Here is a 57,671-nt window from a genome sequence, read left to right as displayed (position 1 = left end):
ACGGGATAGCAGGGTCATCTCTCTACAGAAGATTCACCGTTCTATCCCGTCTCAAAGCATTCAATGGCGTAAGTTATATTTGAAGTGCTTACGTTATTTTACATATATATCATTCGATATGCTTTTTAATGAATGAGTCCTTCTTTTTTCAAGTAGTCTTTTGCAACTTGATATGGATCTTCATCTTTTTCTGCAACACGATAATTCATTTCTTGCATTTCTTCATCAGAAATTTTACCTTGTAGTTTGTTTAATGCTTTCTCAACATCAGGATGCTTATCAATAAACGATTTTTTAAATAATGGTGCCCCTTGATAAGGAGGGAAAGCTTTTCGATCATCTTTCAATACGACCATATCAAATTGTTTTAATTCCGCATCCGTCGAGTATGCATCAATGAGATTAATGTCACCTTTCTCGACAGCTTGATAACGTAATTTAGGCTCCATCGTTTTCACATTTTTAAAATTCAAGTGATACAATTTTTTAATAGCTGGATAACCATCTTCACGATCATTAAATTCTAAAGTAAAACCTGGTTTAATTTCACTTTGCACTTTTCGTAAATCACTGACCGTCTTAATACCGTGTTGCTCTGCAAAATCACGTTTAACCGCAAGTGCATACGTATTGTTATATTTCATCGGTTTTAATAAAGTCATATCAAACTTTTTCTCAAGACTTTGATTGGCTTGTTGATACACTTCTTTTTCATTTTTTGAGTTTGGTGTTTCTTTCGTTAACTCACCTAACACCGTACCCGTGAATTCAAGATAACCATCGATTTTATCAGATTTAAGGGCATTGAATAAAAAGCTCGTTTTACCCATACCGTCTTTAACATCGACCGTGTAATCTGTTTGATCTTCAATCAATATTTTATACATATTTGTGATAATAGAAGGTTCTGTTCCGAGTTTACCGGCGATTGTAATCTTTTCACCTTTGTGAGACAACAACGGTGCCACTGTAACAAGGAACATCGCAAGTAAAATCACACCCAATGTGATTAACATTTTACGATAAGAAATGTGGCTCAGTATTCTTAAACCGACATCAAATAAAATAGCTAAAATCGCAGCTGGTATCGCACCAATTAAAATTAAAGACGTATTGTTACGATCAATCCCTAATAAGATTAAGTCCCCAAGGCCACCAGCACCAATCAAAGCAGCAAGTGTCGCAGTACCAATAATTAATACCATTGCTGTTCGAATCCCGGCCATAATGACAGGCATCGCTAAAGGCAACTCTACTTTAGTGAGTCGTCTCATAGGCTTCATACCAATCCCTTTAGCTGCTTCAACTAATGAATCGTCAACACCTGTTATCCCCGTATATGTATTACGTAAAATAGGTAATAAGGCATACACAACTAAAGCAATGACAGCCGGCACTGTTCCAATACCAAATAATGGAATCATCAAGCCCAGTAACGCTAGCGATGGAATCGTTTGTAATACAGCAGCGATATTAATGACAATTTCTGACAGTTTCTTTGTTTTTGTCAAAAGGATTCCAAGTGGCACACCAATAAGCACTGCAATGAGTAATGCAACAAAAGACAGTTGAATATGTTCAAGTAATCGAGCTAATAATTCCCCTTTTCGATCACTTAAAGTATTGAGGATGGTATTCATACAGATTCACCTGCCTGGTTTTTTGATAAGAAACTAAAAATATCTTGTCGTGACAATAACCAAGATTGTGCATCGACCGTAACAATAACTGCATCATGTGATACGAGTTCGCGATAGACGTCGCTGACCGCTTGATTATGATCGACAACCGGATAATCTAATGTTTCGTTCGTATCAAGCTTTCTTCCTGCAAGTTCGGCTACTTTTCCAAGTGTAAAATGATTTAATACCACACCGGTCAAGTTTCCTAAAAATTGGCGTACAAAATCGTTTTTAGGCGTTTTAATAAAGTCATTAGGTGTCCCAATTTGTTCAACACGTCCATGATTCAGTAAACATATCCGATCGCCTAATTTAAAAGCTTCTTCAATATCATGCGTCACAAACACAATAGTTTTCTTGATTTTACTTTGTAAGCTTAAAAGGTCATCTTGCAATTTTTCACGTGTAATCGGGTCTAAAGCACTGAAAGGTTCATCCATTAAAATGACAGGCGGGTCTGCTGCTAGTGCACGCACGACACCGACACGTTGACGTTGACCGCCAGACAACTCGTCAGGCTTACGATTTTTAAATTGTTCAGGTTCTAAACCTACCATTGTCAATAACTCATCGACACGCGCATCAATTTTTGATTTAGACCAATCTTTCATTAAAGGCACTTGCGCAATATTGTCACGGATTGTCATATGTGGAAACAGCGCAATTTGCTGTAACACATACCCCATATCCCAGCGCATCTCATACACAGAATAGTCACTAATAGGTCTTTCTTTAAAGTAAATATAGCCGTCTGATAAGGGGATAAGACGGTTAATCATTTTCATCGTTGTCGTTTTGCCCGATCCTGATGGTCCAATTAAAACGAAAAATTCGCCTTCTTGAATCTCCATATCGACTTGATCAACAACGACTTTATCACCGTAACGTTTCGTTACATTATTAAACTTAATCATTGAATCCCTCGTTCTCTATTTTATTGATTTTCATTTATATAGCTCAATTACCCCAAACTTTGAAACTTATACTTATTAAATCATAATTCATTGAAAAAATAACTCAATTTGCCTCTAATTTTTAATCGAGCTTAATCTATAAAATAATACGTTACAAGTAGCATTCAATTTTATATAAACTGTTTCTTTTAACGCCATTATGTATATCAATAATCTAATCCATTTTATCGCAGGCGATGATCAAAATTTTTAATTGTCTTTACAAAAACATTGTCTCAAAAAAGCAATAAAAAACAACACAGACTGCATTGTCTGTGCTGCTTTATTTTCTACTGCTACAACGACCTATCCTTTAATATAGTCACTCCGACGTATTATTTATGAACTATGCATTTTATAATCTTGAATAGCTGTTAAAAATTCAGGACAGTAGTGTTTTAATTTATAACTACCTACACCTTCAATTTGAATCATATCTTGCTTTGAAAGTGGCTTTCGTTTCGCAAACGCTTCTAATGTATAATCCGTAAAAATATTCGTCGGTGGAATATTCATTTTTTCGCTCATATGTTGACGTACTTCAACTAATTTTTCAAATAAAATACGGTCAACACCTTCGACAGTATTAATATTAACAGTTTCTTTTGATTTTCGTTTGAAAGGTGTCGTATAAATTTTCGTTTCGTCATACAATAACGTCTCGACAGATTGATCACACAACAAAATTTCATCGTGTTCATTTAAAAAACCTTTAAAGCGTAACTCGTCAATTAAATGATGTAATTCACCTGTCGTATAATGTTTCATGATGCCATATGTGGAAAGTGTCTCATACGCGTGATGACGTATGTAGTCTGTCTTTTCACCACGCAATACTTGAATCACTGTTTGATAACTTTCATTTTGTCTTAAACGTGCAACACAACTGACAATCATTTTAGCTTCATTTGTCATGTCATACGTTTTATTTTTATCTACACAGTTACTACATTGTTGACATTCTTCTAATTTTTCATTGGGCTCAAAATAATGAACGAGTGTAGCTTCTAAACACTTACTTGTTTTAGTATATTGGATCATCTTCGTAAGCTTTTCACCCATGCGTTCCTTATAATCATCATCCGCTTTTGAACTACTAATAAAATACTGATGTAAACTGATATCACGATCACTATACAATAATATACAATCACTTTCTAAACCATCTCGTCCTGCACGTCCCGCTTCTTGATAATATGATTCCAAATCACCCGGCATATTGTAATGAATAACGTAACGAACGTTGGATTTATCAATCCCCATACCAAAGGCATTTGTGGCGATGACGACGCGAATACGATCGTACAAAAAATCATTTTGTGCTTCGTTTCTTTGGTTAGATGTCAGCCCTGCATGATAATAAGTTGCAGCGACACCGACATCTTCAAGTGCTTCATAAAGCGCCTCTACTTGTTTACGGGTAGAGCAATAAATAATGCCTGAAACTTTCGCATGACTTTTAACATAATCAACAATAAACTTTTGTCTTTGATAAGTCGCATTGACTTGAAATTTTAAATTACGACGTCTAATACTCGTTTTTACGACATGATTAGGGTGAATCATCAAGCGCGACATAATATCTTGTTGTACTTCCGTCGTAGCAGTCGCAGTAAGTGCTATAATCGCAAAATGTTGAGGCATAGCTAGGACCCGTTGAATGACCGCTTGATAACTTGGACGAAAATCATGGCCCCATTTCGATATACAGTGTGCTTCATCAAATGCGACAAGCGCAATATTGACACGGCGCAACAGCATTTCAAAATACGTACTCTCGAATCGCTCTGGTGCGACATACAAAAATTTTAATTCACCATCGACTAATTGTTGCTCGATTTCTTTTTGGGCTTGTGCAGTTAAACTACTATTTAAATAAGCCGCTGCAATGCCCATCGCTTTCAATTGATCGACCTGATCTTTCATTAATGAAATTAACGGGCTGATTACAATTGTTGTACCTTCTAACATCAGTCCTGGCACTTGATAACAAATTGATTTACCACCCCCAGTAGGTAAAACACCTAATGTGTGATGATGATTTAAAATCAATTCAATAATTTCTTTTTGACCAGGACGAAAACTCTGGTATCCAAAATAATGCGACAGTGTTTGCTCCATATTATCCCTCTTACTGTTCTAAAATTTCTTCTAGTTCACTCCATCTCGTGATGTCTAAATCATATTGCGTCTCAAGCGCTTCTTTTTCTTCACTCAATGCTTTGATTTTGGAATAATCTGCGTTGGCTTCAATCATCTCTTCGTCAATGGCTTTGAGACGTGTTTCTGTTTCATCAATTCTAACGATTAACATGTCGTATTCTCTTTTTTCTTTATATGATAATCCTTTTTTCTTTTTCTTCGGTTGTTCTTTTGGCGTATCTTTCGAATCTTTCACTTGTGTTGATGCTTCAACGTATTGTTTCTGATAAGCAAGATAGTCCTCAAATTGTCCTAATATCACATCAAATTGCCCGTCATGAATATACCAATAACAATCGACGACTTTATTTAAAAAGTAACGGTCATGGCTTACGGTAATGACTGTTCCACCAAAAGTTTGAATATAGTCTTCAAGGATCGTCAATGTTTCAGTATCTAAGTCATTCGTCGGTTCATCTAATAATAGAACATTCGGTTGATGAACTAACAATTTAAGTAAATATAAGCGCTTCTGTTCTCCACCAGACAGTTTATATACTTTTTTACCATGAGTCGCACTCGGAAAGAGAAAACGCTCCAACAACTGTGTAATCGAAATGGTTGTGCCATCCTTTTGACGGGCTAATTCACTCTCTTCTCGCAGAAAATCAATCATACGAATATCTCGATTTAAACGCTCATCTGTTTGTTTAAAGTAAGCAATTTTAACCGTTTGACCCACTTTAACGACACCCTCATATGCGGTGTCTTCTCCTGCTAAAATATTCAATAATGTTGTTTTACCAGCGCCATTCGGTCCAACAATACCAATTTGTGCCCCTTTTTGAATCAATGTTGTAATATTTTCAAATAACGTGCGTTGATTGATTGCTTTCGTTACATTTTCTAGTTCAAAAACTTGTTTACCTAAGCGTGAATAAGCAAGACCTAGTGATCCTTTTTCCTGTGATTTTTGCGCATTGACTTGCTTTTCTAAATCATGGAACCGATCTTGTCTCGCTTGTTGTTTCGTCGTTCTCGCCTTAACGCCCGCACGCATCCACGCAAGTTCTTGTTTGTATAGGGCACGTTGCTTGGTTTGTTGGCGTGCTTCGATTTCTTCTCGTTCTGCACGCATCGCGATATAGGCCTCATAATTACCCGGATACGTTTCTAGCTGACCATTCTTCAGTTCTACAATGCGCGTCGCCACTTCGTTTAAAAAGTAGCGGTCATGCGTCACAAAGACAACTGTTTTCGGGTAAGATTTTACAAACTGAATAAGCCAATGGATAGATTCAAAGTCTAAATGATTGGTCGGCTCATCTAAAAGCAGTAAATCTGGTTTTTCAATTAATGTACGTGCTAAAATAACGCGCTTTTGTTGGCCCCCTGACAAAGATCCGAGTTGCCGCGTTGTATCATGAATACCTAATCTAGAAAGTATCGTTTTAATTTCAGCACTGTAATCCCATGCACCTAAATTGTCCATTTCTGTTTGCGCTGCCATCATTGCATCAAAAGCTTGGTCACTTTGTACTTCAGCATAAGTTGCAGTGGCTTCTTCATAACGCTTAATAACTTGTAACTCTTTAGAGTTTGCACCATATACTGTTTCGTACACTGTCATCTCGGGATTTAAATCATGATTTTGTGCAGCATAGCGAATGCGATAATTTTTAGGATGCGACTGTTCGGCATCAAAGTCATCGTCTTTACCTGCAATCACCTTTAATAACGAACTCTTCCCTGTCCCATTAATTCCTACTAATCCAATTCGTTCTTGATGAGAAATGGATAGATGAAGGTCATCAAATATCACTTTATCCGCATACGATTTATTGAGGTGTTCAATTTTATACGCTTCCACAACACATGCACCCTTTTTCTTATAGATTTACTCGTATTTATTTGTTAACCTTAAATCAGTTCTATATATTATACACTTTTTTTGGAACAAATGATATAAAGAGAGGTGTGCTTGGTGGAATATATTTCAAATGCACCGCCCTTTCTTCAAGCACTCATTGCAGGTATCGTGACTTGGCTTTTAACTGCATTAGGGGCTGCAGTGGTATTTATTTTTAAAAAGGTCAATACACGTGTACTGAGTTCAATGCAAGGTTTCGCAGCCGGTATTATGATTGCTGCGAGTTTTTGGTCACTTTTGCAGCCTGCTATTGAAAGCAGTGCTGACAGTGCGACGCCGTGGTTACCTGCGACGATTGGCTTTCTTCTAGGGGGCGTATTTATCCGTTCTTTAGATGGGGTCATCCCGCATATCCATCGCAATGCAAAAGAAGCGTCACAAAGACAAGAGGGTGTCAAGACGCACTTAGATAAAAACACATTGCTATTACTCGCGATTACTTTGCACAACATACCAGAGGGGCTTGCGATTGGGGTTGCGTTCGGCGGTATTGCAACTGGAAATGCACATGCAACATGGCTTGGCGCTTTAGGGTTGGCAATAGGGATCGGCATACAAAATATTCCTGAGGGTGCCGCATTGTCACTTCCTATACACGCATCAGGTCAAACAAAGTGGCGCGCTTTTAATTACGGGCAAGCTTCAGCGCTCGTCGAACCGATTTTTGCAGCAATAGGTGCTGCAGCTGTTTTGGTCGTGACGCCAATATTACCATATGCATTGGCATTTGCAGCAGGCGCAATGATTTTTGTCGTTGTTGAAGAACTGATTCCAGATTCACAATCTGGGGATAATACAGACCTCGCAACTTTGAGTTTGATGCTTGGTTTTACCATAATGATGATACTCGATGTTGCATTAGGCTAATAGGAAAATCAATTATAAGAATTGCTATTAATTTGGATATTTAGCTTATTACATCTTACATTGCCTGGTTTATAGTTCAGTACTCAACGGTTCTATTTAAATGTTTCCTGAAATTTGAGATTTTTTTAAGAATATCCAGTAATAGATGAGTATGATTTGGCATTATATACCCTTCTATAATCTTTATAATTGATATTTACACATTCATTTTTTATCGCTTTATTAGACGTAACAAATCCCTGCTTTCGTTATTAATTTGGCTTGAACACCTTAATTATAACGTTAAGCAGGGCTCTTTTAGAATAACTCTGATTGACCGCTCACATAGCAAGTAGTTTATTGTTTAACACTGTTATCGTACCCAACTGACTGAAGTCATTAAAAATAATATTTCGAAGTAACTTTGGATTTATGTCAAGAATACGGACACAGAAAAAGAGAATTCTACCGCGCTTCGCTTGCTAGCCTAGCCCATCATGTACTTTTAAAAATCAAAAAGTACATTCTGAGCTAGGTTATTTTGTTGCGTATTTCTTCTCAAATGCAATGGGAGTCATATAATTCAACGTTGAATGTACGCTTTTAGAATTGTAAAAAGTAAGGATATATTCCACAATGCTAAACATCGCTTCATTCCTAGTTTTATAGTTCTGATGATGTATCAATTCCTTTTTGATGATACTATGAAAAGATTCTATACATGCGTTGTCGTAACAGTTTCCTTTACGACTCATACTGCTCTAAATCCCTTTTTCACGTAGTAAATTTTGATACTCTATTGAGGCATATTGACTTCCTTGATTTGAGTGATGGATTAGGCCTTCTCTAGGTTCTTGAATTGTATACGCTTTGTTTAAAGCTGACATCACAAATTCTTTTGTCATACGTGATGTCAGCCACCCAAACGCTGCCAGGTTGTGATACTTTAAACTGTTGGTTCAATAAATTGGGGTATACAGGAAGATGATGCTTTAAATGGGTCGTTGCCTTGTATTTCTTTTTTGTGATAGACCTTATACCGAGTTCCTTCATCATTCTACTGACAGTTCTTTGAGTTACAGTATGTCCGTGACGCCTTAGTATTTGTGTGATTTTGGGGCTTCCGTATCGTTTTTGACTTTTAATATAGATTTGATAAATATACTTCTTCAAACCTTCACGCTTCACTGTACGCGTACTTGGCTTGCGATTTTTCCAATCATAATAACCACTTCTCGAAACACCTAGTACTTGGCACATCTTTACGACACGAAATTCATGTCGGTGTTCATAGATAAACTTATATATTACTTCTGGTCTTTGGCAAAGATGTGCATAGCCTTTTTTAAGATTTTATTTTCTTCCTCTAAGTCTCTTAATCGCTTTTCTAAATCTGCTTCTACTTGTGTATTTGACGTACGTTTACCGCTACCAACAAAACCTTTTTCACCGTCTTTACGGTATATACTCAGCCATCTTGTTAAGGTTTGAATAGGAATATCTAAATCTCTCGAAACTTCTGAGGCACGTCTCCCTGATTCTACTCATTGAATTGCTTCCATTTTAAAGCTATAATCGTATTTTCTTCTCGCCATCACTGACACTCCTATAAATTGATTTTTTTTACTATACATTAAATTCCTATCAACTTACTGTGTCCGTTTCTTAGTCTCGCATCACTTCTTCTCTTGAACAATATATATAACTATCATCATTAGGACATAGTTCATAATGATTCAAAATACTACAAGGAATGCATAATTTATATTTATATTCTTCTATATCAAAAATAAACCACCTGCTTAATAATTTAATCTAGTAATTTTTTTAGCACCTACTTTTTTAGCATAATATTCTAAAAGACAAAACACTTTTTTTTCTATTTTTCTATTTCTATATGCTTGTAGGATATTTAATGATAAAACTATTAATTCATTCTCCTCTCTATTGTAATTTAAATCTATAGTGCCTATTAAATTATTTTCTATTAAAATTGGCAAAGCATAATAGCCATTTTTCCTCTTTTTTTTAGGAATATAAGACTCTAATCTATATTCAAAAGAAAAAAGTTTTTTTAATCGTGTTCTATTATAAATTAAATTATCAAAAGGAGATAAAAACACATTTTTAGATACTATTTCACTACTTTGATTATTAAAACACTCAATATCTTTGTTAAGTATATAATGCTTTTCAGCTTCATTAAACAAAGCATTCACTTCATTTAACTTCTCTAATTCACTTAAAACCTCTTGAACGTCGTTAATTTTCACTTTCCATTCAAATGCTATTTCCTTAGCTGTTAATACACCTAATCCTTCAAGAGAACACAACACATAATATTTTAAAGATTCCTTATAGCTATACGAATTATCTATAGTTTCTTTTTTATATAGATACCTTTGAAAATTCTTATCTCTTAAAACTCCTATCTGTCCCGTTCTAAATAAAAAATCTGTTAAATCTTGTATTTTGCCTTTTTTCCACCCTTTAGACTTATTATACTTATAGATGTTAGTTAATTCTTTAAACGATAATAGCGTATTTTCTGAAATAGACTCTAATATCTTTTCCATTAAATCAAAATCGTCTGTGTTATAAGACCTTTTATATTTTTCATAGAAGCTAGCCTGCCTCCAAAAATGTTTATTATCATCTTGCATATTATTTATAGTTAGCGCTCTACTATAATTTTCACTTATTTTAAATTTTTCATAACATTTTAATAAATCTTCTTGCTCATAACTTTTAATTCTATTTACAAAATACAAATCTTGGGTCTTAAGAAAAACGTTAATACTATCTAACTGAACTATACCTATATTATCAAGAGCATCATATATATCAGTAAAATAATTACCTTTATTTAACTTCTGTTTGAATATACTAAAATTTTTAATTTGTTTGTTTGATATTTGCATAAACACCTCTGATTATAATCGAAAAAGCAACAATTGTTATTAAAATTGTTGATAAAATAACAATAGTATACTTAACACCTAGTACATTAACTATAAAACCTGATAAAGCCAATCCCAAAGGATAGCCTGCTGTACTAAAAGAATAAAATAAAGAAAATATTTCCCCTTGATTTTGCTCAGGTATATTTTCTTGTATATAAGTCTTAGAAAATATCATTGCTGGAACAGAAATAATGCCAAATAATAATGCTAGCAAAAGAAAGAAAAATTCATTATTAGATATACCTATAGCAAAAAATATTACTCCATGCGCTATGATAGAAAAATCAATGATCTTTCTATTACTTCTAACTTTTAACTTAGAAATAATAACACTTCCTACAACTATGCCTAAAGACAAAAGAGATGAAAATAAAGAAAATATTATTGGACTATCACCAATTTCACTCTTAATAAATATAGGTATCACAACCGGATATACCCCCCATATAAATAGATTCCAAAATGAGTTATTTATTAACAATGATAAAACACTAGTTTCTTTTAAAATTTTTTTCAAAGAATAATTTTTTGAAATATCTTTTTGAGCTATGTCACTAAGTTTTTTATTATCCAATTTATTTATAAGTTTTAAAAATAGAAATAATGAAATTAAAAATGTAATTGCATTCACTATAAAACCAATACTATTATAATGAAAATTCAAGAAAATCCCTGAAATAATCGGCCCTAGAATAAGCGCTATATCAAATTGGATATAATGAATACTATTAGCGGATATTAACTCATTTTTATTAACAACTTTAGGTATTAAAATATTTGATAATATATCATTAGCTGATGAAAACGTACCCGAAATAAAGAGTAAAATGAATACTATATATACATTATTATCGTATAATAATATTGGTATTATAAAAAACACTATAGCTCTTGATAAAAACGATATATATGTAATTATTTTTATATTTTTATCAATTAGTCTCCCAATTAATGGAGAAAATAGAATTGCAGGTACTTCTAAACAAAGTAATGCGATGGCAATATAAATAGGTTGATTAGTTATAGAATATATCAACCAAACTAAAAATAAATTAGCCATGGCATCTCCTAGATTTGAAATAAAACTACCACTAATTAAACTCAAAAAATTCTTTTGTTTTAAAATTGAAATCATTATACTAACCTCGCAGGTATTCTACATTTAACTTATAATCCAATTTAACGACATATATTCGACACAATAAATCGCCTTTATTTATTTTATGTTCAACTATAGGTTCTATTGCTATAGATAATCCCAAACCAGTGTCATTCATCTCTTTTAATTTTTTTTCATTTAAAATACCAGGATGAATTCTAAATCTTGATTCTCCTTCAATTGGTTGTATTAATATTGAATAGCCTTCTGGGATCTCTATTCCCCATCCTAACCTCCATTCTAAACTACCTTGCCCATTAGGTATAAACACAGGATGCCAACTTCCATTGCTGAAATATTGATATAACCTAAACCAATTTGAATTTCGAATACCGATATATATTTTTTCTCTTTTTATCCAAAAAGTAGTTTCAGTAAACTCTGATAGTTTGTTTAATTCCATCTCATCATTTACGCTAACTTGAGTTTCTACCAATGGTTCACACGTAATATCAAATGGTGCCAAGACTTCTAAAGATGTCTCTATAGCTAACTTATACGGCCAACACTTTCCTTTAACTCTTTCTTGAGAAAGCCATCTTAATCCTTCGTATTGATTTGAAAGATTTCCAGTAGCTCCTTTTTTTGGTAATTCAGTCCATTTAAAAAGTTCTAGTATATTTATATTCATACTATTAATCTCCTCAAAACTATAAAAAAGGGAGTATCCCCCTTTTTTATACCGTTGTACTATTGTTAGTTTCATAAGTATTAATAAGTGTTTCTGAACTTGGTTCATATATAGATACACTACAAGGTCCTAATCCTGTTTTAACATATCCCTTTCTTTCTAACGTTTTCAGGTCTACTACAGATAAACCGTCGCCATCTTGATTATATTTACTAATCATAGTTCGTTTAAAAGCTGAAACATATAGAGTTTCGCTTTCCTCATCAATTTTTAATCCTCTAGGTGTAGGACCAACATCAATATGTTTTATTTCTTCATTTTTATTTATATCAATTGCACTTACTGAATTCGAAGCTTCACAACTTACATATACAAGGTTTTTATAAGGATCAGCTATAACAGCTCTTGGTCCATAGCCTACGGGTATTTCAGTAATCAATGTCTTTTTATGCAAATCAATAACACTTACAGAATGCCTATGAGTATTTGCTGTATAGACATTATAGTTTTTGTGTGTAAATGCGTGATATGGTTTAGCATTTTCGCCTAATTCAACTATTGAACTAATTTTTGAATCTAAAATATTCTCACCTAATTCAATAATATAAATACTATCTGAACCAGAGCAAGGTACACTTAAATATTTCCCATCTGAAGATACAGATAAAAATCTAGGGTTCTCGCCAACCTTAATACGTGAAATTTCCTGATCATTTTCAGTTGAAACAATAGAAACATCGCTTGATCCCGAATTAGAAACATATATAATTTCTTTGTTAGGATCGACACATACCCCCCTAGGAGCCAGTCCTACTTTGATTTTGCTATCTTCTTTGTTATTTGTAAGGTCTATTTTTGAAATTGTATCACCTGCGCAATTACAAACGTAACCATAAGGCAAGCTTTTGTGTAAAGCCATACTACCTCTAGGACTCCCTCCTACAGGAATCCTAGTTAATTCGCTCTCCTGCTTACTACTAATTACAGAAATGTCATTTGAATCAGTATTAGTTACATAAATAAACTTTTCTTTCATGAAAACACCTCCATTTTTATACTTTAATTAATATACTAAAAATTCTGAAAAGTCAACTAAATATACAAAAATAGTAATTATTCATATAAAATGTCCTTATTCGAATTTTTTATTAATATACGTATCTGTCATTGCTATGGGTTGTCTTGCAAAATTAAATTCATAATATAATTTGTTCATATCCTTGATATAGTAGCTACCAGCAACGGAAAAACTATTCTAACAACTCATTAAATACAATAATTCGTTATCGCTAACCTTCTTTAACGCTACATCTTTAGAATTTTTATCTATACTCAATAACACGTCAAACCTCCTATTCATTGATTAAAAAATACGATTAAATAAACTTGAAATGAAATCTATGATAGTCTGAATAATTTGTAAAATGCTATCCCAAATTTTTTGTAAAAAGTTTCTATTTTCTTCTGTGTTTAAATCTTTAGCTTTTTCCTTAGCTTTATCTAATAAATCGCCTGAATTTTTTCTATACTTTTCAAAGCGACTTTTGCATTTTTAGCAAATGCTTTAGGATCTGAAGTTAAAGCGTTAGAATTTGCAACATTAGCCCTATTTTCAGTTATCATTTGTTTTTGATTATCTGTTAAAGTTCCAGACAATCCTCTTTCATCAAGCACTTTATTAACTATGTCTTCAACTTGTTTTGGCGTAATCTGTTCATCTTGTTTTTTCTTTATATCTGCTAACTGTTGTTTAATATCTGCTATAGACGCGTTTAAAGCTTCGTCTGAATACCCATATTTATTTTGATTTTCTTCAGATATTGAAGTTAAATCTTGCATTTCTTTATTTGAGTTTTGGATATCTTCAGAATTTAATTTGTTACCTTTTTCTTCATAAGCTTTATAAATACCTGCTAACGCACCTTCTCCAGTAACTTTTTCAACTGAAGCTATATGAATTTCAGCGTCTTTAATACCTGCTGTGATTGACGCGTTTTGATATTGTTCACTTGTAACCTTTGTAATGTTATCAGGTGTGTCTATTTCCACATCTACACCATTACCCCATTTTTTATGCTTAATAGTTGTACTTGAATATATATAACTTAAATTACCACTATTAGGAATATATTTACTAACGTCATCTGTTGTTACGCTGTATGTTTCATAGTCATCTTTCACGCCTAAATCATCTTCAGTCTGTTGTAAACCTTGACCTTCAAGATCAGCGCCCTTTATAAAAAACAGGCTTATCCCAATCTTACTTTTTTTCTGCTTTGGCCATACCTGGAACAGTTAATAATAATGTTACTACTGCTGTACTAACCATTAATTTTTTCATTTTTATTTAACCCTTTTTAATAGTTATAACTACCGTCCTTATAATTAATCTGAACGCCTTCTTGTTTATTCGCAATCCAAACATTGATATTTATTGTTTGGCCGTCATCATTAATTGAGTAGGCTCTAACGTGTGAACCTCTTGGCACAAGTTCATCATCTTTATAAACGGGCGTAACTTCATAAAACACTTTTGTTTCAGGATTATCATACATTGCATTTCTTATTTGCGTTTCAGGATAACCCATGCCCCCACCTTCAGGGTCTTTATTAGATCCAACATTTTGCGCCCTAGTACCTAATGTTAAATTATGTGTTTCCATATCTCCGCCCAATGACCAGGCAAGCGAATGAGATTTATTATATATATAACCCCTATACCCATCTAATTGTAATATTTGGTTGTTTGAGTTCTCGCCTTCCCATGCCTGCTTTTCAGGGTTATATGTTCCATCTTTATACTCCCCAGCTACATGAACACCGTAATCAAATGATGGTCTTTTTTGTGCTTTTAAAGAATGACTTTGAACAGCTTCATTTGTAATCAACGCTTTAACTTTGCCTGCTCTACCGTATTTATCCAAATCAGGATAATCGGCCCAAAAACGGTCATTACCTTTTTTATTTAATAAATTTTGATCTTCCTGACTTAATTCTGTCTTGTTGTCGTTTATAAAAGCATAGTTTTCACTATTAGTTTCAGCACCAATAAGTTTTATATCTTCTTTACTGTTTTTTATTTCAGGTGTATCTGATTTACTGAAATCACTAATAGTTGTTATTAAATTATCAACTTCATTTATTGCCTTTTCTGTATCACAACCACTTAATACAATAAGTGATAATAATAAGGCTATCAGTGGTTTAAATATCTTCATTGCATTACTCCTTTACTCAAATTGTTCAGCAATCCAAAAATATTTAGTGTAACTTTTATTCTCATAATAAAATAAAGGCTTAGGCACAACTTTAAAATTTTTATTTTTGACGTGCATAGTAACATTTTGTCTTGTTACACCTAATCTTTCAGCTACTTCATTAACATCTATGAGTTGCTGTGGTTCAGAACTTTCACGAATTAAATCATCTAAATTATTACTTTGAAGCTTACCAGTATAAATAGTGTTGTTTTTCTCCATAATATACACACCTTCATTCACTGCTATTTCATGCTGTAAATGGCGGTTATAAAATGTAGGAAAATGGCGGAATGAAAATGCTGTTTTTCCTACATTTTTTATTTTCTAAAATATATAATCATGTCTTAACTCAATCTTTGAATGGAGGTTGTTTGATTGAGACATGATATATACGAAGGAGTGTTATTTTACATTATGAAAGGCATAAAACCAAATTACGCTGAGCTGGCTAGACAATATCATTGCGATCCAAGGACAGTTAAAAAATATTATGAAGCTGGGAAAGGCAATGAGTTGAAAAAATTAAAAACAAAGAAAACGGCAAAGAGAGTATCAAAATTAGAACCCTATAAAACGCTCATAGACGAAAAATTAGAGTTAGGTTGTACGGCTATGGCGATTTATAAATATATTTCTGAAAAAGGATATGAAGGCAAGTATACGATTCTAAGAGAATATTGTAAGTAAAAGAAAGAAAAGGAAATTAAAAAAGCAACTATACGGGTAGAAAAACGCCCTGGTATAGCTGCTGAAGTAGACTGGAAAGAAGATATGGTCATGCATGATAAATTTGGCAAACGTTATCAATTCAATATCTTTCTTTACGTTCTACACTATTCAAAAATGAAGTATATCACATTAACTTGGGATAGAAAACAAGATACATTATTTCAATGTTTAAAAGAATCTTTTGAGCACACTGGAGGCGTTCCTAGGTTGTATATTTTTAACGGTTGGCGAAATATTCACTGACCGTTATTTTAATTTTTGATATTAAAAAAGCACAAATATCTCTATAATTGTAAGTGCCTAAACCAACGATTAAGGAGATATTGTGCCTACCTGTAATGATATATCAGAAATGCTTGAAATTAATATCAAAAATTTAAAAATCACTCAAAATCTAGGATTACATGTTCATAAAAACGTAAAGGCATTATTATACGAAGGCCAATTGACATATCATCCCAGTGCTTGTGCGTGTTGTGGAATTAAAAATGATGCCCATTTAATTATTAAACATGGCTTTCGTAAAACGAAAGTTTATATGGGATTAATTTTTGAAAGACCTGCCTATTTAAAATTGAAGAAACAGCGCTTTTACTGTAAAGCTTGTCAACAAACCTTTACAGCTCAAACACCTTATATTCAACCCCGATGTACCATCTCAAATGAGGTCAAATGCATGATGATCCGGAAACTATCTAAAGTCATCTCTGAAAAGGATGTCGCTGAAAGTCTATGTGTATCACCTTCAACTGTCCATCGCCATTTAAAAGAGGTAAGTGATTCGGTGAAGACGCAGGCACATCATGTTTTACCGGAGCACTTAGCTTTTGACGAATTCAAATCAACGAAAGGTGTCGAAGGTGCGATGAGCTTTATTTACTGTGATAGTGTAACCCATGATATCATCGATATTTTACCTGATCGTCGCAAACATAAATGAGAAGCCTATTTTTTAAAGTTCTCTAGAAAGCAACGTGAAAGAGTGAAAACCATCTCTATAGATATGTTTCCGCCTTATATCGCACTCATTCAAGACTTATTTCCTCATGCGGAGATGATTATTGATCGCTTTCATATCGTGCAGGCTATCAATCGTGAAATCAATCGATGCCGAGTTCAAGTTATGAATGGTTTTAGGACAAAAGACAGACCTCAATATAATAAATTAAAGCGTTATTGGAAGTTACTATTAAAAGCGCCCTTAGATTTGGATCGAATGATATATCAGTCATACAGACTTTTTAAGTCTTGGCAGAGTCAATACAGTTTAGTTCAGTATTTATTGGGCCTTGATGAGAGACTCAAAGAGACATATGAAACAGGGCATCGTCTTTTAAGTGCTCTGAAATCAAACGATATCCAGCAATTACAGTTCATCTTACAGTATTCAAAGACAAAAGATATTTCACAAGGCCTCAAGCGCGTCATTCAAACATTCATCAAATACTTGCCCTATATCTCAAATACGATGCGTTACCCACATTTAACGAATGGGCCAATTGAGGGCATTAATAATAAAATAAAACTGATTAAACGGGTTTCTTATGGTTATAGAAATTTCTGGAATTTTAGGAATCGAATCTTAATCATTTCCAAGGTATTTGTAAGTGAATATAAAAAACGCATTAAACAACAAAATAACGTTGCTTAATGCGTTATCGTCTCGCCAACCGACGTTGACAAAGAACCCTATAAATAAAGGGGTCAAGACATTTATATGTCTCAACCCCTAACCATTTCAAATGGGAAAGTTATATTCCACAATGTCACTATTTGATATCAATAGCCTTATACAAACCGAAATTATTGCTTAATGTCTGCTTTTGGACCTTGTGGATATTTATATTTAGATGGATTCACTTTGTTGAAGTCTGGGTTTTTGTAGAAACGGAATAAATCGCCGTTTAAAATTTTATCGCTGACTTCTAAGTCATTTTCAACTTGCTTTTTATTTTTCTCTAAATCAGCAGGTTGTTTTTCTACTGGATGATTGTCTTTATTGCTGTATACCTTGCCATTTACATACTTGTAGTCTTTTGTTACAAAGTCACCGTTACGGAATGGCACCACTTGTTTGTGATCTTTAGACAGCATATCCGTACCAAGCATCAAATAGTTTTTCGTATCAATGCCCATTAAGTGAAGTAATGTAGGCATCACGTCGATTTGACCTGCATATGTTTCATCCACTTTTGGTTCAACACCAGGTGCTTTCAACCAAAAACCAGTCGCATTTAAGTCATTAAACTTCGCTGGCGTAATCGGTTCACCTAACAATTGAGACATTGCTTTATTATGATTTTCAGAAATACCATAGTGGTCACCATAAATCATGATTACAGAGTTGTCGTATAAACCACGTTTTTTCAAATCGTTAATAAATGCTTCTAAAGATTCATCGAGGTAACGTGCAGTTTGAATATAACCGTCGACTGTTGGGTTACCTGTATCCCCTTTCGGAATCGATGCATCTTTATCGCTTAACGTAAATGGATAATGGTTCGTTAACGTAATTAAATGAGAATAGAAAGGTTGTTTTTCTTTATCTAAGTATGATGCTGCCTCTTTGAAGAAGACTTTATCTTTTAAACCTAAGTTTTCAAGATTTTCTGGTGACATATCAAAATATGTCGCATCATAAAACTTATCAATACCGAAATGACGATATACTTGATCTCTATTCCAAAACGTTTTGTAGTCACCATGCATAACATTCGTCGTATAGCCCTCTTTTTGATGTAAGATAGCTGGTAATGATTGGTATGTGTTATCTCCTTTTAAAGAGAAAGCTGAACCTTGTGGTAAACCATAAAGACTGTTATCCATAGTAAACTCAGCGTCCGATGTTTTACCTTGACCTGTTTGGTGATAAAAATGCGGATAGTATCTAAAGTCATTATTACCAGATGAAAGTTTGTTCAAAAATGGTGTAACTTCTTGTCCATGAATCTTTTTATTAATTAAAAAGGTTTGGAAACTTTCTAAGTGGATTTTAATGACGTTTTTACCTTTAGCTTTACCGTAATACTGCATGTTCGGTTCAACATTTTTTTGCTTAGAGTAATTTAACACTTTTGTTAAATCATCTTCAGAAGCTAGTGCTTTTTGTTGATTGTTTTGAACTGTTTTCACGCCATCATAAACTGTGAAGTTATAAGGTCCTAAATATTTGACTAAATATTTATGGTCAAATGTACGTGTTAATAACTCTGGTCGATCTGTTTCTGCAAATGCTAAATTCAAGAAGAATAAAGCAATCGCTGTTGCCATCACAACTGGCACGAATTTTTTATGGAACACATTTTTACTTAACCATTTTTGTTTAAAAACAAGAATGAATAAGTACACTAATGTATCAATAAAATAAACAAAGTCATACCATTGGAATGATGCCCCAACAGCACCGCCCATTGAGTCCACATTGCTTACTTGGTTTAATGTACTAAAAGTAATGAAGTCTGAGAAAAATCGGAAATAGACGACATTGGCATAAAGTAAGAAAGTTAATAAGAAACCTCCTGTAAATATAAACCAATAGGCTTTTCTACCTTTAAAAAATAAAAACACACTTAATAGCAATGCAACTAAGCTATATGGGTTCATGAGTAAAATTAAGTTTTGTGTTAATCCTTTAACACCAAGTGACAAGTCAACATAATAAGCAAAATACGTTTTTAATGCGATGGTTAAAACCGTCAGTAGGAAAAACGCAAATATACCTATTCTTTTTTTTCCTTTTTCCATATTTGTTCCCCCGTCGTTTTATCTGTTGATTAAAATTCAATCGTTTAATAATTTCTCTAAATTTGTAAAATTCTCCACTAAAAGCTTTATTAATATGTAATATTCTTGTAATATACATGATTAAGTTCAATATAACAATATATACCCATTAAGACAAAAATTCAAGCGAAAGCCGTTCGTTTGATTGAGATTAAAATGGCTTTCAATCTGGGTTTATATTGACTTTATATTGGCTTAATATTTTAAAAAACACTGCTTTAAATTGATGTAAGGATATGCAATATAAAATTGTAATATACTCGCCTCTCAATCAGAACGTATATGATTATACATAAATCACGCTTTAAATGACTCGGCCCATAGTTGTATTTCTACATCTTGTAGATTTAACTCGTTTAAACGCTTATTTTAACAACTCGCTTTGCATTCTAAACTCTATTCCTTGGAATAATTGCTTCCGCCACTGATGATACTTCACTAAATTTTGTTCAGCTTGTAACACATCAATAAACTGAAATTTAATTTTTGAACCTTGACTTTTTTGTGCAATTTTAGATAGATGATAAGAAGCGATTGTCCCAATTTGTGGGTAACTACCTAACGTATAATGATCATTAAGCAATACTATCGGTGCGCCTTCTTTCTTAACTTGAATAGTACCTCGTTTGACTGACCGATGTGGGGGCATATCTTTGTAAAAGGCTTTAATGGATGGGCCTTCTAATATCATTCCCATACGATTGGCCTTGCTCGAAATTTGGTATTCACTTTGAGTAAAACGTTTGAGAATAGCTTCTTCAAAGTCTTCTGTACCTTTATTCGGGATGACATGCACAACATCAGATAAATAGTTAAAAGAGAGTGCATAACCATCAACACCCCATGACACAGTCTTTCGCTCTTCCAATTTTTTAAACAATTGATGATGCCTTTCGTTATAATCCCGCTTCATATTGACGGTGTCGCCATCTCTTAAACGACGACCTTGAAATCCACCTATTCCTGAAATCATGTCAGTTGAAGTCGAATTCAGCCATTCATCCAATTCAAAGCCACCTGCAATCGCAAGATATACTCGTGCACCACGATATAAATGATCAAAAGAAAGCACATCGCCTTTGTTCATTAAATACAGTTTATTAACTTGAACTTGCATTTCGTCTGTATGTGCTAAAACTTGTGCACCTGAGAATGCAATTAATGTCGGCTCCGTGAACCGAATTTTAGCCATTTTATGTGTCATTTCTAACGTCGATTCATTCCGATCATTACCAACGAGTCGATTCGCAATTTCGTGAGCGAGCACATCGAGCGCCCCACTTCGAATAACACCCATATGTTCATAGCCCTGTCTTCCAAAATCTTGAAAACTCGAAAACAATCCACTATCTTCTATGATGATGGCCATTATGCATCCCCTCCTTGTGCTACAACTGTAAACTTCACTTGGTCTCCTAACGAAATTCTTGCAAAATCTTTTTTATTCGGTTGAAATAATTGTAATGGTGTACGCCCAATCACTAACCAATCGCCGTACGTTTCAGTCGTTGTAATACCACATTTATTATTTTCCATAATAATAGAACCCGCAGGAATCACACGTGGCTCATTCGCCATATGATTGACTATAATGCGAGGATCAACGCCCGTTAAATAAGGGAAAGCTGGCGAATAACCCATCATCGATACGAAATAGTCTGATTCCGTGTGGAGTTGAATAAAAGTTTGCGCATCCATATTCAACTCCGCTAAGATTTTCTCAAAATGCAAACCGTGTATGCCCCCATATTCCACTGGCACTTTAATACAGCGCTGTTGTTTTTCAAAAACAGCATCACTGATATCAATATGTTCAATAAGCGATTTCATATGTAAAAAGGAGACGCTATTTTTAAATGTCTCATCATCATATATGCATCATAAGAAATGAGCATATCTGTTTCCGTTGGGACAATCTCAGTAATATATGGGTAATTTTGAGCGACTAAATAATTACGAATCATCAGTAACCTTTGTGTCGCTGTTGGCGTGACAGCCCCTTTTAAAGAGACCACTATCGCTTGATCCCCTTGACTATATACTTTCATTTTTCCACCTCTATTAATTATCATAAAATAAGCTTAAAACCTCAATGACACGGGGTGCCAATTCACTTATCAACCCGTATATGATTCCCCCTTGAATAATGAGCACACATAGCATCCATACATAGGCCCAAAAACGCTTTTGATGAAAAATAAGTTGATTACCTATCCATTGGCCAAGCCAGAGTACGATCATAAATCCTAATAAATATACCACTATCATAAAATCACCTAATTCTTTAGTTCAAGTGAAATAGGGACCCATTCACGCAAACTATTAATCATCCACAACTGACCACCTTGTTGTAACATTTCTAACAAGTCGCCCACTGTAAAATACTGCTCAGTAATTTTATGTTGCTCCAGTAGCATTTGGCGCATGCACCCTTGCAAAAAATCGTGTGCGTAATTGGGCGTGATAGATTGGCCGTTAAGCACGACAACAACATTCCCTATATCGAATTCTAAAATTTTTCCATCCGCATCATAAAAAAGTGCTAACTGTGTCGTATGATCATGTGTTAAATAATCGCGTTCAGATGTTTTGTAGATTCGTTGCCACGTAGGTACTTGATTTTTTGATGGTATCAACTGTGCAGTCATCTTTTTGGTTTCACCAAGCGCACCAACTTCAACTTGCATCTCCCCAGATTGATGCACAATCAGCTTGACCCGATACAGTCCACTAGGATATTGTGTTTGAACATGCTTCAAATTGTGTTGCCATCGTTCAGAGTCAAAGGGGATGTTTAATGACTGGCTCGCACTTCTTATTCTTTTATAATGATATTGAAGGCGAGCAATCTGGCCCGCTTCAAGCCGCATCGTTTCAAATAATTTCATAACTATACCTCTAATATTTTAGTTTTCGCACAAAATTCTTCATATTCTTTGTCGGGATCAGAATCAATCGTAATGCCTGCACCTACACCGTAATAAAAAACTTCATTGATCCGTTCAATCGTCCGAATCGGTACGTTGAAAATCGCACGGCCATTCGGATGAAGTAAGCCTACCGAACCACAATAAATATGACGGGGTGTCGCTTCAAGTTCATGAATGATACGCATCGTATTGATTTTAGGCGCCCCGGTAATCGAACCACAAGGAAATAGCGCACGCAGTAAATCTTGATAAGTTGTATCATCTGAAATTTCCCCTGTGACCATCGTTGTCATTTGAAAAACAGTCTGATAACGTTCGATCGCAAATGGATGTTTCACTTGAACGGTCCCTTTTTTCGCTACACGTGCAATATCGTTTCTTAATAAATCAACAATCATTACATTTTCGGCTCTGTCTTTTTGAGAAGTTCTTAACGTTTGTTCATTAGCTTGATCATCTTTCACCGTAATCCCTCGAGGCATCGTCCCTTTCATCGGTTTACTTACCAATGTACGAGGATTTGTTTCGAAATCGCCTAATTGAAAAAATAATTCTGGCGAAATAGATGCTACTTTAATTTCTTTAGTGTCTATTAATACCGTATAGTCCCCATTCGCGGTCTGAGTAAAGCGTTGGTACAAAGCTGAAATCGACATCGCATCAAAGCTTTTAAGACGCGTCGTATAGTTGACTTGGTATGTCCACCCAGCAGTGATTTCATCTTGAATTTTGCGAATGTGTTGCTTAATGGTTTCCGGCGGTGTCACGAAATGAAAACGTCCGACTGCCTTCTCTGTTCTTTCTTCCTCTTCAACAGCGTTCACTGGTGCATCAAACACATAATAGGCTGCATAAATATGATGCTTTGGTGTATGCGTAATGAAGTCGCGTTGGAAATAAGGCGCTGCCTCATAAGGCAAATAAAGCGCGACATAATAGCCTTGTCGTTGGTAGGCTTCTGCTTCATCAATTAAAGGTCCAACTTCTTCAATTTCATAAGCAATCCTTTGCTCAACGGGATGCTCAAAATGATATCGATAAGATGTCGTTGTATTTGCATCGCTATAATATTTATAATTAAACTTCACAATCATCGATAATCCCTGCTTTTCTTAAAAAATTTCTCATTTGTTCATGTCCGTACTCTGACAAAATGGACTCCGGATGATACTGTAAACCGTAAATTGGCCACTGCATATGGCGCACTGCCATCACAATGTCATCTTCATTCAACGCTGAAACGACTAAAGGCGTGTGTATTGTGGTAGGGTTAGCCATTAATGAATGGTAACGCATCACGTTAAAAGATTTAGGCAACGCATGAAATAACGTTGACCCATCATGACGCAAACGTGTCGTATGACCGTGAACCGGACGCGGGGCATGAATAATTTTTCCGCCATAATACGTCACAATAAGTTGAAATCCTAAACAGATACCTAAAATTGGGACTTCTTTCTCAAATGTGCGCATTACGTCAAACAATATTGGATAATCTTCGGGTGCACCAGGTCCCGGAGAAATCACAATAGCACTCGGTTTCAACTGCTCCAGCATAGGAAGAGATACCTCATCGACATCAATGACTTTTACTGTTTGCTGACTCTCTACCTCTAAATAATCAACAATATTATACGTAAATGAATCTTTATTATCTATCATGACTATCATTTTTTTGCCTCATTTTTATTTAATAATTCTATTATCACAAATGTGCGCATAATTGACAAAGTTCTAGCCAATTTCATTTTAAAATATAAGGATGACTTGATTTCTGCGCCTAAATGTATTACAGTATGGAACGTAATTGAATTAAAGAGGTTCCTAGCTTCCAACCCTCTATAAAAAACTAGACACCTTCCGTCTATCTTTTTATAGAGACGGCTTTTTTTATGTCTTATTTTAGGATCTCTACATAAAATAAGGAGCGAAACAATTATGTCTAAGGTGCTCAATGATGAAAAAGCAGTCGTTGTATTTAGTGGTGGCCAAGATAGTACAACCTGTCTCTTTTATGCGAAAAAACATTTCAAAGAGGTGGAGTTGGTTACTTTTGAATACGGTCAACGTCATGCGAAAGAAATAGAAGTTGCGAAAGAAATCGCAGAGGATCAAGGGCTTAAACATCATATTCTTGATATGAGTTTATTATCTCAACTAACACCAAACGCGCTGACATCGCACGACATGCAAATAAAGACGGATGAACAAATACCTAACACCTTTGTTCCTGCGCGAAACTTACTTTTCCTCTCTTTTGCCGGTGCACTCGCCTATCAAATTGGTGCGAAACATATTATTACAGGTGTTTGTGAAACAGATTTCTCGGGTTACCCAGATTGCCGTGATGTCTTTATTAAATCAATGAATGTCACGCTCAACTTATCGATGGAACGCGATTTTGTTATTCATACACCATTAATGTGGTTAGATAAAAAAGAAACATGGGCATTGAGTGATGAATTAGGCGTACTTGATTATGTGCGTCATCGTACACTTACTTGCTACAACGGCATCATCGCAGAAGGTTGTGGCGAATGCCCAGCTTGTCGCTTACGTCAACGCGGTTTAGAACAATATCTTGCTGAGAAAGGAAGTGAAAAATCATGATGCAACAAATTTATCCATCTGTAAATCATGATTATACGTACGAACTCAATAAAGACTTTAACTTTTCAGCTGCACATTTTATCCCTGATGAACGTGCGGGTAAATGCATGCGCGTTCATGGGCACACGTATTTTGTAAATATTACGATAGCAGGCGATGCCTTAGATGAACTTGGTTTCCTCATTAATTTTAGTGAACTTAAAAGTCTCATCCATGACAAATTTGATCATTATTTATTGAATGATTTAACACATTTTCAAGGCAAAAGCCCCTCTACTGAAATCGTAGCGCAAACAATTTACGAAATTGTCGCTGAACATTTAAAAGATTTACCACATGCGCCAAAATGTCTTCAGATCTTTTTACGCGAAACACCTACAAGCTATGTCGTCTATCGACCGAAAAAACAGGAGCCAAAGCATGGCTAAAATACCTGTACTCGAAATTTTTGGTCCTACAATCCAAGGTGAAGGTCGTGTTATCGGTAGAAAGACAATGTTTGTGCGCACAGCTGGATGTGATTTTCGTTGTAGTTGGTGTGATTCTAAATTCACTTGGGATGGCAGCATGAAAGATGAAATCCGAATGATGTCCGCTGAAGCCATTTTCGACCAACTTAAAGCGATTGGTGGTGATTGCTTTAATCATGTCACGATTTCGGGTGGAAATCCTGCACTCATTAAAGGGATACAAGCATTAATCGATGTTTGTCAATCCCACGGCGTCCATACCGCTCTTGAAACACAAGGAAGCCATTTCCAACCTTGGATGCGTCAAATTGATGATTTAACGATTTCACCGAAACCACCAAGTTCTGGTATGAAACAAGATTTGGAGCGATTAAATCATGTGATCGCGCAATGTGACGTGTCCCAGATTAATTTAAAGGTTGTTGTATTTGATGATGCGGATTATGAATTCGCTAAAATGATTCATCATCGCTATCCTCACCTTCCATTTTATTTACAAGTTGGAAATCCTTATCTTGAAGATCATGTCGAACACCATACTCAAAAATTACTTGAACATTATGAACAACTGATTGATCGTGTCACTGAAGATGCAGAAATGAATGAAGTATACGTGTTGCCACAATTGCACACATTAGTTTGGAGTAATAAGAAAGGCGTTTAACTCACTCAGCCTTTCATCCATATAGTATATCCTCTCTTGAGGATGGAGATTAATAGATGAAGGAAACCTGTCTGTATGACGATTTTCCTTCATCTATTAAATTTTATAAAGATTTAAAGTGTTATTAAATGCTAATAAGAGATGAGATTGATATAATGGAAAAATGAATTGCGAATAGTTAGGAGAACATAATGGCCTTATTTGTCATCTTAAACATTATTATCGTGATTGGGACATTATTAGTTGATTTACATCGACATCACTATCAATATATTCGACTCAGTTCGGTGATACTATCACTCACGTTGAGTAGTTTTGTGAACCCAATCTTATTGAATAAGCTTAATTTTATTACACTCGCCACGATGTTAATGTATTTAACATGGTTGATCTTACAATATCATTTAGATTACACGCATCATGCATTTAAAATTCGACACCAAAAATTCTTTATTGGTATTTTGACCATTATGGTTAGTATTTTATTTGTCATTTTGGCACGGACATCTGAAGCATCGATTTATATGTCTGTACCGTATTTAGCCCCTGCCATTTTTCTATTTGGTGGGATATTACAATTTTCAACTACGTTAAACTCACCGCGTTTTTCAAAATTTTATCAAGTTTTGAAAATAAAGCATCCCATTTGGATGGGTGGCACTTTGATTCTCTTATCAATGATTACAATGGTTAGCCTCACGCCTTTTTGGTACCTTTTTGTGATAGTTTACATCGGCTTTTGGGCAACGTTAACGATTGAAAAAATATTTATCTTACCAAAAAATGATTAAACTATCCATAAATGTGGTATTTACTTGTAGAACCTTATGGTATAGAAAAAAAAGGAGGCATACACTATGGGTTTTATAATTATGTTAATCGTCGGTGGTCTTATCGGTTGGGCTGCTGGAGCAATTTTAGGTAAAGATATCCCAGGTGGTATTATTGGTAACATTATCGCTGGTTTAGTCGGTTCTGCAATTGGTAGCTGGCTATTCGGTCATTGGGGCCCATCATTAGGCGGCGTTTATATTTTACCAGCATTAATTGGTGCAATTCTTGTTATCGCAATTGTGTCATTAGTATTAGGTAAAATGCGTGGTAAAAAATAAATTTGAATATTAAAATACATGGGCCTTGGCTCATGTATTTTTTTATGTATAAAAAAAGGTATTAAAGTATCGTGTTTGTATAACACTGTCATCCTTAATGCGCCTTGATAAACGCTACATAACTACCATTCATCAATCCGCGACTTTATCCTCAGAAAGCTTCTTTTTGCATTGTATAAAATTTAAATTTTAAATATAAAACGAATGTATTTTACTCACTAATATTTATTTATCTATAATATTGCTTTTTAAAATTAGTTTACATATAATACTTTTAAAGGCATACCTCTCTTCATAGTGAGGTCTTGGCCTTTTTATAACTATGATTTTGAATCTTTGAACGCAACCAATACAATCTAAATTTTACATTTTATACAGTGTTTGATGATTTATCTCTATCCACTAGATATTGATAATATGGGAGATGATTAATGAAAATGAATTATAAAGCTGCACTATTTGCACTCTTTTTAAATATATTATTTTCAATTCTAATGTTCATATTAAAGTTTAATATCGGTTTAATGATTATGGCATTTACGATTATTTTAGTTCCTGTTTTGATTAATATCCTCTCTTTATTTATGAGTAAAGAATCTTATAATATATTGACATTATTAACAATGAGTGTTTTCAATATTGCATATTATGTTATTTCTGCAAATACCATATTAAATAACTCTCATTTTCAAATCTTTGCTTGTCATTATTCCTATGAGACAAATGGCTCTATTATGAATTTAAAAGAACATTCACTTTCCATACCTCACTTGATTGTTTTCTTCTTACTTTATTTTGTGTTGAGTTTATTGTGCGCTAAAATTTATTCAAAAAGCTTAAAATTGAAATGATGCGTTTGAAAAATACAATGGTCGTACAACAAAAATGGTCATTTTCAACATCATTTGCGCGCATTTTCGTATTAGTTGTGCACTACGTGGCCTATGCATCGTTTTAAATCTATTCTAAGTTTTACAACATACACTTTGCCCTTCTTTAAAGCAAGTTCACCATTGTTTTGAAATAAAAAAAGCGTAGGAGAGAAATCGTTTTGATTTCGTCATCCTACGCTCCACAAAAAACAGTCGCCCCTATGAAGATTAAAAATAAAATTGATACTTGTTACTTTTTATCAAACTTTGGTGTTTCTACATTAGAGGCTTGCACAATGTATTGCGGTCGTCGCTTTACCTCATAATATATCCGCCCGATATACTCACCCATCACTCCAATAGAGACGAGTTGAATACCACCAATAAATAATATCGCCGCAATTAACGTAAAATAGCCGGGAACATCAACACCATGGATAAGTGTATCAACAAATAAGTAAATAATATAAACCATACTCATTAAAAAAATGAACAATCCCAAGTAAATCATTGTACGTAGTGGCTTATAATTAAATGAAATCAATCCATCTATAGCATAATTGAATAAACTTTTTATTGACCATTTTGATTGTCCTGCTTCCCGCTCAACATTTTCATATTGAATCACTTTACTACGGTAACCAATCCATGAAAATAAGCCTTTAGAAAAACGATTATACTCTTCTAAACTTACTAACGAACGCACCGCGCGTTGACTTAAAAGTCTAAAGTCACCAATGCCATCCTCTAATTCAATATCTTCAATGAAATAGTTGATCATTTTGTAGTAACAGCGCGTCATCCATTTCCGAGAAGCGTGTTCACCTTCGCGATTACGCTTTGCGATAATTTGGTCATAGCCTTCCCGGTATGCTTTTACCATATCAGGTATAAGTTCTGGAGGATGTTGTAAGTCTGCATCAATCATCACAACCGCATCACAATCTACACTATGTTCAAATCCTGCAAACATTGCTGCTTCTTTACCAAAATTTCGACTAAATGAGATATATTTAAGATGTTGCGTTTCATTGGCTGCCTCTTGAAGTATTGTAATCGTATTATCGTGACTCCCGTCATCAATAAACAACAAATCATACTCATACACTTGTGCAACACTGTCTTTTTCTAATATTCCTATCAATTGTTGTATGGTTTGATGTAGTACGTCTTTCTCGTTATAACATGGGACAATCACACGTAATTTCATTATTTGTGCACCTACTCTATCTACTTTTTCTATGTCTCATCCTTTTGTTTCTACCCATTTCCTACATAAAAGTAACGTTCATTAGAAAAGCGCGCGCTCACGCAAGGCGCTATCCCTACCTCTAAAGGATAGCATATGATCATTCGGTTTTAATCTCAAAGCCCTTTCCAGTCTATGATAGCGTCGAATATAAAATCTAAAAAAAGAGAGGAGTTGTCCACTTTATGTCATGGACACTCCTCATTAAAATCATTCACTTTTCAGTATGATGATACTTATCTTCAAGATTCTTCTTGAAGTTCATAATCATCTTCATCACGTTGTCGAGGACGTTCTAAGTTGTATTCATAACGCAACAATACATGAATTATCTGATGATTTTCGATTTCTGATATCACCCAACGATCATAAGTTGTATCGACGTAATCATCTTGTTCTAAGTCTGTATTTTGAGCTTGAAGCCAGCCCCCGATTGTATCAATATCTTCTGAGTCTTCAAAGTAAATACCAAACTTTTCTTCTAAATCGCTTAGTAGTACACGACCGTTGATTTGATATGTTTGTTCATCGAGCTCGACAATATCATTGATTTCATCATCATCAAATTCATCACGAATTTCACCAACGATCTCTTCAAGAATATCTTCCATCGTCAATATCCCAGCTGTACCGCCATATTCATCAATAATTAAGCTGATATGCACATGCTCACGTTGCATTCGAACAAGCGCATCGCTAATCCGTGTTGATTCTGAAATCATTGGTAATTCATGAATATAGTTGGCAATTTTAATTGGCACACCCGATGCATATTCTGTCAGAAATTCTTTTACGTTGATAAATCCTTTAATATGGTCTTTGTCACCATCTTCAGTAATCGGATAACGTGTGAACTGATGCTCTTTAATTGTTTCTAATAACTCATCTACATTGAAAGGTTCGTTCAATGTGATCATTTGCGTACGTGGCACCATAATATCTTTGGCATGACGCTCATCGAATGAAAAAATATTTTGCATATACGCAAGTTCAGTTTGGTTGATTTCACCACCATGATAACTGTTGTTCATAATGATTTTCAATTCTTCTTCAGACATCGCCTCATTACCAGCATTTGGATCAGCGCCAAACATTCTAATAATTAAACGCGCAGAACCATTCATTAACCAAATTAACGGTTTCATCACAAAACCGAAGTAATATAAAGGTCTCGCATATAATAATGCGATGCGGTCTGTATGTTGGATTGCTAAACTTTTAGGTGCAAGCTCACCGATAACAACGTGAATGTATGTCACGATAATAAATGCAGTCACAATTGATACGGTTGTCACAATCGCATCAGGAATATGAATGAGTCCAATCAGTGGCTCTAATAAGTGCTTAAATAAAGGTTCACCTAACCACCCTAAGCCTAGAGATGTCACTGTAATCCCTAGCTGACAGGCTGATAAATAATAATCAAGATTTGAAATCATTTTTTTTACAACACGCGCATTGCCATTCCCTTCAGCAATTAGCTGTTCAATGCGTGATGCTCTTACTTTAACTAATGCAAATTCTGAACCGACAAATACAGTAGTTAAGGCAATTAATGCAAAAAATATAAATAAATATAATATGGTCGTACTATCCAATTAGTTCCCTAATAGATAGGGATTCACCTCCGTTAATTGCATCGCTCAATAGAAAGCGATGATGATAAGTGTATATGACCTAAGTGACACAACAGCGTGTTCATGCCTAAATCCTTCCCATTGAGCTACCTCCAGACATAAAAATATTAATTTTATCATACCATAACTTTTAGTGAAATAATACTATGAAACTATCGTACTTTAGTAGGATTTCCAATATAACACGCACATCTTTTTCACTCAGCCATTCTTAGTTCATCACATTATTTAAAAGCAATCTGTTTCTGTATAAAACAGAGCGTTCGGGACATAAAATATTGGATTAATTTGTCTTCATGAACTCGCTTGCTTAGGGGCTGAAGTCACATGTGCAACAAAGATTTCGTTGTATTGCCTATGCAAAGCTGACTAGACTAAGCAAAAGCGACTTGTTCTTAACTATAATAGTGAATAATTATATGCATAAACGAAGTATGGATGACGAGACTCCTGAGGGAACAGGACGGGCCGAAGACTACAGGCTGAGGCTGTCCCCTCGGAAAGCGAAGTCATACAATACGAAGTTTTTATCATAAAAAGAAGCGTTAAGACGATTTTCTATTAAAACCATCTTAACGCTATTTAATTTAGTATTGATGACCGAAACGCTTTAAATCTATCACTTTACTTTCCATTCTTATCGGCTTTTGTAAATGATCTCATCACCTTACTATTAATAATCATCTTATTTTTTAAATAGTAGGTTTTGTTGGAGCCTTTTTCAACAATCCATAAATGACCGCACTTACAATAGCACCAATCAAAATGGCAACAATTGTTAAAAATGCATGACTTGGATCAGTCTCGATAATAACGACCAATCCACCATGTGGCGCGTTAATAGATGCACCAAACAATAGGGCAAGTCCACCCGCTACGCCTGAACCAATCATCATGGAAGGAATGACACGCAATGGGTCAGCTGCAGCAAACGGAATTGCACCTTCAGTGATAAAGCTTGCACTCATTACAAAATTCGGGATAATAGAACCACGTTGCTCTTTTGTAAATTTTGAGCGGAAAATTAACATTGCAAGCGCGATTGCGATAGGTGGCACCATACCGCCGATCATTGCTGCAGAAATTGGTGCTGTATTACCCGCTGTTAATGCAGCAGTACTAAATACATATGCGGCTTTATTGAAAGGTCCGCCCATATCGATGGCCATCATCGCACCGATAACAACACCAAGCAATACGATATTACTGCCTGATAAATGATCTAATCCATTGACTAAGCCGTTATTTAACCATGCGGCCGGCGTATTGAAAACATAAATCATCAATATCCCTGTCAAGAATACAGAAAATATTGGATAAATCAATGTTGGTTTTAAACCTTCTAACATTTGAGGTAAGTTTCTTGTTAATTTTTTAATCCCTTCAGTGATGTAACCAGCTAAGAAACCAGCTATAATACCACCTAAAAATCCTGAACCACCTGAAATAGCGAGCATCCCACCAACAAGACCTGCGGCAAAACCAGGTTTATCAGCAATGCTTCGTGCAATATAACCTGCTAAAATAGGAATAATTAATGCAAATGCACTTTTGTTCCCAATCTGCCATAACGTTGCTGCAAAAGCGTTGTAATGACTACTATTCGGGTCAAATGCATCTGGATGAATCATAAACACAATCGCCATTAAAATACCACCTGCTATAACGAGTGGTAACATGTTAGAAACACCGTTCATCAAGTGTTTGTAGATTGTTTTACCGACACCTAATTTTTCATTACTTTCTTCAGTTTGCTGTCCAGAGGCAGCTACAAAAGGTTTTCTTGATGTATCTAAAGCACTGTTGATTAAAGCTTCTGGGCGCTTGATACCATCAGCAACAGGTACTTGAACAACATTTTTTCCATCAAAACGGTTTGTTTCAACATGCACATCCGCTGCCACAATAATCCCGTTAGCGCGTTCAATATCCTCTGAAGTCAATTTGTTTTTGATTCCACCTGCACCATTTGTTTCTACTTTAATATTAACGCCCATTTCTTCAGCTTGTTTTTTCAATGCATCCCTTGCCATAAAAGTGTGCGCAATACCTGTTGGGCAAGCAGTAACCGCCAATACATAAGGTTGATCTTGATCGACAATAGGTTGTGCGTCTTCAGCACTGTCTTCATCTGTTGCTTCATCATCTGCACGATTAATAATTGCTAATACATCTTCCTGCGTCTCTGCATTTAAAAGTGCTTCTCTCACTTTTTCGTCCATCAAAATACCTGAGAGTTTCGCTAATGCATCTAAGTGTGTTTGTGCCCCTGAAGCAGGTGCCGCAATCATAAAGAAGAGATGTGCGGGTTGCATATCTAAACTGTCATAGTCAATCCCTGCTTTTGACTTACCAAATGCAATCGCAGGTTGTTTTACAGCTGCTACTTTTGCATGTGGAATTGCAATCCCTTCACCAATTCCTGTTGAACTTTGTTGTTCCCGTGCGTGGATGGCTTTTTTGAAATCTTCTAGATGGCTTAATTTTCCTGCTTGATTTAATTGCTGTGCAAGTTCATCGATTGCTGTATCTTTTGTTGTCGCAGAAAGATCCATAGCAATCGTTTCTTTAGTGAGTAACTCTGTAATTCTCATGTTACCCCTCCTCGTATAATGGTTGGATTGTCACTCGTGCTCTCAGTTCTTGGATTTTGTCATATTCTGCTAGATCATGATTAAACGCCGTTGCAGAGCCCGAAGCAATCGCGAGTTTCAATGCTTCTGGAACTGTTAATTTTTGAGTTAATCCTGCAACCATGCCTGCCACTGTACTATCACCTGAACCGACTGTATTAATCACTTGACCTTGTGGTGCTTGAATCCGATAGGCTTCCTTCTCATCAACATAAATCGCGCCTGCACCACCTAGAGACACGATAACGGCCTGTGCACCTTTTGTAACTAATTGACGTGCATACTTAAGTACTTCTTGATCAGTCTTAATTGCGACATTAAACATCTGCTCTAGTTCATGTTGATTCGGCTTAATAAAGCGTGGGCGATAAGGTAATATCCCTTCAATTAATGATTTTTCAGCATCTACAACCAATTGTGCTCCTGTTTGTTGCGTGATTTTTGCAATGTCGGAATAAATACTTCCAGTCAAACAGTTCGGTACACTTCCGGCAACAATAATTACATCGTCTGCAGTTGTTTTACGAAGTTGTTCAAATAACGCTTCGACTTGTGCATCAGTAATATGCGGACCGGCAGCATTAATTTCCGTCTCGTCACCACTTTTTAACTTAATGTTAATACGTGTATCTTCATTGACGTGGGTAAATGCAGTTTGAATACCCGCTGTTTTTAATGTGTCTTCGATAAATTGCCCAGGAAATCCACCTACAAAACCGAGAGCCGTGGATGGCGTATCTAATGTTTGTAAGACACGGGAAACGTTAATCCCTTTACCTCCTGCAAATTTAGCAGTGTCTGTCGTACGGTTCAGTCCGCCCGTTTCAAAATTATCTACAAACATGACATAATCGATGGATGGATTAAACGTCACTGTGTAAATCATAATTGCCCTCCTAAAATTTCAAAATGTGAATCATATTGTGCATAACCATTGATACTTTTCACTTTTTCTGAAGTGATGATAATGGGTCGCTCTTGTGTATGAATCGTCGCTAAAAATTGTTCATTGAATTTGGAAGTATCTGCGAGTACATAAGCTTGTTGCGCCTGTGACACGGCCGTTTCTTTAACAATCGCTTCTCGTTCATCAGGTGTTGTAAAGCCTGCCTCAATATCAATCCCGTTCACACCAAGAAACACCTTGTTAAAGCGATAATGCTTTAGAAAATCAACAGCTCGACCGCCTACAACAGCCAACGTATTTCCTTTCACATCTCCGCCAATCAATTTAGTTGGGATACCTTGTTTGAGTAGGCCTTCAACATGAGATAAACCATTTGTCACAACGGTAATCTCTTTCGCACTCAGATAAGGAATCATCTCTAACGTCGTCGAGCCAGCGTCGAGATATATGCAATCTCCCTCATTAACGAGTTGGGCCGCCTTTTTAGCAATGGCCACTTTTTCTTCAATATGCTGTGTTCTTTTTTCGTAAAGTTCTGGCTCTTTAGGATTATTAATTAATTTTGCGCCACCATGCACACGTGTTAACTTGCCCTCTTCTTGTAGCCGAGATAAATCCCTTCGAATCGTCGAGGCACTTGACTCTGTATATTCGACGAGATGTTGTAATGACAAAAAGTTATGTTGTGCTAATGCGTCGAGTATCATTTCATGTCTTTTCTCAGTTAACATCTTCCCACCTCAATTCGCCTTCATTATAGTGTATCCGTTTTCAAAAATCAATCGTTTTCAATCAAAACTAACCAATAACAACCATATAATAAATAAAAAAGACACATTTTAGTCATTTTTCAATCAAAAACAACCAAAATGTGTCATTTCACTTACTGGATTACATCAACTGTCTGTGCTTGACTCATTCGAATTAAGTCTTCTGGTGCAATTCCCATTTGTACACCTCTTTGACCTGCACTCACAAATACAGTTTCACAAGCTAAAACTGCCGTATGAATCGTCGTTGGAAAATGTGTCTTCATCCCTATAGGTGAACATCCACCGCGGATATAACCTGTTACTTTCTTCAAATCATCTAAAGGCATAAGATGCAACTTTTTCTCATTGACGGCAGCCGCTGCTGCTTTCATATCTAAGTGTGCATTAACTGGAATAACGAACACAAAATGGGCATGGTCATCATTTTCAAGTACGAGTATTTTATATACCGTATCTGTCTCTGCTTGAATTAAAGCAGCAACTTCATGCCCTTCAATATGTGCATCACTCACAGGAAAAGTACGTATCTCATATTCTACTTTCGCTTGATCTAACATGCGCATCGCATTTGTTTTCTTTTGCTTTGCCATGATATCCCTTCTTTCAAGTCTTACTATTGTTCTAAGATAAACTGTGCCACTTTATTATCGCTCTCGATTTGATCATAGGTCATAAGTTCGTTTGTCATTTTTTGATGATCGACATGTTTATTTTGTAAAATCATGTGCTGAATTTGTTCGATGTTTTGACCTACTTTTTGAATGTTTGTAAATTGCTCAATATCAAAGTAAAAACCGATATCTTGTTGATAACGCGTCGTATCTTCCTCAAGGATAAGTATAGGTCGATCTAAGTGTGCATAATCAAAAATTGCTGACGAATAATCTGTTATTAAGACATCTGAAATTAAATACAACTCTTGAATATCAACCAATTCATTGAAGAAACAATGAATTCTTGGATGTAATCGATCATACACTTCACGTAAATGCCCCTCGTTCGGATGCAGTTTAACAATCATTTCATACTGATCAGGCAGCCCTTCTATCAATGACACAATATCAAGTGTCGAGACGGATTGACGTGTATCTTTTCGCCATGTAGGACAAAATAAAATATATCGCTTCTCTTCATTCTTAGTAAACATATACTTTTCTTGGATTGTTGATCTTCTCTCCACATCGTCTTGATAGCGCATCAAATCACTATTTCTCGGTGCGCCTTCACGCAATATTTTTAAATTTGGATGCGTCTTTAATTGGAAGGCAGATTGAATGTATTGTTCATAACGTGGTGAAGATGAAAGCAAAACATCCCATTTTTTCATACGCGGGGCAAATTGCAGCGCTTGCTTTTGACGTTCTTGCTCATCCATTAAGTCATTCACCATCCGTTTTAACGGAAAACCATGCCATGTTTGAACAACACATTGCTGTGGATGTTTCACTAATCGATCCCATAAATTCCCATTAATTATAACGTAGGCACTTTTCTCAAAAGCACGCATATATGAACGTGTACCAAATCGTATCGGTGTCATGCCGAAAGCTCTAATCTCCAATTCAACTAACGGATCTGCAGCACTTACGTAAATTTCTAATTCTGGATCTAATCTTTTAAGTGCACAGGCAATGTATTTAGGATCCCCTGAAAAGTTTTTGCCATGAAAAGATTCAACAAAGACGTGTTTTTTAGAGACTTGACGTTGATGAATTTGGCGTTGTTTCACACGTCCTTCGACTTTAAAAATAGCTTGGCGAACTTTATTATAAACGCGAGAACCTTTACGTAGCGGTCCTTTAGATGAGGACTCTAAATTTTGTTTTGTCTGGATTGCAAATCTTTTCGCCATTTCCTGAGCAAATTGATATCTCGCTTTTATTTTTGGGGGCTGAATCTCAGCTTGGTTCACTTGATGCTGTTGTGCGATTTCCATCGTTTTAGCAATGAGCGCATTTGTATCATTAATACGGATAAATTGTTGTTTTAAAACCTCAATATCTTCTTGTCTCTCTTCATCCGTGTACTGCGCACTATAAGCTTGCATCAACGTATCGGCGTCTGATTTTAAATCTTTTTGAAGCCAGTGCACAGCATGAAAAGGTGTGTAAATAGCTCTCAACACCTGATTATCTCCAGGATAAAGGCATACACGATGCCCTTGTGCGATGGCTTCTAGTATAGAATAGCCCAATGTTTCATAGGGCGAAGATGAAAAATAAATATAAGATTCTGGTTCTGCTTCATTGATATGAACATTGCTTTCTAAACGATAATAGCGTACTAAATTCTCATAAAGTTCAAGTGAAGGCCCATAGCCTTGAAGATACAAATGAATCTGTGATTGGTGACGTTCGTGTATGAAATAACGCATCATTTTTAATGCATAAGAAATATCTTTAATTTCGTCTTCAAAACGTGCTTTAATTAATAAATTATAAGTCGTAGCTGTAGGGGCTTTCGCTATTTTTAGATGACTTGTATTGACATACATCGGAAACACGTACGGATAATCATAGCGTTGTTCGAATGCTCGTGCAATGGCTTCTGTACTTACACGTACTGCATCGACCGCTTCTAACGCCAAGTCCATATGCGGTGAAATATAAGCTAACGGACTGTGAATTTCACCGAGTATCACTGTTTCAGGTGAAAGCTGCTTCACTTCGCGTGCAAATTTAAAAAAGTCTTCTCGTGTGATGATCAATAAATCTGCGTGCGCAATAGAATTTGCACCAAGAAACGATTGGAATTTCACATTTTTTAGTTGCCCACCTTCTTCTGCTATCAGTGACTTTAATCGTTGTTTTCTCACACCCATATAGTTGACGTAAGTCACTTGATGACCTGCTTGGCACAACGACTGAATCAAATTTAAATTACTTCTTGTTGTGCCTCCTTTTTGAAAAATATGATAACCCAATATTTTAATATGCATATCGAATTCGCTCCTAATTTTACTTTTCAATTTCTCCTATTATATCACGAATGCTTTGCCTTTTCGGCTGAAAACATTAGCCTGCACTTTCTCACTTTCCACTATCATTTTATGTATTCAAGAATAAAACCTCGCTCATAGAATTAAGATGGGTGGCTTATTTTACAGCCATTCAACCCATATTTCTATCAACGAGGTGTCATTTCATCATTCACCCACATGGGCGCATGTTTTGATTTTAAGCAAAGCAATCATTACTTGCTTTTTTGATATTTCGCTCTAAACTGGTTTTCAATGACAATGACGACGCAACCTAATATCATAAAAGCGATGGACATTAATAACGGATATTCAATATCGATATCGTAAAGCGTTCCTGCAATTAATGGTCCAATAAAGTTCCCCATACTTGTAAATGTCGAATTCAGTCCTCCTGCAAATCCTTGACGATGTCCTGCTATATTTGAAAAATAATTGGTAAGGGCTGGGCGAATTAAATCAAAGCCAATAAAGACAACAAAACATAATAACATGACATGCCAATACGTATGTGCATAAATCATTAATACTAAAATAATCATTGAATAGATCAAAGCATAAGCAATAAATTTCAATTCACTAAAATAACGCATCATTTTATCAAACAAGAACACTTGGAAGATGGCTCCCAAGATGCCCCCACCTGTAATGGCAATTGAAATATCTACCGGTTTGAAATTAATTTTATCTGCTGTATATAGCGGGAATAACGTTTCAAATGCAGATAAACCAAATGCAAGGATTAACGTCAGTATGGCGGGCGTAATAAATACTTTATAATTAATTTTTCCTAGTTCGGCGTTATCAAACTGATGAAAACCTTGTGTCGTTTGTTTTTTTGGAGAGTGGACGTAGATGACCGTTCCGACAAAAGCTAATGCACCAAGTGCCCCGGCCACAACAAACGGCATACGATGTGAGATTTCGGCAAAGAAACCGCCGGCGCCGGGACCGAGAATGTAGCCTGCTGATATAATCGCTGACATATATCCAAAGTTACGCGCTTTATCTTTTGAGGGTGATAAATCTGCAATCAAACCGGTCACACCTGGCATAACCATTCCTGCACTCAAACCACCTAATACGCGAGAAAGGATTAAATATGAAAATGTATGGCTCGCTGCAAATAAAAATTCAGAAACACTAAACAGCACAAGCCCAATACAAATAATTAATTTTTTACCTAAACGGTCAGCTAATGCACCTCCGAAAGGTGAAATAATCATTTGTGCAAGCGCAAAAACAGCAACAAGTATTCCGAGATCAGAACCAGTTAACCCTAAATCCTTTAAATAGATAGGAAGTACTGGAATTACGAGACCAATTCCTAGAAATACTAGAAAAATATTTAAGTATAAAATAATAAACTGTTTATTCATACACTTCCCTCCCTCAATGCATTCAAAATATTAAAACATTATATAACAACGACTTAACAAAATAAAGAACAAAAACTCAAATCAAACCATTTAAAATATCTATTTAAAATAAAATTTGAGCGTTTATTTTTGTCTTTACAAAATAGATAGTCCACTTTACAAAACTTCTCATCTCATCGGCTTATAATTGAAGGCGCTCTATTTAATCACGATACACAATATGCCCTTATAACATCAGGCTTTAGGCTACTCCTAATTTCTTCCATACCCTTCATTTACCCTATTTCAATGAGTAACAAATTTAATTATATGTATATTTTTTTGTTCTGATCTTATAAAATATTTGAATCCTTTTTCATAACAAGTTATCCTTATTTGCGCATCACATAGAAGGAGGCTTGATAATGAAAGCACGTTATATTACACGTTTATTTTATATTGTCTTATTCATCATCTCACTTTTTTCACCTACACAATATAAATTTATAGCACTGAATATTACACTTGCCTACATTCCTTTAGAGCTTGTATTTTTGCTTAAACTCTTTCTTCCAAAACGCTGGTTTGAATGGCCATTATTTTTAGTGTTTTTAACAGTGTTTATTTTAATGTTACCTAATACCTTTTATATGGTGACAGATTTGATACATCTTAATCATTTTGGCTTTGATTTTCTATCAGGTCTTAATCTCATAGAGTGGACCAATTTTGCTTTATTGACAGCTTCCGTCATGTTTGCGGCATACTGTTATGTATTAATCGCATTAGAACTTTATCATATGATAACATCGAAGTGGTTTAGGGTTTTAGTCCTGCTTGGCATGATGATTTTAAATGGCGTCGGTATTTATGTAGGTCGTTTTTTACGCTTCCATAGTGTACACGTCATTAACCATCCATTTTCTGTCATATGGTCAACGTTAAAAGCCATTGATACCCCTGCCATGATTTTCATTTCGTTAATCGTTGGCTTACAAGCACTCTTATTAATATTTGTGAAAGGGGTGCGTAGTCAATCATGAATATGCTCTTTATTTTTGTCATTGCCATCGTATTGATACAAGCAATCATTGCTATACTCTATTCTCAAATGAATTGGCCATGGTATGTATGTCTTATTGTCTTTTCATTTCCGTTCGGTATCGCGTTGTTTTTAATACAGTTATTCTATTACGAACGTTTTCATAAAGATTGGGATGTCGCATTTAAAACAAAATTATTACTAAAGTATAGTTATATTTTGACGTTTTTAGAGTTTGTTGCATTGTATTTAATCATTTTTGTGGTTTAATAGTATCATCATAGTTCATATATGGAGGTCATCTTATGCGCGCATCTTCAAATCATCCTGTTGCCTGGCGAGACCTATGGGCATTTGTGATTTATATTTTAGTTCAAGTCATCTTAGCAAATTTGTTTCACTTATTGTTAGTTCCATTGCATATTTTCCCAGTAGGTTTATTATTTATCTTTATCGGGGTTATCACTGCATTAACGGTGATTGGATATTTAATTTGGTCCCATCGACATCATTGGAAAGAAAAAATAATCCATGCTTTTAAAGCGTCTCGAAAGTATGTTGGTACAATGATTGGTGCTTATTTCCTTTATATTTTTGCCAATGGGCTCATAACGTACCTTTTTAAATTTTTACCAGAACAATGGAAATTTAAGGAAACAGGTAATCAAGAGAGCTTGATGATTTTTTTCAATGACCCTAAATGGTTACCGCTTGCGTTTTTAAGCATTGTTATTTTATCTCCTATTACGGAAGAGTTACTATTTCGACATGTGTTAATTGGGGAACTCGGAAAAAAATTTGGATATGTAATAATGGGAATCATTTCCGCTGTCGTTTTTGCACTTTTACATATGCAAGCGGCACAATCTCCATTTGAAATTTTCCCATATCTATTATTAGGAATTTTATTTGTCTATACTTACATCAAAAGTGGATGCAATATTGCAGTTTCAATTATGATGCACATGTTTAACAACTTTATGGCGTTTATCATTATGGTGATTCAGCTTCACGCATAGTGTAATCGATACGAGCCTGAGACAAAATTGTCTCAATAATCGATGAAATCCGAGGTTTTCGTAAAAAACGAAAAATCTCGTATGTTTTCCTTTTATCATCAGTTTAGCCGCACTAGATGCGACTAATTTCCTTAGGCACCTCATTAATTTAGTTTTTGTTGTGATGAATTAAATTATACGAAAGTGCCTTATTTTTTTTAAGTATAATGGTGAATGATTACATATATAAGCGAAGTATTTATAGCGAGACTCCTGAGGGAACAGGACGAGCCGAAGACTACAGGCTGAGGCTGTCCCCTCGGAAAGCGATCCTATATAATACGAAGCATGATAATAAAAAGGAAGCTCGAAGACGATTTTTATCAAAATCATCTTCGAGCTATTTATTTTGGTATTTATGTCCCAGGCTCCTTTGTTATAAAATCACAGTGTCATTCAATATTTTGTTTTTCACATAAAAGATGACTCAATTTTTAAAAATGTCTATACAAATTTAAAAATCGAGTCATCTTCTAAAATGGCACTAGCCCAAACTTAATCTATTTTTTATACGTCGATTTAATGTGATTGTGATGACGTTGTTTTTAATGAGGCTTTAACGGATTCAACCGCTTCAACCGAATGTGCTAATTGTTGCTGTTCGTCTTCATTCAGTTCTAATTCGATAATGCGTTCTACACCATTCGCACCTAAGATGGCAGGTACACCAATATAAATATCATTTAATTGATATTCCCCTTGGCAGTATGCAATTGTTGGAAGTACCCGCTTCTGATCTTCTAAAATAGCAAGAACCATTTCATATACTGCTGCAGCAGGTGCATAATATGCAGAGCCGTTGCCTAATAGTTTTACAATTTCTGCGCCACCTTTTCTTGTTCTTTCAACAATAGCGTCTATTTGTTCTTGTGGCATAAGTTCAGTTAATAACACGCCGTTCACTTGGCTGTGACGAATTAAAGGGACCATAGTATCTCCATGTCCACCTAAAACAAGCCCTGTCACATCTTTCACTGCGACGTTGAGCGCTTCAGCTACAAAAGTATTAAATCTCGCTGTATCTAAAACGCCTGATTGACCCATCACTCTTTCACTAGGAAAGCCGGACGTGCGATAAACGGTGTAAGTCATCGCATCAACAGGATTAGTTAATACGATAATTGTACAGTTTGGCGAATATTTAACTACTTTTTGAGTGACCTCGACCATAATTTCTTCATTCGTTTGAACTAAATCGTCTCGACTCATCCCCGGTTGTCTTGGCAAGCCAGCTGTAATTACAACAACATCAGAATCTTTAGTTTCTGCATAGTCCACAGTTGCATGCACATGTACATTAAACCCTAAAATTGCACCGCTTTGTTGCATATCTAAGGCTTTCCCTTTCATCACCGATTCATTTTTTTCTCGGTCTACAAGTAAGACATCTGCATGACCATGCATCGCAATAATAAATGCTAATGTTGCCCCTGTATGACCTGATCCAATGATAGAAACTTTTTTACGTTTCATGTTCACTACCCCCTTGTATATCATCGTCTTTATTATAACACCCTCGAGTTGCTTTTTTTCATTTTTAGAGTAAAATCATTTGCATCTTTTTTTATCTTCCATTCACAAATCGATAGACACAAAAAACGCCTCCCTATCATAAAGTCCAAATGCGATACTTCGTTTGACGCAAAAGCGATTCGATACTTATCAAATTCTCGTTACTTTAGGTCATAAACATTGCGTCCTTATCAAAAAAACAGCACTTTTACATCAGTCTTTTTCAATAAGCTGATGATAAAAGTGCCATTCTTTACATTAGTGATATTTGAAAAACATATATAAGTATAACGAAAATGCGCCAATCATTAACACGGTCATCATTAATAAATACAATGCTGTACGACCGTATTTAAATAAGAATGCGATGAACATCGCGATGACGTTATAAACCATAAAAATACCAAAAACTGTCACTAACCAAACCGTATCAGGTGAAAAGATAAATAAAAATGCAACGATGAGTGCAAAAATAATATAAGGTATAGCGATGACGTTGCGTTTAAAACGACTACGTTTAATTTTTTCTTCTTCTGTCATAAGACTGCCCCTAACTTCAATTCATAATAATCCGATTTTACAATGTTTTTAAATATGATGCACCGACAAGTTGTGACAAATTATGGAATATCATAACCTTGTGCCGCAGTAAATATATCAAACCATTCTTGGTCATATAATTCAATATCAAGCCCTTGGATTACACGATCAAGTCGCTCTAACTGTTGCGTCCCTATAATCGGCATAATCTGAGCAGGATGCTTTTTAAACCAAGCCGAAACAACGGCTTCAACAGTTGTGTGATGTGCTTGTGCAATCCGTTTAAGTTCCTTCATAACACGTTGTCCTTTTTGATCGTCATTTTGAAATAGTGCACCACCAGCAAAAGGGCTCCAAGCCATTAATTTGACGTTTTCGCGTTGCATATCATCAATCGTGCCATCTTGAAAAGCGATCAATTGATGTGGAGAAATTTCAATTTGATTCACTGCAATATGAAATTTATCGTCTTTCAAACATCGATTAAGCAATTCATATTGTGCGCGTTTAAAATTAGATACACCAAACGAACGAATTTTACCTTCATCGACCAAATCTTTCACAGCATCTGTAATTTCACAAGGCTGCATCAGTGGTGAAGGTCGGTGAATGAGTAAACTATCTAAGTAATCAACTTGAAGTTCTTTTAAAGACCGCTCTACTGCACGCTTAATATGTATTTTACTAAGATCATATCGATGTGCGGTTTGATGAGGGTGAATCGTGTTTGGCTGGACAATCCCACACTTTGTCACAATCTGCAGTTGATCTCTAAGCGCAGGAGATAACGCAAGCGCCTTGCCGAACATCCCTTCTACAGTATAATGGCCATAAATATCTGCATGGTCCATGGTTGTGACACCTCGCTCAACCAATTCATGAATAAAGCGATTCATTTCTTGTGGTGTCATTCCCCACTGATCTGCACGATAAAATCCTTGAATAATTCTTGAATAGTGTACATGTTGATTAATTGCAATCTTCTCCATAAATAACACCTCTTGATTGATCCATATTAGCTAAATTGTAGCACATCCAAATTATTTCTGAGTCTGGCTTCATCTAATTGCTCCCCAATCAAAACGACTGATGATGGAAAATCTACATCTCCAACACTTTCAATCGTAGGCAAACCTTGAGCATATTGAATTAAATACATTTCATTCGGACTTTCTCGAAGTCTAACGTAACCTTTTAAGCGTAACACATTTTCAGGTAATTTTAGGATAAACTGCACCAACTGCGCTTGTGAAATTGCTGAACTAAAAGTATATTTTAGACTTGTATAATGCGCATGATGATGGTCGTGATGATGATTACCATCATGGTGATGTTCATGATTATGGTGCGCATGATGTCCGTGACGATGTGCATGCTCAGGTAACGTATACTCAGCGCCTGTGTTTTCAATGACAGTTTGTTGCACTTGTCCATGGTCTGAAATTAACACACGACTTTTGGGAGCAATGGTTTCAATCGCTTCTACAATTTCCTTTAAGTCGCTGTCATTTGTTAATAAATCAACCTTATTAATAACAATCGTTTGACTCGCCCGAACTTGGTCTTCTAATAAATCAAGCGTTTGTTTCGAATAGTTTTGTCGAGATAAAAATCTTGAACTATCTACAATACAAATCGCTTCTGGATTTTCGAAGGCTTGCGCAATAAGTGGGTCTTGGCAAGCTATCAAAACATCAATCGGATTTGCAATCCCTGTCGCTTCAATAATAATATGATCAACATTGTTTTCTTGTTGACTCAGTTGATATAAAACTGCAATTAAATCATGTTGTAAATCACAGCAAATGCAGCCTTGCAATATGGATTGTTTGACGTTGTAATCCTTTAAAATTCGACTATCCACATCAAAATCTCCAAATTCATTTACAATGAGTGCGACTTTCTCATCTTTTTTTAATATTTGCGTCATATAATGATTTAAGAATGTGGTTTTGCCACTTCCTAAAAACCCATTAACGATTGTAAGACGCGTTTTATTTTTAAGCATAAATTTAATCCTTTCTCTTAATAAATCTACAAATCTGTTATAATATATGTGTATGTCTGACTTTTAACTTGATAAAGTACGCTTTATCTTCTAAAATTACCGCATGCTATATTTTAAGGATAGCATAGATTTAAGTGAGAACGGCTTAAATCCACTCGATTATGGACGGGTTCCCATTCGTGATAGAGAGAGAAAACGAATAGAATGTCTGGAGGAGAACTAATTATGTCTGACCATTTAAACTTGAAAGAGCAAGTATGTTTTAGTTTGTATAACGCACAAAGACAAGTTAATCGTTATTATTCAAACAAAATTTTCAAAAAATACAATCTCACGTATCCACAATTTTTAGTATTAGAAATTTTATGGGACCATTCTCCTGTTAATGTAAAGAAAGTTGTAACAGACTTAGCGCTTGATACGGGTACAGTATCACCATTATTAAAGCGTATGGAACAAATTAATCTCATTAAAAGAGAACGTTCTGAAATTGACCAACGTGAAGTGTTTGTACATTTAACTGAAAAAAGCAAAGATATGCAACCAGAGCTCGCAAATGCATCACAACTTGTTACTGAAGCTTCATCATTAACAACTGATGAGGTTAAGGAGCTCAATCGATTACTTGAAAAAGTAATTACTGCATTTGAAGAAAAGAAATAATAATTAACAGTTCTTGAAGTGTGTTCTATTTAATGGGTGATAAAATCAGTTATTCTAAGTTTCAAATATGACAGTGTATTGCTATAGATAGACTTTGATTTTTGGGGACCGAATCAATATTTACGAAATCATATCAAAAAAATGAGGTATTTGATATTGACCACCTTGGTTTATCTATACATACTTTATCAACGACTGAAAGCGCGTTGAATGCATAAACGACTTTGCATTCACGCACTTTTTTTATTTTGCCTTTTTCTACTCTACATTGCACATCTCATCTATCATTAGGCTATCGCTTCAACACATATGGTTTATAGTTCAATGGGGTGATGAACATATTGCGTCAAAAATGATTCTGGGGACATATCTCCTACCACTTTTCCTTCTTGCATAACAATCACACGATCAAAACCTTTTAAATATTCCATATCATGTGTCGCGACAATCAACGTTTGCGCTTGTTGATGAAGCTGTTGCATGACCAATTTTGAATTTTCGATATCTAACGCAGTGGTTGGCTCATCAACGATCCAAACTGGTTGTCGACGAAGCAGCATACGTGCAATAGCTAATCGTTGAAATTCTCCACCAGAAAGCGCCGTTTTCGTCATCGTAATCGGTCGTTCTAATGGAATATGCGCTAACTGCAATTGATCTAACACTTTACGACATTCTGTCTCTGACGCTTGGGTCAATAAATTATCATACACTGTACCATCGAAAAAGTGCGGTTGTTGTAACAAGGTATTGATTTGCGCATGAAAATGCGACGTATCGAGTTGGCCTATAGGCATCTGATTGATCGTTATTTGACCTTCTGTTGTCTCGTACAAGCCCATCAAAAGATATAATAGCGTTGATTTTCCTGCACCTGATTCTCCAACAATCGCCACATACTCACCTTGATGAATCGTTAAGTTCAAATGAGATAAAATGGGTCTTTGTTGATGTTCATAACGTAGTGACACATCTGTCAAATTGAACATTGGTTCGCCGTTCTCAATGTCTGCAATATTTAAATTTTGGTGCCCCTTTTCACTACCTTGTTCGCGCATCACTTCTGATAAACTTTGTTGCGCAAGTTCTGTCTCACTCTTATAATAAGCCACTTGACTCATTGGCACTGCTTGTTCAAGTAATGTCAGAATCATTAAAATAATACTTGTCGCATAAACAACGTCCACATATTGCTTTTCGACCATCACAATAATTAGGATGATACTGACCAAGAGTGCAACCATACTTATAATATTTCTCACATACGCATACTTTAAATGTCCGAGTTGTGAATGATGTTCTGCTGAATTAAAGTGGGTTTCGCTTTTGGAAAGCTTAGTCTCATATTTTTCAGAACTATTGAAGCGTCGCAGTTCATTATGTCCTAAAATTCTGTCATGATACTCATGCATAAATTGTTGTTGAGATTGATTAACAGTCGTCTGAACTTGCTTAGCTTGTTGTGCTTGCAGCCAAGGCAAAACCAACAGCGTTAACACCATCGTGAATAGGATTAATACCGCATGTGTCCATGAAAAATAAAATAGGACCCCCGCTGTTAATAAAGTCGTTATTCCTATCACAATAGGCGGATAATAGACACGTAAATACACATTTTGCAAAGATTCCACTTGTGTCACCATACGACCTAATAAGTCACTTGAACGAAATTTACGAAATACATCCGGTACGATTGGAATTAAAGCGCGGTAGAGTTGTACACGTACATCTCGCAACATCGTAAATGTGGCCCGATGAGAACGTAGTCTCTCATAATAACGTGTAATTGCACGAGTAAAACCGAATAATTTCACTGTAACAATGAGTCCCATTAATGCAAAGAGAGGCGCACCTAGCGCACTTTGTGTAATCATATAGCCACTTAAGAAAAACATGCCTAAAGCAACCGCACTCCCTACAACACCTATAAAGATGGCCATTAATATATCTTTGTTCCATTTAATATTAATGGTTCGGTTTAATTTTTGATTGTATTGATTCATTTAAACATCACCATCCTGTTGATCCGCTTTGAAATCAATTTGAATTTGGGTATCATCAGAGCGTACCTTTCCGTCTTGTAAATAAATTCGACGGTTCGCATGTGCTATCGTTTGTTGTCTGTGTGCAATCGTCAAACGCGTCGTCTCATTAAAATAGGCATCCAACGTTTGTTGAATCAACTGTTCAGTTGCGCGGTCTAATCCAGCAACAGGCTCATCTAAAACAACAAAGTCTGGCTGCATTAACAAAAGACGTGCCAATTCTATTCGACGCATTTCTCCTCCTGACATCATCTCACCACCCTCTCCAATCAGGGTATCAATGCCGTCATGTAAAGCATTGATTTTATCCCACAAGTTGACCGCTTGCAGAATAGTCATTATTTTTTCACGCGGAACTGTGTTAAATACACTTACGTTTTCAGCAATCGTTGCATTAAAAATATATGGATTTTGCGATAAATAACCGATCTTAAGGTGGGCGTTTTGATAGGAAACATATCCTTTTTGTGGCGCCAATTCTCCAAGTAAGATTTGAATCAATGTTGATTTTCCAGCACCACTAGGGCCTACAAGCGCAATTTTGTCCCCTTTATTAATATCAAATTGAATATCACTCAGAACCTCATTCGCCATACCTTCATAACGAAATGACAGCTCTCGAACTTGGATGAGAGAGGTCTGTGTGGTATCTATCACAGGTAACTTTTGTCTCGGCAATTTATTATCGAGCGCCTCATGAATAATATCACTTGCGCCTTCACTCTCTTTTCCGGTATGAAATGCTTGTCCCAAATCTTTAATCGCATTATAAAATTCAGGTGCCATAATTAACGCAATAGCTGCTGTGTAGAAATGAATAGATTTAAAGACAATCAAACTTAACCCTACTTCTAAAGCGACCAGTCCAATGCCTAGCATACTGATAAATTCAAGCATCAATCCTGAAAGAAAAGCACTTCTTAAAATGACCATCGTCTTGTCACGGAATTGTGTACTCTCTTGTGAAACAGTCTCCACCGCTTGTTCTGAACGATTAAATAATTTTAAAGTGACTAATCCTTTAGTCAAGTTGAGAAAACGTTGACTGAAATGGTTTAAAAAAGTCATTTGGTCTTTGGCGTCATCTCGTGTTTTCAATCCAAACACAATGTAAAAGACTGGAATAAAAGGTGCAGTCACTAACATAATCAGTGCTGCAGGAATATGGATTTTAAACATGACAACAATAATGACAAATGGAATAAACGTAGATTTAAAAACTTGAGGTAGATAATTTCGATAGAACGGTAGCATATCGGATAGTGTCTCAGTAGCCATTGTTAATCTTTCACCAACGGCTTGTTGATTCACTTGTTTCAATAAACGGTGTCGAATCGTCGCCCGAACACGATGCGCAAGTTTTTCACCTAACCACGAATTCAAATAATCTAAGCTTGCTCTCATTAAAAGTGCCACTGCTAAAAGTGTCACTATCGGTAACCAGTGGGTGGATTTATTTGTAAGTAGACGGTCTAATATCACACCAATCGTAATATTTTGTGTCACGACTGTGATTGCTAAAGCTAAGCAGACAACCGCCATTAATAATGGATATAAGTAAAATTTCTTTGCCCATGAATGCAATTGTTTCATTTTTCGTGCCTCCATTTTGGATGCGTTATTTTTTCTATTTTACATTGTTTATAAGGCAGAAAGCTAAAAATTAAATTGGTATTTTCAATCGATTTTCATGATGTTCGTACGCTGAATCAATGCGCCTGAACTCGTTTCGAAGATGTGACAGATTTTCGAATATCATCAACCTTTTGATATCAAGACTTAATTATTTTTACTAAGATAGGATAACGTCCTCTTTTAGATATCTCTTCATGTTATCTAAGTTTGATTTCATACTTTGGTCCTAGAATATAGGTTAACTAAAGACATGTGAGGGGTTCTTGTGCTATCATATGCTATATTATATTAACAAATAAACAAAAATGAATAGAGGGTACTTGTATGTTATTTTTTGAATTGATCAAAGCAATCATTCTCGGTATTGTGGAAGGTCTCACAGAGTTTGCACCTGTTTCTTCCACTGGGCATATGATTCTCGTCGATGATATGTGGCTCAAGTCGACTGAATTTTTAGGCTCACAATCTGCTTTTACATTTAAGGTTGTCATACAGCTAGGTTCCATTTTTGCTGCAGCATGGGTATTCCGACATAAATATTTCGAAATGTTACATATTGGTAAGTATGCACCTGAACGTCAAGAAGGTCGACGTTCTAAGCCACGACGTTTGAAATTATCACATATTATTGTCGGTATGATTCCTGCTGGTATACTAGGATTTTTATTTGATGATTTAATTGAAAAGTATTTATTCAGTGTACCAACTGTTCTCATTGGCCTTTTCCTTGGCGCAATTTATATGATTTTAGCTGATAAGTATAGTCGCAACGTTCGAAATCCAAAAACTGTTGATGAGATTAACTATTTCCAAGCTTTTGTTATCGGACTTTCTCAAGCTATTGCGATGTGGCCGGGTTTCTCTCGTTCAGGATCAACAATTTCTACAGGGGTCTTGATGAAGTTAGACCACAAATCAGCCTCAGATTTCACTTTTATGATGGCTGTGCCTATTATGCTTGCGGCAAGTGGTTTATCCATCGTAAAGCATTATAATTATATTCAATTTGCGCATATCCCGTTTTACATTTTAGGCTTTTTAGCTGCATTTATCTTTGGTTTTATTTCAATTAAACTTTTCTTAAAATTGATTCAAAACGTGAAGTTACTACCTTTCGCTATTTATCGAATTGTGCTCGTCGTCGTTATCGCAGTCGTTTACTACGGTATCTTATAAAAAGGGGCACGCACAATCATCATCTCAGTGATGGGTCAAATTGAGGGCGTACTTTAATCTCTAGCAGTTGACTTAAAGATTAAAGGCGCCCTCTTTTACATACGCTTTTTCACCTCGACCTTTAAGCGTTTATTTCCAAGCGCGAAAGGGTAATAACACATAAGTATACTCACAAATGGAGGCAACGTTCATGAACAAAACGATCAAAACAATTATAAACATCTTACCTGTCTTTCTCGTCCCACTCATTGTTGAACGTAAAAAGTTCAAGTCTCATCCAGATGTACAAAAAGTGACGCAAACGACCGTGCATACCTCTCAAAAAGTAGCACATAAAGCAGGACATGCTGCTGGGTATGTTAAAGACTCTGTCGTCTCTGGTTCTAGCCATTTAAAAAATCGTGTTCAAACTAAAAAACAACGTCATGATTATAATAAAGCGATGAAAAAAGAAGCGGAAAAACAACGCTATATGCGCCCTGAAAATGTACGCGCGCGTGGTGAAGCGCTAGCGAAAGAAAATCGCAAAGAAATCGATAAACTTTCAAAGAAATTAGACAAACAAATTTCAAAACGCCATAAAGAAGAAGATAAAGCGTTAGCGCAACGTCAAAAAAACTTAGTTAAAAATATGGAAAAAATGCAAAAGTATGAAGAAAAAGTCGGTCATACACCTGGAAGCATAGATTTGAAAACAAAGCAGCGTGGCGATAAAATCGAGCAACAAAATAAAAAAGAAATCGAAAAAATGAATAAAAAATTAAAAAAACATCAAGAAGCACTGCGTAAAGAAGAAGAAAAGAATATAAAAGCACGTGAAAAAGCATTGAAAGCAAATATGAAATCCTTCCAAAAAGATGAACAGTTAAATGACACATCTCAAAATGCACGTAACAAGCAGGATTAATCAATGCGTATATTGATAGATGGTGATGCTTGTCCAGTCGTAGATTCGATTATTCGTTTGACGTCTGAGACAGGCATCTTTGTATATCTCTTTCGCACATACGACCATTTTTCTGTTCAATCATTTCCCGAACACGTTGAAGTGAAATATGTCGATGGAGGTCGAGATGCCGTTGACTTTATGATTCTTCAATATGCTCAACCCGGCGATATTGTTGTCACACAAGACTATGGTTTAGCGAGCTTACTTTTAAATAAAGTCAAATATGTTTTGCATCATACAGGACATTTATATACGGCTCAAAATATAGAACGTTTGCTCACACAACGTTATTATCATCAACAAGAACGTCGAAAATCAAAACGTTATCCCAAAGGGCCAAAAGCTTTTAATCAAGATCAACGTTTATCTTTTGAATCACAATTGTTAAAATTAATTGAGACACAACAGTAACAGATGACCTGATTTCATAATTTTTTATTTAAAATCAGTGATTAAAAAAGGTGACGCGATTGCGTAGACGCCTTTAATTCAAGTTTTACGTATTATGTGTCACCTAAACCGGGTCATTGGAAGATGATACTCAAATAGATTCATCAATATTAAGGAGGAGGCAATATGATTAAAAGAATTGCTGTTTTTTGTGGTGCAAGCAAAGGTCACGATGATACATATGTGAAAGAAGCATACGCTCTAGGAAAGTACCTCGCAGAACATCAAATTGAGTTAGTTTTTGGGGCAGGTTCTGTTGGTATCATGGGCGCCATACAAGAAGGTGTCTTAGATTATGGCGGACGCGTGATAGGTGTTATGCCTAAGTTTCTAGATGAACGAGAAATCACAAGCCAAAAAGTATCAGAATTAATCTTAGTAGATTCGATGCATGAGCGAAAACAAAAAATGTCTGATTTAGCTGATGCTTTTGTGATGGCTCCTGGCGGTGCAGGTTCTTTAGAAGAATTCTTTGAAATTTATAGTTGGGCACAAATTGGGTTACATCAAAAACCAATTGGTATTTATAATACGAAACAATTTTTTAATCCGCTTCAAAATTTAATTGAACATATGATTAAAGAAGGATTTATTGATGAAAAATATACGCATCTCGCACGCCTTTATGAAACGCCTGAAAGTTTATTAGAAGGCCTTAAAAATGCAAAACCTATCTCAACACGGACATATGATTAATCCCAATCATTCGAGATAGCGTGTTACGCCATATAAGGGAGTTGGTATAATAAAACCCTTGTTAGGGATTGATGCCACTCCCTTTTTTCATTTCACCATTTTTGGACATTTCTTCTATTTAATTACGACGACTTTTTATGCGCCTCTGCCACGTCATCATAAAGCGGTTTGTGGTATCTAACTTGTTGTTTTAAGACATGATGCGGGCTTAGCTCTCTTTTTTCAAATTCATCATAAAAAGACATTCCGATTTTCTCCATTACACGAATAGAAGGACGATTAATGCGTGCAGCGATGGCATATACCTCGGATACTCCTCGCTGTTTAATATAATTTAAAACCGCTTCCGCCCCTTCAGTGGCAATTCCGTTGTCCCACACTTCTGGTGATAAACGCCAACCAATTTCATAAAAAGGTAAATTATCAAATGGATAGTCGCTCGTTTTAGGTATGTAATTCACACCAATAAAACCAATCCACTCTTTTGTCGCTTTCAATTCAACCGCAAATAAACCGACTTCATTTTTAGAAAGATAAGTTTTCATCGCTTCAAAATCAAGTCTTGATTTTTCATAGCTTAACAGGCTCGGAAAATATTGTCTGACTTGGCGATTTGCATTTAATTGTTGCAAAGGTAGTAAATCTTCCTCTTGCCAATCTCTTAGCTTTAGTCGTGCTGTCTCTATATATACTGTCATTGATGATCCCCCCATTGTAACAGCTCATAAAAAATAGACTCTATAGCTACAATAGCCATAGAGCTGCAAAAGTGATGCCATATCCATTATGCCTTTGAAATGTAGCTAATCAGTTGGATTTTAACGGGTACTTCTTTTATGCGATTTGGATTTTGACCTTTACTTGTTGTAAATGTCGCATCAACAAAATCATTTTTATGGTTCAAACGATATGTTGCGACATACGTTTCCCAATCATGATCAAAATTTGGTTTTAATGCAATTACACGTTTCAACTCACCTGTTGCATCTATAATTGAATAACCTGTAATATTTTCAAGCTCACGTCCGAGTTCAATTAAAGACATGTCGCGACCTTCTAATAACTCAAATTCCTTTTCATACATGTGCAATCCCTCTTTTCTGTACGTTCATATATGTGTTTTTAATACCCTCTCCATTTTAACATCAAACGCTTGAGATGTAGTCAATGAGTGAAGGCTTTCCATTACGCGCCTTTATAATTTGCGTGTGGTTAATGTTGCTTGTCGTTTGAATCTGAAGTTGCTTGTTCTTTATGCACTTCATTCGTCTTTTTATGTGTAGACGCCTTTTCATTAGCGCTTGTTGGTTCTTTTGTATGATTGGCTTTTTGATGGTTTTTTTCTTTTTCTTGCGGTTTATCTTTTTTCTTTTCTGTATCCGTTGATTTACCTTCATCAATAGATTTTTCTACATTTTTAATTTGATGATCTAAATCATCACCTTGCTTTTTTAACTTCTCATTTTCTTGTTGGAGTGTTTTTTGCTCTTTTTCTAGCGATTGAATTTCATTTTGCAGTTTATCCTTTTCACTCTTCCCACAACCAGACAAAACAAATGTGAGTGTCACAAGTATAATTAGCCATTTTTTCATTTTCTTTCTCCCATATCAAAAAATACTTCTCTTTTATTCTATCATGGTTTTACACTTCTAGCATAACGAGGCTATGCGCATCGTGATAAAAAATCTGAATTCACTCTTAACTTCTTTAGCCTTTCCTTATTACAAAAATAGAGACTATCTTCGAAAACAGCTCGATTCGCACTTCCCTAACGTCTTAATGCTCAAGATTTTTAACCATCGTATACTTTTCGACTTGATAACCTAACTTTTGGTTCAATGCTATCATAGCTTCATTATTCTTATCCACTTTGCCAATCAACTGATGTGCCCCTCGTTTGATTGCCCACTGCTCAATTTCTTGTTTGAATTGCTCTGCATAGCCTTGTTTACGATAAGCAGGTGTTACATAAAGAGATTCAATCGTCACTGTTTGAGAAGTACCATCAAAATGCGCCCATCCATACGCTTGAACTCTATCGTCGTCTTCCCTCATCACACCTAGCCAGTCTTGTGTATAGCGCAACCGACGTTCAATCATTTCTTCGTATAATGCAATTTCCATCTGACTCACAGTCTTTTTATTGCTATGACGCTGTTCATACAACATTTGTACATGTATTGATGCCACTTGATGTATATAATGGTGATTTTCTGGTTTCAGTAAAAACATAAGGGATTCCTCTCTCTTAAGTATTGATTTATTTCTATAAAATCGTCATAATAGTGACAGTTTAATGTTGAACCGAATAAAGGGAGGTGCATGACCAATGAAGACAACTAACGAACTCATGAAAGAAAATAATGTTAAGTCATTGCGCTTAAATAATACAGACCGTCAAATATTTGAAAGCTATATGACATATGTACGCGCAGATATGCGGGTCAATGCACATGACTCAGAAATTGTTCTACAACGTATTTTGACGCATTTGCTTAATGCTGAAAATAAAGGGATGCATGCGATGTATTTTTTTAATCATGATCCCAAAAAACATGCAATCCAAACGATTAAAGAGTTACCCAACCATACATTTATCAATATATTTCGTTATATTTTCCAACATATTATTTTTTTATTAGGCCTCTTTTGCTTTTTAAAAGGTTTTTTAGGCTTCTTTATCAATGATACCCGAATTTATCTTTATACTTTCCCGTTCACTTTTATTTTAGGTATTTTTATTACATTTTTGTTTGTTTGGGCTTGCTTTAAAATGGTACAGCTGCAAGCTTTTAGCTATTCCCGAATTGCCTGGCTTTTAGGTTACATAGTTTTAATCGCTTTAGTGGTGATTATTTTTATTGTTTTCTTCTTCCCACAAAACTTTTTACAGTTTGGTCCTTATATTCATATCAGCAATTGGGCTTTTATTGTGGCATCACTCATTATTGTGCCTGTAGGTGCTTATTTACAGAATCACAAACAGAAACAGACCGGACCTTCATGGCGCTAAAGTTAAGCACGGCCACCGTCCAAAGTAAAGCGACGACGCTTTCTTATATTACATATGAATCTTCAAAAGTACTAAGGTGCTTGAAGGCAGGCGAAAAAAATAAAACTTCTTCGCACCCTTAATTTGTGCTTAAATGATTAAAAAAGGGGCTAGGAGCATATCCTAGCCTCGTTTTTTAGTTACTATTTAAATCACTTCGCAAATGAAGCCCTATTTATCTCCTCAGTTGTCCAGCCTCTTTTCTGTATCGAATTTAGCTCGCTTCAACTGTCTTTGGGCTTTTTTTAGTAAATAAAATCAATACAAAACCTAATGCTAATGATAATGCAGAGACATAGAAGACATTGCCTAAACCAATCCAATCACTCATGGCACCGCCTAGCAGGTTTCCTAACAACTGGCCGACAACCATTGCATTTGCAAATAATGTTGAAGCATAACCTGGAAATTGTGGCAAAATATCTTGAAAGTAGCTAATCCCTATACCTAATAAAACAGCTAAAAATGCTGCAAGTAAGACTTGACCGATTAACATCATTCTCACACTTTCAAACACGCCGATACTTCCAAAAAAGAGACTGCCACAAACAGCCGCAATAGCTAGCAGCGTTCG

51 protein-coding genes and 4 pseudogenes (1 of these 55 cut by a window edge) are annotated in these 57,671 nt (G+C 35.5%); 18 read left to right on the top strand and 37 right to left on the bottom strand.

Translation table 11 applies throughout. The annotated features are described in order from the left end of the window. Positions 1-125: 125 nt before the first annotated feature. The 4 genes from HMPREF1208_RS01095 to HMPREF1208_RS01080 form a co-directional block, all read right to left on the bottom strand. A complete protein-coding gene (locus tag HMPREF1208_RS01095) occupies positions 126-1,640 on the bottom strand; it encodes an ABC transporter permease/substrate-binding protein (RefSeq protein WP_016424490.1) in 1,515 nt (504 codons plus the stop codon). Further along, positions 1,637-2,596 (bottom strand): ABC transporter ATP-binding protein, encoded by a 960-nt coding sequence (locus HMPREF1208_RS01090; protein WP_016424489.1) that lies wholly within the window; start codon positions 2,594-2,596, stop codon positions 1,637-1,639. Before HMPREF1208_RS01090 ends, HMPREF1208_RS01095 begins: the two co-directional genes overlap by 4 nt. Positions 2,597-2,974: 378 nt before the next feature. Beyond that, positions 2,975-4,756, bottom strand: a complete 1,782-nt coding sequence (gene recQ, locus HMPREF1208_RS01085; RefSeq protein ID WP_016424488.1) for a DNA helicase RecQ — start codon at positions 4,754-4,756, stop codon at positions 2,975-2,977. Positions 4,757-4,766: 10 nt separating this feature from the next. Beyond that, the gene (locus HMPREF1208_RS01080; RefSeq protein WP_016424487.1) at positions 4,767-6,647 is read right to left on the bottom strand and encodes an ABC-F family ATP-binding cassette domain-containing protein; all 1,881 of its coding nucleotides are present in this window, start codon (positions 6,645-6,647) and stop codon (positions 4,767-4,769) included. A 111-nt stretch (positions 6,648-6,758) separates the two neighbouring features. Between HMPREF1208_RS01080 and HMPREF1208_RS01075 the strand changes: the two genes are divergently transcribed. Continuing rightward, complete coding sequence (locus HMPREF1208_RS01075; RefSeq protein WP_037559058.1) at positions 6,759-7,574, top strand: ZIP family metal transporter; 816 nt, start codon at positions 6,759-6,761, stop codon at positions 7,572-7,574. 515 nt (positions 7,575-8,089) lie between these two features. Here the strand turns inward: HMPREF1208_RS01075 and HMPREF1208_RS12615 are convergent. From HMPREF1208_RS12615 to HMPREF1208_RS01035, 8 genes and pseudogenes are all read right to left on the bottom strand, one after another. Further along, positions 8,090-9,148 (bottom strand): annotated as a pseudogene (locus tag HMPREF1208_RS12615) (IS3 family transposase). Positions 9,149-9,355: 207 nt separating this feature from the next. Next, positions 9,356-10,474 carry a DNA glycosylase AlkZ-like family protein gene (locus HMPREF1208_RS01065; protein ID WP_016424484.1) on the bottom strand — a complete coding sequence of 373 codons (1,119 nt, stop codon included), beginning with the start codon at positions 10,472-10,474 and terminating at the stop codon, positions 9,356-9,358. Further along, entirely contained in the window at positions 10,449-11,651 is a 1,203-nt protein-coding gene (locus tag HMPREF1208_RS01060) for an MFS transporter (RefSeq protein WP_016424483.1), read from the bottom strand. Before HMPREF1208_RS01060 ends, HMPREF1208_RS01065 begins: the two co-directional genes overlap by 26 nt. A gap of 4 nt (positions 11,652-11,655) precedes the next feature. After that, entirely contained in the window at positions 11,656-12,306 is a 651-nt protein-coding gene (locus HMPREF1208_RS01055) for a hypothetical protein (RefSeq protein WP_016424482.1), read from the bottom strand. Positions 12,307-12,352: 46 nt separating this feature from the next. Beyond that, positions 12,353-13,342, bottom strand: coding sequence for a YncE family protein (locus tag HMPREF1208_RS01050; protein WP_016424481.1), 990 nt, complete (start codon positions 13,340-13,342; stop codon positions 12,353-12,355). 327 nt (positions 13,343-13,669) lie between these two features. Next, positions 13,670-14,647: pseudogene (locus tag HMPREF1208_RS01045) on the bottom strand (DUF1002 domain-containing protein). A 16-nt stretch (positions 14,648-14,663) separates the two neighbouring features. After that, a complete protein-coding gene (locus HMPREF1208_RS01040; protein WP_016424479.1) occupies positions 14,664-15,524 on the bottom strand; it encodes a DNA/RNA non-specific endonuclease in 861 nt (286 codons plus the stop codon). Between the two features lie 12 nt (positions 15,525-15,536). Next, positions 15,537-15,785: a hypothetical protein gene (locus HMPREF1208_RS01035; protein ID WP_016424478.1), complete on the bottom strand. Its 249-nt coding sequence runs from the start codon at positions 15,783-15,785 to the stop codon at positions 15,537-15,539. Between the two features lie 195 nt (positions 15,786-15,980). Here HMPREF1208_RS01035 and HMPREF1208_RS12295 point away from each other — a divergent pair, with 195 nt between their 5' ends. Both HMPREF1208_RS12295 and HMPREF1208_RS12610 read left to right on the top strand, forming a co-directional pair. Beyond that, positions 15,981-16,253: a hypothetical protein gene (locus HMPREF1208_RS12295; RefSeq protein ID WP_228446255.1), complete on the top strand. Its 273-nt coding sequence runs from the start codon at positions 15,981-15,983 to the stop codon at positions 16,251-16,253. A gap of 394 nt (positions 16,254-16,647) precedes the next feature. Next, a pseudogene (locus HMPREF1208_RS12610) lies at positions 16,648-17,946 on the top strand (ISL3 family transposase). Between the two features lie 152 nt (positions 17,947-18,098). Here HMPREF1208_RS12610 and ltaS read toward each other — a convergent pair. The 6 genes and pseudogenes from ltaS to HMPREF1208_RS00990 form a co-directional block, all read right to left on the bottom strand. Next, positions 18,099-20,039, bottom strand: a complete 1,941-nt coding sequence (gene ltaS / locus HMPREF1208_RS01020) for a polyglycerol-phosphate lipoteichoic acid synthase LtaS (RefSeq protein WP_016424473.1) — start codon at positions 20,037-20,039, stop codon at positions 18,099-18,101. A gap of 403 nt (positions 20,040-20,442) precedes the next feature. Further along, entirely contained in the window at positions 20,443-21,447 is a 1,005-nt protein-coding gene (locus HMPREF1208_RS01015) for a biotin-dependent carboxyltransferase family protein (RefSeq protein ID WP_016424472.1), read from the bottom strand. Beyond that, positions 21,447-22,126, bottom strand: a pseudogene (locus HMPREF1208_RS01010) (allophanate hydrolase subunit 1). The gene HMPREF1208_RS01015 and the pseudogene HMPREF1208_RS01010 overlap by 1 nt, the downstream one beginning before the upstream one ends. A 228-nt stretch (positions 22,127-22,354) precedes the next feature. Beyond that, positions 22,355-22,966: an aminotransferase class IV gene (locus HMPREF1208_RS01000; protein WP_016424468.1), complete on the bottom strand. Its 612-nt coding sequence runs from the start codon at positions 22,964-22,966 to the stop codon at positions 22,355-22,357. Positions 22,967-22,968: 2 nt separating this feature from the next. After that, positions 22,969-24,102: a chorismate-binding protein gene (locus HMPREF1208_RS00995; RefSeq protein ID WP_016424467.1), complete on the bottom strand. Its 1,134-nt coding sequence runs from the start codon at positions 24,100-24,102 to the stop codon at positions 22,969-22,971. After that, entirely contained in the window at positions 24,086-24,679 is a 594-nt protein-coding gene (locus HMPREF1208_RS00990) for an anthranilate synthase component II (protein WP_016424466.1), read from the bottom strand. Before HMPREF1208_RS00990 ends, HMPREF1208_RS00995 begins: the two co-directional genes overlap by 17 nt. Before the next feature lie 267 nt (positions 24,680-24,946). Here HMPREF1208_RS00990 and queC point away from each other — a divergent pair, with 267 nt between their 5' ends. The 6 genes from queC to HMPREF1208_RS00960 all read left to right on the top strand — a co-directional run bounded on the left by queC (position 24,947) and on the right by HMPREF1208_RS00960 (position 28,715). Beyond that, positions 24,947-25,618 (top strand): 7-cyano-7-deazaguanine synthase QueC, encoded by a 672-nt coding sequence (gene queC, locus HMPREF1208_RS00985; RefSeq protein WP_016424465.1) that lies wholly within the window; start codon positions 24,947-24,949, stop codon positions 25,616-25,618. After that, the gene (queD, locus tag HMPREF1208_RS00980; RefSeq protein ID WP_016424464.1) at positions 25,615-26,046 is read left to right on the top strand and encodes a 6-carboxytetrahydropterin synthase QueD; all 432 of its coding nucleotides are present in this window, start codon (positions 25,615-25,617) and stop codon (positions 26,044-26,046) included. Before queC ends, queD begins: the two co-directional genes overlap by 4 nt. Continuing rightward, positions 26,039-26,752: a 7-carboxy-7-deazaguanine synthase QueE gene (gene queE / locus HMPREF1208_RS00975; RefSeq protein WP_016424463.1), complete on the top strand. Its 714-nt coding sequence runs from the start codon at positions 26,039-26,041 to the stop codon at positions 26,750-26,752. The genes queD and queE overlap by 8 nt, the downstream gene beginning before the upstream one ends. 191 nt (positions 26,753-26,943) lie before the next feature. Then, entirely contained in the window at positions 26,944-27,543 is a 600-nt protein-coding gene (locus HMPREF1208_RS00970) for a hypothetical protein (RefSeq protein WP_016424462.1), read from the top strand. Positions 27,544-27,609: 66 nt separating this feature from the next. After that, entirely contained in the window at positions 27,610-27,864 is a 255-nt protein-coding gene (locus HMPREF1208_RS00965) for a GlsB/YeaQ/YmgE family stress response membrane protein (RefSeq protein ID WP_016424461.1), read from the top strand. A 431-nt stretch (positions 27,865-28,295) separates the two neighbouring features. Further along, entirely contained in the window at positions 28,296-28,715 is a 420-nt protein-coding gene (locus HMPREF1208_RS00960; RefSeq protein ID WP_016424460.1) for an Msa family membrane protein, read from the top strand. Positions 28,716-28,986: 271 nt separating this feature from the next. Here the strand turns inward: HMPREF1208_RS00960 and HMPREF1208_RS00955 are convergent, their stop codons facing one another. The 8 genes from HMPREF1208_RS00955 to norA form a co-directional block, all read right to left on the bottom strand. Then, the gene (locus tag HMPREF1208_RS00955; RefSeq protein ID WP_016424459.1) at positions 28,987-29,946 is read right to left on the bottom strand and encodes a glycosyltransferase family 2 protein; all 960 of its coding nucleotides are present in this window, start codon (positions 29,944-29,946) and stop codon (positions 28,987-28,989) included. Between the two features lie 281 nt (positions 29,947-30,227). Continuing rightward, a complete protein-coding gene (locus HMPREF1208_RS00950; protein WP_016424458.1) occupies positions 30,228-31,583 on the bottom strand; it encodes a hemolysin family protein in 1,356 nt (451 codons plus the stop codon). 731 nt (positions 31,584-32,314) lie between these two features. Continuing rightward, positions 32,315-34,216, bottom strand: coding sequence for a PTS fructose transporter subunit IIABC (locus HMPREF1208_RS00945; protein ID WP_016424457.1), 1,902 nt, complete (start codon positions 34,214-34,216; stop codon positions 32,315-32,317). Between the two features lies 1 nt (position 34,217). Beyond that, positions 34,218-35,141 (bottom strand): 1-phosphofructokinase, encoded by a 924-nt coding sequence (gene pfkB / locus HMPREF1208_RS00940; protein ID WP_016424456.1) that lies wholly within the window; start codon positions 35,139-35,141, stop codon positions 34,218-34,220. Further along, entirely contained in the window at positions 35,138-35,893 is a 756-nt protein-coding gene (locus HMPREF1208_RS00935) for a DeoR/GlpR family DNA-binding transcription regulator (RefSeq protein WP_016424455.1), read from the bottom strand. The genes pfkB and HMPREF1208_RS00935 overlap by 4 nt, the downstream gene beginning before the upstream one ends. Positions 35,894-36,045: 152 nt before the next feature. Continuing rightward, the gene (ybaK, locus tag HMPREF1208_RS00930; protein ID WP_016424454.1) at positions 36,046-36,525 is read right to left on the bottom strand and encodes a Cys-tRNA(Pro) deacylase; all 480 of its coding nucleotides are present in this window, start codon (positions 36,523-36,525) and stop codon (positions 36,046-36,048) included. Positions 36,526-36,548: 23 nt separating this feature from the next. Beyond that, a complete protein-coding gene (locus HMPREF1208_RS00925; protein ID WP_016424453.1) occupies positions 36,549-38,873 on the bottom strand; it encodes a CDP-glycerol glycerophosphotransferase family protein in 2,325 nt (774 codons plus the stop codon). A 254-nt stretch (positions 38,874-39,127) separates the two neighbouring features. Continuing rightward, positions 39,128-40,291, bottom strand: a complete 1,164-nt coding sequence (gene norA / locus HMPREF1208_RS00920) for a multidrug efflux MFS transporter NorA (RefSeq protein ID WP_016424452.1) — start codon at positions 40,289-40,291, stop codon at positions 39,128-39,130. A 404-nt stretch (positions 40,292-40,695) separates the two neighbouring features. Here norA and HMPREF1208_RS00915 point away from each other — a divergent pair, with 404 nt between their 5' ends. From HMPREF1208_RS00915 to HMPREF1208_RS00905, 3 genes are read left to right on the top strand one after another with little or no spacing between them, the layout of a single operon-like run. After that, positions 40,696-41,313, top strand: coding sequence for a DUF1361 domain-containing protein (locus tag HMPREF1208_RS00915; RefSeq protein WP_016424451.1), 618 nt, complete (start codon positions 40,696-40,698; stop codon positions 41,311-41,313). Then, positions 41,310-41,582 carry a hypothetical protein gene (locus tag HMPREF1208_RS00910; RefSeq protein WP_016424450.1) on the top strand — a complete coding sequence of 91 codons (273 nt, stop codon included), beginning with the start codon at positions 41,310-41,312 and terminating at the stop codon, positions 41,580-41,582. The genes HMPREF1208_RS00915 and HMPREF1208_RS00910 overlap by 4 nt, the downstream gene beginning before the upstream one ends. Before the next feature lie 35 nt (positions 41,583-41,617). Beyond that, the gene (locus HMPREF1208_RS00905) at positions 41,618-42,331 is read left to right on the top strand and encodes a CPBP family intramembrane glutamic endopeptidase (protein ID WP_016424449.1); all 714 of its coding nucleotides are present in this window, start codon (positions 41,618-41,620) and stop codon (positions 42,329-42,331) included. A gap of 558 nt (positions 42,332-42,889) precedes the next feature. On the opposite strand, the gene mdh is transcribed toward HMPREF1208_RS00905, so the two are convergent. From mdh to HMPREF1208_RS00885, 4 genes are all read right to left on the bottom strand, one after another. Then, positions 42,890-43,849, bottom strand: coding sequence for a malate dehydrogenase (mdh, locus tag HMPREF1208_RS00900; RefSeq protein WP_187364092.1), 960 nt, complete (start codon positions 43,847-43,849; stop codon positions 42,890-42,892). A 291-nt stretch (positions 43,850-44,140) separates the two neighbouring features. Continuing rightward, complete coding sequence (locus HMPREF1208_RS00895) at positions 44,141-44,422, bottom strand: hypothetical protein (protein ID WP_016424447.1); 282 nt, start codon at positions 44,420-44,422, stop codon at positions 44,141-44,143. A gap of 80 nt (positions 44,423-44,502) precedes the next feature. Then, positions 44,503-45,411 (bottom strand): aldo/keto reductase, encoded by a 909-nt coding sequence (locus tag HMPREF1208_RS00890; protein WP_016424446.1) that lies wholly within the window; start codon positions 45,409-45,411, stop codon positions 44,503-44,505. Positions 45,412-45,437: 26 nt separating this feature from the next. Then, the gene (locus HMPREF1208_RS00885) at positions 45,438-46,430 is read right to left on the bottom strand and encodes a CobW family GTP-binding protein (protein ID WP_016424445.1); all 993 of its coding nucleotides are present in this window, start codon (positions 46,428-46,430) and stop codon (positions 45,438-45,440) included. Between the two features lie 225 nt (positions 46,431-46,655). On the opposite strand from HMPREF1208_RS00885, the gene HMPREF1208_RS00880 reads away from it, so the two are divergent. Continuing rightward, positions 46,656-47,093, top strand: a complete 438-nt coding sequence (locus HMPREF1208_RS00880) for a MarR family winged helix-turn-helix transcriptional regulator (protein ID WP_016424444.1) — start codon at positions 46,656-46,658, stop codon at positions 47,091-47,093. A 314-nt stretch (positions 47,094-47,407) separates the two neighbouring features. On the opposite strand, the gene cydC is transcribed toward HMPREF1208_RS00880, so the two are convergent. Together cydC and HMPREF1208_RS00870 are read right to left on the bottom strand one after the other, a co-directional pair. Then, positions 47,408-49,096 carry a thiol reductant ABC exporter subunit CydC gene (cydC, locus tag HMPREF1208_RS00875; protein ID WP_016424443.1) on the bottom strand — a complete coding sequence of 563 codons (1,689 nt, stop codon included), beginning with the start codon at positions 49,094-49,096 and terminating at the stop codon, positions 47,408-47,410. After that, a complete protein-coding gene (locus HMPREF1208_RS00870; RefSeq protein ID WP_016424442.1) occupies positions 49,097-50,731 on the bottom strand; it encodes an ABC transporter ATP-binding protein/permease in 1,635 nt (544 codons plus the stop codon). Between the two features lie 366 nt (positions 50,732-51,097). Here HMPREF1208_RS00870 and HMPREF1208_RS00865 point away from each other — a divergent pair, with 366 nt between their 5' ends. From HMPREF1208_RS00865 to HMPREF1208_RS00850, 4 genes are all read left to right on the top strand, one after another. After that, entirely contained in the window at positions 51,098-51,949 is an 852-nt protein-coding gene (locus HMPREF1208_RS00865; RefSeq protein WP_016424441.1) for an undecaprenyl-diphosphate phosphatase, read from the top strand. A 190-nt stretch (positions 51,950-52,139) separates the two neighbouring features. After that, a complete protein-coding gene (locus HMPREF1208_RS00860; RefSeq protein ID WP_016424440.1) occupies positions 52,140-52,856 on the top strand; it encodes a hypothetical protein in 717 nt (238 codons plus the stop codon). 3 nt (positions 52,857-52,859) lie between these two features. Next, positions 52,860-53,309: a YaiI/YqxD family protein gene (locus HMPREF1208_RS00855; protein ID WP_016424439.1), complete on the top strand. Its 450-nt coding sequence runs from the start codon at positions 52,860-52,862 to the stop codon at positions 53,307-53,309. A 168-nt stretch (positions 53,310-53,477) separates the two neighbouring features. Then, entirely contained in the window at positions 53,478-54,044 is a 567-nt protein-coding gene (locus HMPREF1208_RS00850) for a TIGR00730 family Rossman fold protein (protein WP_037559190.1), read from the top strand. 122 nt (positions 54,045-54,166) lie between these two features. Here HMPREF1208_RS00850 and HMPREF1208_RS00845 read toward each other — a convergent pair whose 3' ends face one another. The 4 genes from HMPREF1208_RS00845 to HMPREF1208_RS00830 form a co-directional block, all read right to left on the bottom strand. After that, complete coding sequence (locus HMPREF1208_RS00845; protein ID WP_016424437.1) at positions 54,167-54,742, bottom strand: GNAT family N-acetyltransferase; 576 nt, start codon at positions 54,740-54,742, stop codon at positions 54,167-54,169. Positions 54,743-54,828: 86 nt separating this feature from the next. Beyond that, positions 54,829-55,128, bottom strand: a complete 300-nt coding sequence (locus HMPREF1208_RS00840) for a hypothetical protein (RefSeq protein WP_016424436.1) — start codon at positions 55,126-55,128, stop codon at positions 54,829-54,831. Positions 55,129-55,256: 128 nt separating this feature from the next. Next, complete coding sequence (locus HMPREF1208_RS00835) at positions 55,257-55,637, bottom strand: SA0632 family lipoprotein (protein WP_016424435.1); 381 nt, start codon at positions 55,635-55,637, stop codon at positions 55,257-55,259. A 184-nt stretch (positions 55,638-55,821) separates the two neighbouring features. Beyond that, entirely contained in the window at positions 55,822-56,277 is a 456-nt protein-coding gene (locus tag HMPREF1208_RS00830) for a GNAT family N-acetyltransferase (protein WP_016424434.1), read from the bottom strand. 97 nt (positions 56,278-56,374) lie between these two features. Between HMPREF1208_RS00830 and HMPREF1208_RS00825 the strand changes: the two genes are divergently transcribed. After that, positions 56,375-57,058: a DUF1129 family protein gene (locus HMPREF1208_RS00825; protein WP_016424433.1), complete on the top strand. Its 684-nt coding sequence runs from the start codon at positions 56,375-56,377 to the stop codon at positions 57,056-57,058. Positions 57,059-57,311: 253 nt separating this feature from the next. Here the strand turns inward: HMPREF1208_RS00825 and HMPREF1208_RS00820 are convergent, their stop codons facing one another. Continuing rightward, on the bottom strand, positions 57,312-57,671 hold the 3' end of the coding sequence (locus HMPREF1208_RS00820; RefSeq protein WP_016424432.1) for a sugar efflux transporter. Its footprint extends 846 nt past the window's final position; 360 of the gene's 1,206 nt are visible here — the last part of the coding sequence; the start codon falls outside the window, past its right edge; it ends in the stop codon at positions 57,312-57,314.

It is taken from the genome of Staphylococcus sp. HGB0015, assembly GCF_000411275.1.
In the GTDB taxonomy this organism is placed as follows: Bacteria; Bacillota; Bacilli; order Staphylococcales; family Staphylococcaceae; genus Staphylococcus; species Staphylococcus schleiferi.
Note: the sequence above shows the minus strand (reverse complement) of the source record. Positions and strands in the feature narration are given on the sequence as shown.

Coding starts and splice junctions, on each gene's coding strand:
- HMPREF1208_RS00885 (WP_016424445.1), bottom strand. CDS start 46,430: ATGCTTAAAAATAAAACGCGTCTTACAATCGTTAATGGGTTTTTAGGA.
- HMPREF1208_RS01090 (WP_016424489.1), bottom strand. CDS start 2,596: ATGATTAAGTTTAATAATGTAACGAAACGTTACGGTGATAAAGTCGTT.
- norA (WP_016424452.1), bottom strand. CDS start 40,291: ATGAATAAACAGTTTATTATTTTATACTTAAATATTTTTCTAGTATTT.
- HMPREF1208_RS00825 (WP_016424433.1), top strand. CDS start 56,375: ATGAAGACAACTAACGAACTCATGAAAGAAAATAATGTTAAGTCATTG.
- HMPREF1208_RS00895 (WP_016424447.1), bottom strand. CDS start 44,422: ATGACAGAAGAAGAAAAAATTAAACGTAGTCGTTTTAAACGCAACGTC.
- HMPREF1208_RS00905 (WP_016424449.1), top strand. CDS start 41,618: ATGCGCGCATCTTCAAATCATCCTGTTGCCTGGCGAGACCTATGGGCA.
- HMPREF1208_RS01065 (WP_016424484.1), bottom strand. CDS start 10,474: ATGCAAATATCAAACAAACAAATTAAAAATTTTAGTATATTCAAACAG.
- HMPREF1208_RS00970 (WP_016424462.1), top strand. CDS start 26,944: ATGGCCTTATTTGTCATCTTAAACATTATTATCGTGATTGGGACATTA.
- HMPREF1208_RS00890 (WP_016424446.1), bottom strand. CDS start 45,411: ATGGAGAAGATTGCAATTAATCAACATGTACACTATTCAAGAATTATT.
- cydC (WP_016424443.1), bottom strand. CDS start 49,096: ATGAATCAATACAATCAAAAATTAAACCGAACCATTAATATTAAATGG.
- HMPREF1208_RS00910 (WP_016424450.1), top strand. CDS start 41,310: ATGAATATGCTCTTTATTTTTGTCATTGCCATCGTATTGATACAAGCA.
- ltaS (WP_016424473.1), bottom strand. CDS start 20,039: ATGGAAAAAGGAAAAAAAAGAATAGGTATATTTGCGTTTTTCCTACTG.
- HMPREF1208_RS00925 (WP_016424453.1), bottom strand. CDS start 38,873: ATGCATATTAAAATATTGGGTTATCATATTTTTCAAAAAGGAGGCACA.
- HMPREF1208_RS00845 (WP_016424437.1), bottom strand. CDS start 54,742: ATGACAGTATATATAGAGACAGCACGACTAAAGCTAAGAGATTGGCAA.
- pfkB (WP_016424456.1), bottom strand. CDS start 35,141: ATGATTTACACAGTGACGTTTAATCCATCCATCGATTATGTCATGTTT.
- HMPREF1208_RS01015 (WP_016424472.1), bottom strand. CDS start 21,447: ATGGCCATCATCATAGAAGATAGTGGATTGTTTTCGAGTTTTCAAGAT.
- HMPREF1208_RS00840 (WP_016424436.1), bottom strand. CDS start 55,128: ATGTATGAAAAGGAATTTGAGTTATTAGAAGGTCGCGACATGTCTTTA.
- HMPREF1208_RS01050 (WP_016424481.1), bottom strand. CDS start 13,342: ATGAAAGAAAAGTTTATTTATGTAACTAATACTGATTCAAATGACATT.
- HMPREF1208_RS01000 (WP_016424468.1), bottom strand. CDS start 22,966: ATGAAATTATTTGAAACGATGCGGCTTGAAGCGGGCCAGATTGCTCGC.
- HMPREF1208_RS00870 (WP_016424442.1), bottom strand. CDS start 50,731: ATGAAACAATTGCATTCATGGGCAAAGAAATTTTACTTATATCCATTA.
- HMPREF1208_RS01055 (WP_016424482.1), bottom strand. CDS start 12,306: ATGAATATAAATATACTAGAACTTTTTAAATGGACTGAATTACCAAAA.
- HMPREF1208_RS00935 (WP_016424455.1), bottom strand. CDS start 35,893: ATGTTAACTGAGAAAAGACATGAAATGATACTCGACGCATTAGCACAA.
- HMPREF1208_RS00830 (WP_016424434.1), bottom strand. CDS start 56,277: ATGTTTTTACTGAAACCAGAAAATCACCATTATATACATCAAGTGGCA.
- queC (WP_016424465.1), top strand. CDS start 24,947: ATGTCTAAGGTGCTCAATGATGAAAAAGCAGTCGTTGTATTTAGTGGT.
- HMPREF1208_RS00945 (WP_016424457.1), bottom strand. CDS start 34,216: ATGAGAATTACAGAGTTACTCACTAAAGAAACGATTGCTATGGATCTT.
- HMPREF1208_RS00880 (WP_016424444.1), top strand. CDS start 46,656: ATGTCTGACCATTTAAACTTGAAAGAGCAAGTATGTTTTAGTTTGTAT.
- HMPREF1208_RS12295 (WP_228446255.1), top strand. CDS start 15,981: ATGAAAGGCATAAAACCAAATTACGCTGAGCTGGCTAGACAATATCAT.
- HMPREF1208_RS00960 (WP_016424460.1), top strand. CDS start 28,296: ATGAAAATGAATTATAAAGCTGCACTATTTGCACTCTTTTTAAATATA.
- HMPREF1208_RS00865 (WP_016424441.1), top strand. CDS start 51,098: ATGTTATTTTTTGAATTGATCAAAGCAATCATTCTCGGTATTGTGGAA.
- HMPREF1208_RS00915 (WP_016424451.1), top strand. CDS start 40,696: ATGAAAGCACGTTATATTACACGTTTATTTTATATTGTCTTATTCATC.
- HMPREF1208_RS01060 (WP_016424483.1), bottom strand. CDS start 11,651: ATGATTTCAATTTTAAAACAAAAGAATTTTTTGAGTTTAATTAGTGGT.
- queD (WP_016424464.1), top strand. CDS start 25,615: ATGATGCAACAAATTTATCCATCTGTAAATCATGATTATACGTACGAA.
- HMPREF1208_RS01040 (WP_016424479.1), bottom strand. CDS start 15,524: ATGAAGATATTTAAACCACTGATAGCCTTATTATTATCACTTATTGTA.
- recQ (WP_016424488.1), bottom strand. CDS start 4,756: ATGGAGCAAACACTGTCGCATTATTTTGGATACCAGAGTTTTCGTCCT.
- HMPREF1208_RS00955 (WP_016424459.1), bottom strand. CDS start 29,946: ATGAAATTACGTGTGATTGTCCCATGTTATAACGAGAAAGACGTACTA.
- HMPREF1208_RS00855 (WP_016424439.1), top strand. CDS start 52,860: ATGCGTATATTGATAGATGGTGATGCTTGTCCAGTCGTAGATTCGATT.
- HMPREF1208_RS00835 (WP_016424435.1), bottom strand. CDS start 55,637: ATGAAAAAATGGCTAATTATACTTGTGACACTCACATTTGTTTTGTCT.
- HMPREF1208_RS01095 (WP_016424490.1), bottom strand. CDS start 1,640: ATGAATACCATCCTCAATACTTTAAGTGATCGAAAAGGGGAATTATTA.
- queE (WP_016424463.1), top strand. CDS start 26,039: ATGGCTAAAATACCTGTACTCGAAATTTTTGGTCCTACAATCCAAGGT.
- HMPREF1208_RS00990 (WP_016424466.1), bottom strand. CDS start 24,679: ATGATAGTCATGATAGATAATAAAGATTCATTTACGTATAATATTGTT.
- ybaK (WP_016424454.1), bottom strand. CDS start 36,525: ATGGCAAAGCAAAAGAAAACAAATGCGATGCGCATGTTAGATCAAGCG.
- HMPREF1208_RS00860 (WP_016424440.1), top strand. CDS start 52,140: ATGAACAAAACGATCAAAACAATTATAAACATCTTACCTGTCTTTCTC.
- HMPREF1208_RS00965 (WP_016424461.1), top strand. CDS start 27,610: ATGGGTTTTATAATTATGTTAATCGTCGGTGGTCTTATCGGTTGGGCT.
- HMPREF1208_RS00995 (WP_016424467.1), bottom strand. CDS start 24,102: ATGATTGTGAAGTTTAATTATAAATATTATAGCGATGCAAATACAACG.
- HMPREF1208_RS01035 (WP_016424478.1), bottom strand. CDS start 15,785: ATGGAGAAAAACAACACTATTTATACTGGTAAGCTTCAAAGTAATAAT.